Source organism: Patescibacteria group bacterium (assembly GCA_023473585.1).
Classification (GTDB): Bacteria; Patescibacteriota; Microgenomatia; order JAMCYU01; family JAMCYU01; genus JAMCYU01.
This window is the reverse complement of the sequence record JAMCYU010000009.1, coordinates 56,222-112,401: the sequence shown is the minus strand read 5'-3', so window position 1 is coordinate 112,401 and position 56,180 is coordinate 56,222. Positions and strand designations below refer to the sequence as shown.

Below are 56,180 nucleotides of genomic sequence, written 5' to 3'. Positions count from 1 at the left end.
ACTTCAGGGGCAATGGTTATATGATCCATATGAAACGAAAGAGCTTAATCCCGACGGAACAAAAAATTCTGAATATAATAAACGTAAATATATAATTAACGAAAGAGGAGAAAAAATTTCACTTTATGGTGTTAGTCAAGTTCGTTCAACCATGATGGGCTTTGGTCCAAGACAGCTTGAAGAGGATTGGTCGGAGGGATTTCCCATTAATGAACCTGCTCTAACCATGGCTTACGTTTTAGGTTATTTTTCCATTAATAAACAGCAGGTTTTGGCAGCCGAGTTGTCTGATAAAATTTTTGCAGCTAGAAACAATAAAAAAGTTGACCAGGTGACAAATTTTGATAGAGAAACTTGGGAGTATACACAAATCTATACTAATAATTTAGCCCTTTGGACGACGACAACGATTGGTCCTGACAACCTTGAAGGGATAATGGCCGGTTTAACTCAAATCGCGGTTAAAGGAGCCGATCCGTCATTGGAATATGACCCGGCGCCATATGTTCGCTTTGCTAAAATGATGGGGATCTATTCTGTCGAAGACAGACAGGCAGAGCTCTCTCTCACTGAATATAGAAAAAGAGCATTTGAATTGGGTTGGAAAGATTATATTTCTCCTTCACCAACGGTTGGTGGGCCAGAAGCGATACAAAATGCTAAAGAAACGATTAAAAGAGAATTGACAACACGTCAGGCCTTTGCGTTGGGTTCTTTAGAAATGTTGACATTTAAAGGCGCCGATGAATTTGCCAGGATATTCTTAGGTCTTGACGTGACACGTGAATATGCTCATAACATGTGGAGTAGAAAATATTTAATCAGGGCGGCGGCTTGGCCGAGCGTAGGAGGAGTCGGGGGGTCGATGATACTCGACAATATCTTAAGGGCCACAATTTTGACGGGAGGACAAAGTACTACAGGATTAATTTTGCCCGTTTTGGGATTTAGCCTAGGGGCGGGTCTTATTTCCTATATGCAAAGTATTGATATTGATACAAATGATTTAATATTATATAGCGGTTTTGGCCCTGCTAATTGGGTTTCTCCGGCAGCTAAAGTAAACATGCAAAACTTCTTCTTACAATTTGCCAAGAACCCGCTCTTAAGGCCGTTAGTTATTAATCGTCGATATGAAAGAGGGGAAGCTTTAAGGGGAGAAAAGCCAGCTAACGAACCGATGAAAGTTGGTCCGTATCCTAGTTTGTTAAGCCAGAAATTTGCCACAGCCCTTGTCTTATTGCCCAGACAAAAATTTCTGCGGGGGCTTGAACTGAAAGCCCATTAATTCATTTGGGTAACATATCTTTGATAAAAGCAAGTCTTCCGAAGCCACCTTTAATTTCTTGACCAGCAATTTGAGCCAGTGGTAATTCTTTCCCCTCAAGCATGCTTTTAACAGCTTCGGCCACAGCTGGAATTGTAAAAAGAATTCCGAAACCAATTAGTTCTCCGACCGCATTTCCCCAACGCCCGCCGATGCCAAAAACCCACCAATTAATAACCGTTGGTACTTGACTAGTAGAATAAAATACATTCTCTGCACAGCCCCATCCTCCCTCTGGAGCCTTGCCAAGTCCACAAGTATCGGGTCCGCTCTTGAAAACGGCAGCAATTAATAACATGGCCATAGTAACCGGGAAAACCGCCGCATTAGCCAAAAGACCCCTGAGCCATTTAACCAAAGTATCATTATTACCGGGGATGGCTCCGGCTAGAAGTTGTATTGGAGCAAAAATCACACTTAAGACAACTGAAACATATGGACCGAGAAGGGCAAAAAAAATCTTAAACATCACAAAAAAGCCCAGGATAGCGAAAATAACCTTAAAAGTTAACCAACCAATGACGGCCATAGCAGAACTTCCTATATTTTTTGCAGTAAACCAATCTCCTCCAATTCTATTGGCAATACCTTCGCTGCTAGCCAGGGGCCGGACCAAAGAAAAAATATCAGCCTGGTAAAGTTGGTTCATGATTCCTTCTGTTGAACTAAATTCTGGATGGGCAGTAATATCTGGTCTGGGAATAGCGATTAAACCGGAACGCGCGAAAACGTTACCTATTAATCGACTGCTTAGTGTAGTTAAATCAATGATAAGCCCGGCCAAGGCGTAACTGAAAGTGACTAATAGTAAAGCGATAACAATTCTCGGTAGTGATTCTTGAATTGTAACGACGGTTCGAGGATCAATTTTTTTCCGAAACATAATCATAAAACCGACGACCACAAAAATAATGACAAATCCTAAATAAGCAAGATCTCTGAAAGCTTTCCATATTTTTAAAACCGGTGAAAAGGCATTAAAGCCAAGTCCTTGAGCATAGGCAGGTTTAGCTATTCCCAGATTTTGACCTAAGCTAGCCAGATATTCCACAGATGAAGCCGGTTGAGCCACAAACAAACCAGAGGAAAGGCTGGCGATAATCTCGATAGCTCCGCCTTTATTGGCATATATTGAACCATTGGGTCCTTGGCCGATTACGGTTGGGACACCTTCAGTTGAGGCAGCAATATTGTTTAGAATATTGCTCCAGGCAAAAAGCCAGAACTGTTCGCCATTAGGACCGTCACTTTGGATATTTTGGCTCCAATTCTCTGGAGGCTGTGCATACCAAGTGGTATTGGCAGCTAAAACGCTTTTTATAGGAAAGAAAATTAAAAACAGAAATAAGAAGAAAATGAGTTTTTTCATCTGCATCCATTATGGGGGAAAAGATAAATAAATGTCAAGACTAGATAAGTATTAAGTATCCAGTATTAAGTATTAAGAATTATTTTTTTAAATATTTTATGAGTGAATTGATAAGTTTGCTTACTATAATTGTCTGTTGAGCAATTTCAGAAAATTCTTCTTTCCCTAGATAGCCGAGGTCTTTACTAATTAATAATTGATTTTGAAGTTCGGTATTTGAACCGAGTGCCATATAAAAAAACTGAATTTTTTCTTTTTTGCCCTGACGAGAAAATCCTTCTGCAATGTTACTGGTAATAGAAACGACGCATCTTCTTATTTGATCAATAATGGCGAATGATTCATTTTTAGGGAATTTTTGTGTGATTTTATAAATTATTAAGACTAATTTATGTCCTTCTTTCCAGGCAATTAAATCAGTAAAACTTTTTATTTTTGTGTCTTGCATAATCTCCGCAAACTTAATACCTAATACTTTATACCATTATTTGCGTGTCAGTTTCCGCCGGGGATAGTGAAGTTCAGAAGACTATCTTTGAGGCCGGTAAAATTAGCAATCAGACTTAAGATAAGGAAAGCGGCAACCATCAAGACCAACCCTAAAATCGCATAAGTCAGGGTATTTTTCGCCGATTCCTGAGCTTTAGGATCACCTCCGGAAGTTAAATATTTTAACCCGCCAGCCAAAAGCATGAGAAAAACCGCCAGACCCGCTAAAGCTAAAGCCACAGAAACAATATTTTGAAAGACACATTCGAGTCCCTGAATAGTCGCCACTTCATTAGTAGCACAACGTGCTGACCACGATGCAGGAGTGGCTTCTGCCGCAAAAACAGAAGGAACAAACATAAAATTAATAGGCTTTGGGAAGAGTGATGTTAAAAATGTCGATGCCAAAGAAAGTTCCCATTAATTTGGCAATCGCCCAAGATGCAACCACAATTCCTAAACCGACAAAAGCTGCCGTAATTCTGTTTCTGGCTGATTCCATCCCGGCCTTGTCGCCGCCTGAGGAAATCCACTCAACCCCTCCCCAAACCAGATAAATAAAAGCCAATAAACCGGCGATCAAGATAGCAACTCCAACGATACCGCCAATCAAAGATCCAATAGTTATCCTTCCTACTCCTGCTGTATCTGGAATCGTAATGTCGGCAGCGATAACAGGAGCTACCTGCGTTAATAATAAACCTAAACTTAAACCGATTTTAGCTAATTTGCGCATATTCACCTCCTTACTTGATTTAATTAATTTTAATTGATTAAGTTATAGCTTGTCAAATAGTAAAATATTTATAATTTGTCTTATTATTTACAAGCGGTAAGGCACTGATTCTGTTCAAGGGCAGATTTAGAGCCAGCTAAACAATTTTTTCTACAATTCTCTTTACTGGTTTTCGTTTCGGAAACCCGATCGCCGGATAAACTTGGGATGGGCAAGTTTGGAAAATTCAGGCCGAAAAAATCAGAGGTCAGCGTCATAATCGCCCAAGCCGCCACCACAATCCCCAGGCCAATTAAAGCGTTGGTAATTCTGTTCCTGGCTCCCTCTATCGCCGCCTTGTCACCGGCGGAAGAAATCCACTCAACTCCTCCCCAGACCAGATAAATTAAAACCATAATGCCGGCAATAATAATAAAAAGACCGATAAAATTACCGATTAAAGTGCCGATTTCAAACTCCGGTAAAACAGGATTGGTAATCATCTTTTATTTAAATCTGATTGATTCGATAAAGCTGGCCGGATTTAAAAGGTCAAAGCCTAAGAAGACGCCGATAATTTTAATAATGGCGACCGCCGCGACCACGATCACAAGACCGATAAAACTGTTGGTCAATTTTTGCTGCGCTTGTTGCAGCATATTTTTGTCGCCGCCGGCAGAGAGCCATTGAATGCCTGCGGTTATAAACTGAAAAATAAAAAAAAGACTGGCGCCAACGGTTAAAAATCCGACGATCGCCGAAAAAACATTGCCAAAACCTTTACCAAGACTATCGATATCCCAAAGACGGGAAAGGGGGCCCAGGCCGCCACCTGACCCGAGATGGCCTCCTGGATTGATTGGTTGACTTTGAGCTGGTAATGTCATTTTTAATATCTCTTTAGGGAGTTGCCGCGGGAGGCGGTGTTCCCGGTCCCCATATTTCAGGATATAAAATAGCCGTTGGGCTCCCAAAAATTAAGTAGCCGAAAATGGCGGCCAGTAAAAAGGATCCGACGATAATAACCAAGCCGATAATGGATTGCCAAATTTTGCTCCAAGCCTTTTCGATTTGCTTCGGGTCGCCGGCGGCACCCATAAACTGAAAGCCGGCCGTGATTAAATTAACCAGAGCAAAAAGACCGGCAATGACAAAAACCAAACGAAGAATATTGTTCAAAAAAGGAACAAAACCGAGGGACCATGTCCCGTACTGGACCAGAGGTGGATTAACTTCGCCAAAAATTGATGCCATATTATTATTTTATATTCCTGGTTTAAAAATAGCTATACCGGTAATATATTCAATAATCTGAATAATCCAATAAGCCGTAAAAATTAATAAAAAACCGATCAGGGCGGCGGTCATGGCCGTTTTACTTTGGCTAATTTCTTTCTCATCGCCCGCGCCTGCACTCATTATATATTTTAATCCAGCCACAATCAAGAAGACAAAAACCAAAACGCCGGCCAAAACAAAGACATTTTTCGTTAAGACGTTAACCAAATCGCCAAAGGTCGGAAAAGTCTTGGCCGGTGAAAAAAAATCGGCAATCACAACAAACATAAACCTAGTGTAAGAGATTTTTTCTGGAGTGTCAAATTGTGTTATAAGTCCGCCGCTTCGCGCGCTCCTTTTTCCTTACCTCAATTCACCCTCGTTGTAAACTCGGGAATCTTGAGGTGTGGAATAACTTCATGGTATAATCTTTAGTCATGGCTAATCCTTTTCCCCCGGGAACAAAACTTCCCAATCATTTGGCGATTATTCCCGACGGCAACCGGCGCTGGGCGAAAATTCATCATCTTCCTTCCTTTGTCGGTCACCAAAAGGGTTTCCAAGTACTTTTACAAATGGCGAAACAGGCAAGAAAGTGGGGAATTCACACGGTTACTTTTTGGGGTTTTTCCACGGAAAACTGGCAAAGAAGCAAAGAAGAGGTTAAATATTTAATGGAGTTAGAAGAGGCAACGATCAAGAAATATTTACCGGAATTTCAAAAAGACAAGGTCAGAATTATTCATTTGGGCAGAAAAGACCGAATTCCCTTAAGTTTTCAAAAAACCCTGGAAAAAGCGGAAAAGGAAACCGTTTTAAATCAAAAACATGTTTTAAATATAGCCGTGGATTACGGCGGCCGGGACGAGTTATTGCGCGCAATAACTCGAATTAAAAATTTAAAATTTAAAATTAAAAATTTAAACGAGGAGAAATTTTCCGAGTTTCTCGATACCAGAGATCAGCCGTATCCCAATCCTGATCTTTTGGTGAGAACTTCCGGAGAAATGCGGACCTCGGGTCTTTTGCCTTGGCAAATGGCTTATACGGAATTTGTTTTTATTAAAAAATATTTACCGGATTGTTCAATCGAGGATTTAAAACAGGCGATTTTGGAATACAGTCACCGGCAGCGAAGATTCGGAGGAAATTAAATTAGAAAACATATGGATGAGAAAAAATTAATTGCGGAAGTTATTAAGGGAAACAAAAGAGCGGCTAAAATCTTTTACCAAAAATATGCCCCCGCTCTTTTTCTTTTGATTAAGGGTAAGATTGACAAAAGAGAAGATGCCGAGGAGATCTTGCAGGATACTTTTCTTTCGATTTTTGACTCGTTATCTTTTTTTGATTTTCGCTCCTCCATTTTAACCTGGGCTAAAAGTATTACGCTTCACGAGGTGGCGGATTTTTATCGCAAAAGAAAAATTAAAAGCCTAATTTTTTCCCATCTGCCTTTCTTGGAAAAATTAGCCAGTCAGGCCTTAGGACCGGAGATGTCTTTTCAGCAAAAAGAAGTTAAGGAGGAAATCGAAAAGGTCTTTGCGCGTCTTTCCGAAGGATATCGGGAAATTTTACGACTAAAGTATATTGAAGGTCTTTCTATGGCGAAAATCGCTAATCTACGGCAAATTTCCGTGAAAGCGGTTGAATCGAGACTTTCTCGGGCCAGATTGGCTTTTCAGAAAGAATGGCAAAAGACCGAAAAAAGTCCTATTTCCGTTTCTTCGGCCTCTTTTTTATCAAAGAAGGTTATCTAACCTGCCGCAATCTTTTGGGAATTTTGCTTCATCCCTTTAAAACCATGACGGTTCTGGAACGAGAAAAAGACCCTTTACAGATTCTTCTTATTTTCGGTTTACCATTTTATTTTTGGCTGGGAGGAATTTTCGGGATTTTGGTCGCCAGGGTCTTGACCGGCGCGCCTCTTTTAAGATTTGGCAATATTGCCATCATCGGTTTTTTTCTGGTTAGTTTTTTGGCCGGCGTCATCTTTGCCTATTTATTTTTCTGGTTTTATCTTTGGTTGAGGAGGAAAAATGTCTGATTTAAGGAAGGTCAAAACCGTTGAGGAAAGAAGAGAAACCCTAGAAAAAGAATTAAAAATTTCTTTAAAAAATATCGGTTGTTATTCTTTGGACGATAAGTTGATTAGCACGCGAAACTGTGAACAGATGATTGGTGTCATCCAATTACCTTTGGGCGTAGCCGGACCTTTAAAGATTGGTAAGGATTATTATTATTTACCCCTGGCTACGACCGAGGGAGCTTTGGTTGCTTCCGTTAATCGTGGTTGTAAAGCGATTGGCTTGGTTGGTGGGGCTAATGTTTTTTTGGAAAAAATCGGGACGACGCGCGGTCCTGTTTTTAAGACCGATTCGTTAGCTTTTTCTTTTAAACTGGCCAATTGGTTAACGGAAAATCTTGACAAGCTTAAAACTTTGGCGCAAAAGACCTCCAACCATTTAGACTTGACTAAAGTCGAAACCCAGGTGGTTGGTAAAAACGTTTTTGCCAGATTTTATTTCAATACCGAAGAAGCCATGGGGATGAACATGGCAACAATCGCCACCCAGGCCTTTATTCCCCTAATCGAAGCCAAAACCCAAAGCCGGTGTTTAAGTTTAAGCGGCAATTTTTGTGTTGATAAAAAACAGGCCTGGCGCAATTTTCTTTTTGGCCGTGGCCGAAAAGTCTGGGCTGAAGTGCAAATTACCGAAAAAGTTCTTAAAGAAGTTCTCAAAACCAAGGCTCAAAAAATCTTTGAGGTTTGGTTAAATAAGTGTTTAATCGGTTCGGCTCTTTCCGGTTCGATGGCTTTTAACGCTCACTTTGCCAATATTATTGCCGCCGTTTTTGCCGCTACCGGCCAAGACCTTGCCCATATCACCGAGGGGAGTTTGGGTTTAACCACGGCGGAAATTGTTGACCAGGATTTATATTTTTCCGTTTATTTACCCGATTTAATGATCGGGACCGTCGGCGGCGGGACTAATTTAGCGACGCAAAAAGAAGGTTTAGGGATTATTTTTGGCCAAGAAAAACCCAAGACGGATATTTTGGCCAAAGTGATGGCCGGCGCGGTTTTAGCCGGAGAATTGTCGCTTTTAGCCAGTTTAGCCGAAGGCAGTTTAGCTGGGGCCCATTTAAAGCTGGCAAGAGGAGGACACAGTGCTTAAAAATGTCGGCATTGTCGGTTTTGGTAGTTACGTCCCTCAAAACAGAATTAAGGTTGCGGAAATCGCTAAGGTCTGGGGGAAAAACGCCCAGGACATGGAAAGATCTTTGGGTGTTAGGGAAAAAGCGGTGGTCGGACCTGACGAGGACGCGGTGACGATGGCTGTGGAAGCGGCGAAAAACGCCCTCATGATAAGTGGCAAAGAAGCCTCAGAGATTGAAGCGGTCTATGTTGGTTCGGAGTCTCACCCGTATGCCGTTAATCCCAGCGCCACCATCGTCGGCGAAGCCCTAGGTGTCGGCCATAATTATCTGGCGGCGGATTTAGAATTTGCCTGTAAAGCCGCCACTTCTGGTTTGGAAAATCTCGCCGGACTTTTAGAAGCAGGGCTTATAAGATATGGCTTAGTCATCGGCAGTGATTCTTCACAAGCCAAGCCCCACGATATTTTAGAATATACCGCCGGCGCCGGGGCGGCCGCTTTTGTCTTAGGGAGAAACAAAGAAAATTTTTTGGTTGAAGTTTTAGACTTTCTTTCTTATTCGTCAGACACGCCGGATTTTTGGCGTCGTGACGGTATTCCTTATCCTTCACATCAGGGTAGATTTACCGGCGAGCCGGCCTATTTTGCCCACGTGCAGGAAGCCAGTCAAAAATTATTACAAAAAACCCAACTCAAACCTAAGGATTTTGCCTCTTGTATTTTTCATATGCCCAACGGTAAATTCCCCGTGGACATAGCCAAAAGGCTCGGTTTTACCCAAGAACAGCTTGAGCCGAGCTTAACGGTTAAAGAGATTGGCAATCCGTATTCAGCTTCAGCTCTTTTGGGTTTGTGCCGGGTTTTAGAAACGGCCCAACCCAACCGGCTTCTTTTTCTGACCTCGTATGGTTCAGGCGCCGGTGCAGACAGTTTTATTTTGAAAACAACCAAACTTTTGCCATTAAGAAGAAAATTAGCGCCGGGATTAAGTAGTTTTTTGCAAAAGAAAAAAGACATAACCTATACAGAATATTTGAAATACACAAGAAAAATATGAAAGTAGCTGTTTTAGGTACGGGAACAACAAAATTTGGGGAACTTTGGGAAGTGTCACCCCGAACCTTAGTCCGGGAAGCCGTGAATGAGGCTTTAATTGATGCGCAACTCGACATGAAGGAAATCGAAGCCGTCTATATCGGCAATATGCTCTCCGGTATTTTGGGCGGGCAGGAAAATTTGGGGGCTCTTTTTGCCGAAGAGTTGGGCGTTTCGGTTGCGGCTTTTAAAATTGAGGGAGCTTGTGCCTCCGGAGGATTGGCGGTTCATAGTGCGGTTAACGGGATTTTGGCGAAAACCTATAAAACCGTTTTGGTGGTCGGTGTGGAAAAGATGACCGATCATAATCCGGCCGAGGTGGCGCAAGCTTTAATGGCCGCCGGTCATGATGAAGAAAGAGCTTCGGGAATAACCTTTCCCGGTTTATACGCGATTTTGGCCAAAGCTTACATGGAAAAATATCAGGCGACCGAAAAAGAGCTGGCCGCGGTTGCGGTTAAAAACCATTACCATGCTTCTTTCAACTTAAAAGCCCAATTTCCATTTGAAATTACTTTGGAACAGGTCTTAGCCAGTTCCTCAATTGCCGAACCTCTAAAATTGCTTGATTGTTCGCCTGTTTCTGACGGAGCTTCGGCCATTATTTTAAGTCAAGAACGGCCAGGGAAAAGACACAAACCTCTGGCTTATATTACGGCTTCGGCGGTGGCGACTGACAGTTTGGGTTTAGCCGGGCGCAAAAGTTTAACGAGTCTGGGTGCGGTCGTTAGCGCCGCGCAAAAAGCCTATCAAATAGCCAAGATTAATCCAGAAAAAATAGACGTGGCCGAGGTTCATGACTGTTTTACAATTGCGGAAATTCTCGCTTGTGAGGATTTGGGAATTTTTAAAAGGGGTCAGGCCGCTAAAAAGATTGCTCTGGGCAAAACGAAATTAGGTCAAGGAAAACCGGTTATTAATCCTTCCGGCGGACTTAAGGCCTGTGGTCATCCGGTCGGCGCCACCGGCGTTAAGCAAGTGGCGGAAATTGCCAATCAATTAGCCGGCAAAGCCGGGTCAAGACAGGTTAAAAAGGCAAAAATCGGCTTAACTCATAATGTTGGCGGTTCGGGAGCGGTTGCCGTTATTCATCTTTTGGAGAGTTTATGATTTCACCAGTTAAAGTTTGGCGTCATCAAAAAAAGATCACCAGTCTTTTAGGCAAAGAAGCCAAAATTATTTCTTGGACGGTCATTAAAGTGCCGCCCTTGGGTTTTGAAGAAGTAACGCCTTACCCGGTGGCCTTGGTGGAATTAGAAAATAAGGAAAGATTTGTAGCCCAACTGGTGAATTGGCAGGAAAAAGATTTGCGCGTTGGCCAAAAAGTTAAAGCCGTCTATCGTCGGATGCACAAACCCGACAGTGAAGGTGTTATTCCTTACGGTATCAAATTTACTCCCATTTAAAATCTTTTTATGCAAAAAATTAAGATATCTTGCCCCGGCAAAATCATTTTAATGGGGGAACACGCCGTTGTTTACGGCCGGCCGGCGCTGGTCGCGGCCGTGGATAAAAGAATGACGGCAACAATACAAACAGACGGCAACACAACCGTCTCGAAGATAAGATCGGAAATTCCTTTAGGGATCGGAATGGGATCATCGGCCGCGCTTTCGGTTATCCAGGCGGCTTCTAAATTTGCCCTGAGTGGGGAAACCAATTTAAATCAAAATTTATTAGCAAAAATCAATAAGTTAGCCATAGATTATGAAAAAAGTTATCATGTTAATTCTTCGGGAGTTGATCCGACCATTTGTACTTACGGTGGCGTCTTATGGTACAAGAAAACCAAAAAAGGCAAAATCTTTAAAAAACTTAAATTAAAGAGACTTCCCAGATTTATTTTGATCAATACCGGAAAACCGATAGAAACGACCGGAGAGATGGTCGAAATGGTTAGAAAAAGACGGATCAAAGAAAAAAGCAAAATTGAGGGGATATTTAATGTCATTGAGAAACAAACTAAATTATTTCTCTTGGCTATCGAAAAGAAAGATGACCAATTGTTAAAAAATAGCATTCAAAATTGCGAGAGCTGTCTTGAGGATCTGGGGATAGTCAGTTTATATGTAAAAAACATTGTCGGTGAAATTGAAAAAATCGGGGGAGCGGCCAAGATTTGTGGCGGCGGCGGCAGGAAAAAGGAAACAGGTCTTCTTCTTTGTTATCATCAAAACCCCGACGAGATATTAAAATTAGGTCATGATTTAGGACTGGAAGCTTTTAAAGTTAAATTTGGCGTCAAAGGTCTGACAATCGTATGAAAAAAATCACTATTTCCGCACCGGGAAAATTAATGCTTTTTGGCGAACATGCGGTGGTTTACAACAGACCCTGTTTGGTAACGGCGGTTAATCAGCGCTTAAACCTAGAGACGGAGATAATTAAAGACCAAATTTTACTCCTTGAAGCTCCGGATGTTCAAATACAAGAATACCAAAAAGAGCTTAAGGATTTGGGAAAAGGGGACATTCCTAAGGCCGCCAGGTTTGTCGAAATGGCCGTTAAGAACTTTTTGACGGAATATCAACTTCCCGCTGGTTTAAAAATCAAAACCCGGGCTGAATTTTCTGCCCAATTTGGTTTTGGGTCTTCGTCGGCTTTAACCGTTTGTGTTCTAAAGTGTTTGTCAGAGATTGCCAAGATTAAATTAACCAATAAAGAAATCTTTGATCTTTCTTACAAAACGGTTTTGGATATTCAAGGCAAAGGATCGGGCTTTGATGTCGCGGCCGCCATTTACGGGGGAACGATTTATTTTTGGACAGGCGGAAAAATTATTGAGCCGATTAATATTGATTCGATACCGCTGGTTGTTGGTTATAGCGGAATAAAAGCCGATACGGTTACTTTGATAAATCAGGTCAAAGAAAAAGCCGACAAAAACCCCGAATTAGTCGAGGGAATTTATAACCGGATCGAAGAGATTGTCAATCAGGCCAAGGAAAAAATTCTAAAAAAAGAATGGGATAAAGTCGGTGATTTAATGAACAAAAATCACCATTTATTAAAGCAACTGGGAGTCAGTATTGATAAACTTGACAAGATGTGTCAAGCGGCTCTTGATGTCGGAGCTTACGGAGCGAAATTATCCGGAGCCGGCGGTGGCGATTGTATGATTGCTTTGGTTTCTGAAGAGAAAAGAAAATTAGTAGAAAGGGCCATAACTAAGGCAGGCGGAGAAGTTTTGTCGGTTAAAGCCAATACTGAAGGAATAAAAATTGAAGTATAAAGTATTAAGTATTATGTATTAAGTCTATGATGAAAGTTACAGCGATTGCCCCGTCAAATATCGCCTTTATTAAATATTGGGGTAAAAAAGATGAGGTTTTGCGTTTGCCGGAAAACGGCAGCATATCAATGAATTTAAGCAACTTACAAACAAAAACAACCGTGGAATTTAGTCCTCAATATAAAAAAGACGAAATTATAATTAATAATCAACAAGAAAAAGAAGAAGCGATTCGGGTTATCGAGCATCTTGATCGCGTCAGAAAATTAGCCGGTTTAAATGACCGGGCCAAAGTTGTTTCCGAAAATAATTTTCCGAAAGGAACAGGCCTATCTTCCTCTGCTTCCGGTTTTGCCGCCCTAACCCTGGCGGCTTCTTTCGCCGCGGGACTTAATTTGTCAAAAAAAGAACTTTCCATTTTAGCCAGACAGGGTTCCGGTTCTGCTTGTCGTTCTATCCCTGATGGTTTTGTAGAGTGGCTGGACGGGGAAAAGAGCGAAAGTTCTTACGCTCTTTCTTTGTTTCCGCCGGACTATTGGGCAATTAGCGATGTCGTTGCCATTGTGAGTGAGGGGCCAAAAGATGTTTCGACCACCGAAGGACAAAAACTGGTGGCGACAAGTCCGTTTTTCCAAACCAGATTAGCCGGTATAAAAACCAAGTTAGAACTGGCCAAAGAACTTATCAAAGAAAAAAAATTCTCTCAATTTGGGGAATTAATTGAGGCTGAAGCTTTAGAACTGCACGCGATTATGTTAACTTCCCGGCCGTCGTTAATCTATTGGACACCGGGAACTTTAAAATTAATGAAACTTGTCAAAGACTGGCGCCGCGAAGGACTTTTGGTTTATTTTACGATTAATACGGGCCAGGATGTCCATCTTCTTTGTGAACAAAAAAATCTTAAAGCCTTGGAAGAGAAATTAAAGCAAGTGAAAGAAGTCAGAAATATTATCGTCAATTTTCCCGCCAGAGGAGCCAGTTTAGTCGAAGACCACTTATTTTAAAAAATGGTGATGCCGAACATGTAGCCGAAAATTTGCACGATCCAATAAGCGACCACTAAAATCACAAAACCCACGATGGCGTTTGTTACTTTGCTTTTAGCCTGTTCTGTTGCCTTAGGATCCCCGCCGGAGGTCAAGTAACTAAAGCCACCCATGACCAAATAAGCAAACAGCAAAAGCCCGGCCAGAGGGAAAAGATATTTTAAAAATTCAGAGATAATTAAACCCAGACTGGAAGTTTTTATATCAACAAACGGACCCCCATTTTTGAAGATGGCCTTATTAAAATTGTCAAAATCTATCTGTGCTAAATATTTCATAAATTCTAAATCATAATAACTAAATTCTAAACAAATTACAAACTATAAACTTATAACCCACATTATTTTTTTGAAAACTACTTAGATTTTTCTAAGATTGCACCAAAAATTTTCATCAGTTCGTTAACCTCTCTTATTAAAGCTTCTTTTTCTTCAATCTCTGTTTCGTTTGGTTGGCTAAGGATTAACCAATAACGGCTTTCTTTTGCTTCTTTCTTGGAAATTTTAGCTCTCATGATAAAATCTTTTTTACTCAAGGATTCGTTTGCTTCAATGTAATTAGCTCCAACAGAGCAAGCCGACCTTATAAGTTGTTTGCCAATCTCAAGATTGGTAATTGTCTTTGTAAGCTTATTTACGTAATTAAATATTCTTTGGGAAAACTTTAAGGTTCTTTCTTCAAGATCGTAGTGGTTTTGTTTAAAATTTACGGATTGGAGCATTAAAATTTGTTTAGGATTTCGAATTTAGAGTTTAGAATTTTACTTTTGGAATCCTGGTATTTTTAAAATATCCACGCCGATTATTTTCAATAATAGCACAGAAAAGACAATCATCAAAAGTCCGGCGATGGCCGAAACAATAATTTCTTTGCCGTTGTTCAGTTTTTCCGGATCGCCGGTTGAAGTTAAAATCTGAAACCCGCCGTAAAGAATTAAAAGAAAAACAATGCCGCCGGCAATACCGATGACCGCTCCCAAAAGCCAAGAAACAAAACCTTGAGGATCGGTAGAAATACAACCTAAGGCGGTATAAGCGCCGGGTTTACCAGCAGTAGCCGGATCATTACCCTTAAGACAATCATTGCATTTCTGATATTCCGAAGAAGTGATTGCTCCTGCTCCCGCGCAAGGATCATTAGGAGGAGGAGATGAAGTAAGTGTGTTTTTACACTTCTTTTGACATTCAGTTAAAGAGACACCATTGGGATCGGCCACACATTTTGCTTGTGCCGTTCCGCATCCAGAGCCTTTGAATTTGCCACTGGAATTAACAACTTGCGTGGTTTTTGGAAGCGGTGGGGCAAAACATCCCTTTAATGTTTGCCCATTACTATTTTTTACCCACACACTCCAGCCATAAAAGCCTTCGGGATAAGGGCCGACACTAAAGATTAAACTGGTAGAATTTGCGGTTTGATCAATATTGGCATAAGGACTACCGTCTTTAAAAACTTCTAAATTATAAATTGAATCAAGAGTAGTGGGCGTTACGGTTATAGTGATAATTTGTGCGGTTGTTACCTGTCCCGGGAAACTGAAAGAACAGTTTTCGGCATAAGCGGAGCCTGAACTTAAAATTAAAAAAACCAAGCCAATCAATACTCCCAAAACTCTCTTCATTACCTTCAGGATAGCTGATGGCTGGAGAAATTTCAAGAGAGAGAAGATTTGATATAATGAGCAAAGCGAATTAATCAAAGAAATCAAATAATTTGCTCATTTATCTTTGATATAATGAGGAGATTAGATGAAAAAAACCTTCCTTTCATTTTTAAGCTTAATTTTTTTGATTTTTACTTTTAATTTTCTTTTTAAGCATCCCCCTTTCGTTCTTGCCGAGGATTGTGTTTCAACCTGTACCAATCTTTTGGATTGCCAAACGAAAATGGAGAGTTGCCAACACGCGTGGGACTTAATGGAGCAAGCGATCAAGCCTCACGAAGAGGATTTACGGAAAATGGAAACCGATATTGCTAATTTTCAAAAAAGAATTAAACAAATTGAGGGAGAGCTATTTATTAAGGAAAAAGAAATCAAAAAAGGGGATGAGAATTTGGCGGCCCAGGAAGAAGTATTAGCCAAAAGAGTCCGCCACTTTTATATTCGAAGCTATTATGATAACCCCCTGGTTTTAATTTTTTCAAAAGGAAGCGCCGCGTCTTTTTTAAGAGAACTGGCTTATCAGCGGGCGGTAACCAATGAAGATAAGAAAAAAATCACGGAAATTGTCCTTTATCTTAAAGATTTAGAAACTAAAAAACAACAACTCGAGACGGAAAAAACCGGTTTAGCCTCAATTAAAGCCGAAACCGATAAAAGAGCCGAATCGGTGCGCAAACTTTTAAAAGAAGCCACTTCTTATCAGCAAAAACTGGAAGGCTCGATTTCCTCTTTACAGACAGCGATTTTGGCCGTTAAGAGCGGCGGTTTTACCGCCTCGGTCGGTGACAGCGAGCTGGCCGACGATTATAACGCTTCCATCAAGGGTTTTCGCGAAAGTGCGCCCTCGGGTTCTTTTGCCGTTTTTTCCTTCGGAGCTTATACCCATCGTAAAGGCATGAGCCAGTATGGTGCCAGAGGCAGAGCAGGGCAGGGCAAAAATTACCGCGAAATCCTAAGGGCTTATTACGGTAAAGAACCGGTTAATAAAGATACCGGAGGAAACATCAGTGTTTCTGGATACGGCTCAATGGAGTTTGAAACGACTTATCTTTACGGGATTGCGGAAATGCCTTCAACTTGGGGCACGGATGCTTTGAAAGCGCAAGCCGTGGCGGCCAGAAGCTTTGCTTTAAGGTACAAACAAAATGGCACGACCATTTGTGCTGACGAAGGCTGTCAGGTTTTTAATAAAGGCAAATCAAACAACCCTCCGTCTTCCTGGAAACAGGCGGTTGATGAGACCCGCGGCCAAGTCTTAGAAGACGTCGTGACTTATTATTCCTCAACCACCGGCGGGTTTATAACGACCATGGGTTGGGATACGACTGACGGATCGGGCGGCTCTAATTTTTTTGACAAATCATACGAGAAGTTAAGCGGTTCGCCCTGGGCCTATAAAGCTTGGTATACCAAGGGTTATGATGTTAACAGTGATAAATGCGGTCGCTCTAATCCCTGGTTAACCGCCTCTGATTTGGCTGATATTGTCAACGCCGCCTTAGTTTTAAAAAATACCAATGACGATCGGATTACGCCGACAACCACTTCCTGCTGGGGAGGGAATCCTTACAACCAAGACGAACTAAGAAATGTCGCTCGTCAATACGGAGGCATAAATTCTGTTGACAGTGTGTCGGTTATTCAGGGCGACGGCACGACCAATGAAGTGGTCATCAACGGGAGTATTCGTTTAAGCGGCGCTGATTTTAAAAAAGGGTTTAATTTGCGGGCTCCCGGATATTTGAAGATTCCTCAATCGGGTTTTTCATTTTTTAATATCGAGAAAAAATAGTATAATAAAAAGAAAATTCTAAATAACAAATCCTAAATTCTAAACAAATCGCAAATTACAATTCTCAAAATTCAAAATATTTAGGATTTAGAAATTAAAATTTAGAAATTGGAGTGAAACGACCATGCCTGATCTTTTTGTCGCCCCCAAAAAAGAAACTGAAACCGAAGAGCCAAAAGTTTCAGAGCCAAAAACCACCTTACCCAACGTCGTTCCTCCGGAATCCAAAGGCGGTTCTCTTTCGGCTTTTATGACTTACCCCGACAGTGTTCGTTTTAATACTCAGGAAGATGAAGAACAAATTGTCATGCTTTTAAGAAAGCATTGGATAACCAATATCCCCTGGATGCTTTTTTCCGTGATTTTGCTTTTGGTGCCCACCGTTATTTTGCCCCTTCTTTTAACGCAGAAAGTTTTACCGCCAATTCCTGCGAATCTGACTTTAATTATCAGTCTCTTTTGGTATTTATGTACAACCGGTTTTATTTTAGTTAATTTTATCGGCTGGTATTTTAATGTTTATATCGTCACCAACGAACGGATCATTGACGTTGATTTTTACCAACTTTTATATAAACGTTTGGCCTCAACGAGAATCGCCAAAATTCAGGATTTAAGCTACAAACTCGGCGGCGTGGTCCGGGCGATTTTTGACTACGGCGACGTCAATATCCAAACCGCCGGGACCGAGGCCAATTTTTGTTTTGAAGCCGTGCCTCATCCGGAGCAGGTGGTCCGGGCGATCGGCGAAATGACCGAAAAAAGCGAGGAAAACGTATGACGGCTGAGCAATTTCTAATGATTTTAGTTTCTTGGTGGCCCTGGATTTATATAAAATTGTTTCTGTTAATTCTTTTGGGACTCTATCTTATTTTTGCCGGTATTTGTTTTCGGCAAATTGATTTAATGAACCAGATGGTTGAGGCCAAAATTTCTCCGGCCCTGCGCTTTATCGGTTTATTGCATTTATTAGCGGCTATGACGATTTTTATCCTAACCCTTACTTTACTTTGAAAACTGCCGGAAACGTAGGTTGGTATGGATTTTAAGGCTAATTTTGCCGAAATAGTCGGAACACCTCAAACCGGAGAAATAGACTCCTGGGTTTACGCTGATAATAAACTTTTTTTGGTTTTGGAAATGGCGGCGTCTTCGGGCTTTCCCGTCACCACCAAGGGTAAGGAAACTTTTGAAAAAATTATCACCGATTTCCAAAGCCTTCCTTACAAAAATTTAGCGAACCTAGAGGTTTTGGTTAAAAAAATCGAAGTTGACGAAGGTCTAAGTTTATCCTTGGTTTTAGCCGTGCAGGTTGGTCAGGTTCTTTATTTAGTCAGTCGCGGGGCCGGCCGTGTCATGATCAAAAGAGGGGAGAAACTTGGTCTTCTTTTAAGCGAAGACGGGACGGCTTCGGGCCTTCTTACCGATAACGATCTTTTTCTTTTAACCTCGCCACGATTTTCCGAGGTCGTTTCTTTTGATGAAGTCAAGCAAGTTTTTGAAACTTCAATCCCAGAGAATAATCTTAGCCTCACTGATTTTTCGGAAGGTTTAACTTGTTTAATCCACCGATCTGAAGATACCAGCGGGGTGGCTGGTCTTCTTTTACAATTTGCTAAAGTCAAAGAGTCCTGGACGGAAGAAAAAACTCTTCCCGCCGAAGAGGAAACTTTTCTTGCCCCAAAACCCGATTTGGCAACAAAGGAAAAATCGAAACTGAAAATTCTCCTCCGGAAACTCTCATCTATAATCTACAATTTATTCTCTAGATTTCGTCGGTCCAGCCAAATTTATCTTCGGCAGGCACCGACCGAAGAGGAAAAGAAGAAAAGAGTTATTTTCGGCATCGCCGTTATCTTAACGATTTTACTGATTATCAGTATTGTTTTGGGTTTGAATAAAAAATTAGGGAGTAAAAACGAAAGCCGTTTCAGCCAAATTTATCAGTCTGCGCTTGCCCAACTTAACGAAGGTCAAGCCCTGGTTGGTCTTAAAAATCCCCGGGCTGGCGAACTTTTGAAAGAAGCCCTAAATAGCCTTGAGGCTTTAAGCAAAGATTACTCGCCAAACTCAAACGAGGCGAAAAAAATCAAAGAATTATTGACGAAGATTAACGAAAATTTAGAAACGGCCAGTCAGGTTTATAAAGTCAACGGAGAGGTCTTTTTAGACGTGGGCTTAATTAAAGAGGGAGGAGAGGGAAGTCAAATCGCTGTAGCCGGAGAAAATTTATATGTGGCCGATGGGAAAAATTCTTCCCTTTATAAAATCAACCTCAAGTCCAAAGCGAGCCAAATTTTAGCCGGTGGCGAAGATTTTAAAGGCTTAAAAAGCCTGACGGTGACGGCAAGCGCTGTTTTTGCCCTGACCGATAAAGGTGTTTATCAAATAAAAATAAATGATGGGACGGCTAAACTAGCCATTAAAGCTGATCCTGAATGGGGAGAAATAATTTTTCTCACCAGTTTTGCCGACAATCTCTATTTACTTGACAAAACCAAAAACCAAATCTGGAAATATGTTGGCAGCGAGTCGGGTTTTTCCGGCAAAAAAGGCTATTTACTTGACAAGGTGGATCTGGCTCTGGCTTCATCTTTGGCCATTGATGGTTCGGTTTGGCTGACCACGGATAAAATTTTAAAATTCACTTATGGAAAAAATGATCGTTTTGAAATTCAAAATCTAAACTTACCCTTAGCCAATAATCTTTTTCTTTTTACCAGTGAAGAAACGAAAAATCTTTATCTTTTGGACAAACTTAATCGCCGGATTTTAGTCTTGGAGAAAAACGGCTCTTATCAAAGCCAGTATCTTTGGGAAGGGATGAGTCAGACTTCGGGTTTTGTGGTGTCGGAGGGAGAAAAGAAAATCCTATCTTTGCGGGCAAGCAAAATTTATCAAATTGGTTTAAAATAACAAGTTATATGCGTATCGGCAATCGGCGGGCCTACCACGATTATCAACTTCTGGAGAAAATTGAAGCTGGTCTAGAATTAACCGGACCAGAGGTCAAGTCGGTTAAAGAAGGACATCTGTCTTTAGAGGGTTCGTTTGTAAAAATTATAGGGACAGAAGCTTATCTGGTTAATGCCCAAATCCATCCCTACTCAAACGCTCCGGCCGAAGGCTATGATCCCAAAAGAACGCGCAAACTTTTACTCCATAAAAAGGAAATAATGGCTTTAAAGGGCCGATTGCAGCAATCTAATTTGACCTTGATTCCGCTTTCGTGCTATACTACGAGTCATAGTTTTATCAAATTAGAAATAGCCTTGGCCAGAGGTAAGAAACAGTACGAAAAGCGGGAAGCCTTAAAACGCAAAGATTTGGAAAGACAAGTCGAAGAAGAATTAAGAGGTAAAATTTAAAAATGGGGATGATTGTTTCGACGGAGATTGCACTTTAAAAACGGCAAGCCGAGGATGACACCAACTCGTAAAACGTTGTCAAAACTTAATTGCTAATGCAAATTTAGCATATGCTCAAGTTCCTGCTTATAACTAAGCAAGCTTAAGCCGTCCTTAATTCTTTTTCCTGATGACGAATTTTGGGCGCAAACTTAGTCAGGATGTAGTTTATAACCGCGTTGATAGTTATAAATCAAATTTTAAGTTGACTAGCTTTAATCTTCTTGTCAGACGGAACAGATTAAGGCGAAACCTCCCTCGGGAGGACAAAGTCTGACTAAGCTTGTAGAAGTTTTTAATTTGTTTTTCCGGACGGGAGTTCATTGCTCCCCATCTCCACCCTTCGCCAGGTACTATACAGTACCTGGCTACGGAGTGGCACAGCCCCCTTCGATTTGTTTAAAAGTTAGAACACGCGAAGGGTGCCCCAAACGGAGCTTTAGCGAAGTGGGGCATGTATTACGCTTATATATTAAGGTTAATAAATAAAACATTTTATATTGGTTATTCTGCCGATCTCAAAAAACGAGTAAAAGAACATATAGAAGGCAGAGTCTCCCAAACCAAAAATCTAAGACCGTTAGAACTTGTTTTTTACGCCGCATTTTCTTCAAAGAAAAAAGCCTTAGAATTCGAGAAATATCTCAAAACAAATTCCGGTTTTGCTTTTCGTAATAAAAGGCTAGTTTAAAATGAATCTTCTTTTAAATCTTCTTTTTCCCCGTCGGTGTTTGGGCTGCGGCAAGCTGGGACAATATTTTTGTCGGCAATGTGCAACTAAAATTCAAAAGTGTGAGGGGCAAATCTGCCCGATTTGTGAAAGAGCGGCCATTGGTGGCGCGACTCATCCCCGCTGTCAAACCCGCTATGCGCTTGACGGTCTAACGTCTTTTTGGTCTTATCAGGGTTTGGCGAAAAAAGCCATTAAAGAATTAAAATACAGACTGGTTTCTGACCTGGCCTCGGAATTGATTGATTTAGCGCCGCTTAAAGAGATGAAACTTCAAAATCCAAGTTTAGTTCCGGTTCCTCTGCACAGCCAACGCGAAAATTGGCGCGGTTTCAGCCAAACGGAACTTTTGGGAAAATTTGTCGGCGCGAAAACGGGATTAAAAATGGTTTCGGATTTACTGATTAAAACCAAAAACACCAAACCACAAGTTGAATTTACCAAGAAAGACCGGTTGAAAAATATCCAGGACGCTTTTGTTATTAATCCCAAATACCAATTACTAATTCCTAAGATCTATATTTACGTTTTTGACGATGTTTGGACAACCGGCGCGACCCTTAGGACCTGCGGCGCGGTTTTGAAAAAAGCCGGCGCCAAATGGGTTTGGGGTTTAACTCTGGCCAGATAGGGCGATCTGCTATAATAAAAGAAAATTGGAAGGTTGGCTGAGTGGTCCAAAGCGAGGGGTTGCTAACCCCTTGAGCCGCAAGGCTCGCACAGGTTCGAATCCTGTACCTTCCGCACTTGAAAACACCATTCGTAAGAATTGTGCTTCGCAGGTATTTTCAAGTGTAAACCATTTTTAGGGAGGGTGGGCAGGACGGTAATGCGCTGGTCTTGAAAACCAGTGAGCGTAAGCTCTAAGAGGTTCGACCCCTCTACCCTCCGCCTTCGGTCGCCATAGCTTTAGCGGTGGCGACTTTTGTTAATGAAAATTAGTATTGATAATAACGATAAACCTGTTATTCTTAGGCGACCTTCGGCGGACACAGTCCGCTTTTATTACGTTTATATTTTACGGTGCGGTGATAATAAGCCCTACATTGGTTGTACAGACAATCTTAAAAACAGACTTAGTAGACATCAAAAGGGTCAAATTCCTGCCACCAAAGGTAGACTTCCGGTAAGACTTATTTCTTATATTGCCTTTTCTAATAAATATACTGCTTTTAACTTTGAGAAATACCTCAAATCCGGTTCAGGAAGGGCTTTTATGAAGAAGCATGAATTTCTAGTAGTACAGTATTATCTTCAAAAATGGCAAAGGTGATATAATCTTAAACAGGTCGTCCAAGTCGAAAGCTTTGGCGAACTGAAGGAGGAAAAATATTATGTCTGCTCAAGAGGAAACATTATTTGTTTGGAAGAGCGCTTCCAGGCCCTTTAAAAAAAGAGAAAAGGAATTTTTTACGACCATTGGCGCCATTGTCTTTTTACTGGCGGTCATTTTAGTTTTTATCAAAGAATTTTTGTTAATCGGCGCCATTTTGGCTTTGGCTTTTGTGGCTTATGTTCTGGCGACCATTCCGCCGGAAGAAGTCGAGCACAAAATTACCAGTCTTGGCTTGGAAAGTGTCGGCCATTTTTATAAATGGGAAGAATTGGTTGCTTTTTGGTTTGCCGAGAAATGGGGACAGTCGCTTTTGGTCGTGACGACGAAATTAAAATTTCCGGGAAGATTAGTTATCTTAACCGGAATAGAGGATAAGGAGAAAATTAAGGCTCTGCTTTCCAAAAACTTAGCTTTTAAAGAAAAACCGGAAAAAAATTGGATGGACGATGCTGCCAAATGGTTGTCGGAAAAAGTCCCCTTAGAAAAAAGTTAAGAATTGCGGCTATAGCTTAATGGATAGAGTAGCGGTTTGCGGAACCGCTGATCCCAGTTCGATTCTGGGTAGTCGCACTTATTTTGGTTTACCCTGAGCTTGCCGAAGGGGTGGGATGCAGGAGCGGTTCAACTGGCTGGTCTCGAAAACCATGCGGCCCGCAAGGGTCACGGGGGTTCAAATCCCTCTCCCACCGCCAAATTCCCGAGCACTTGTAGCTTAACGGATAAAGTACGGCCCTCCGAAGGCTGTGATGGCAGTTCGATTCTGCCCAAGTGCACTAAAAAATCTGTCGATTTTTCAGTGTAAACACAACATGGTTTACCCTGAATAAAGCCAAGTCAGACCGGGCAAAATCGAAGGGAGAGGTCGCATAGTGGCCGAGTGCGTTCGCTTGGAAAGCGAATATTACCGCAAGGTAATCGCGAGTTCGAATCTCGCTCTCTCCGCCAGTTGGAAAATGTCTTTTGAAACTATGACGAGTGGGAAACAATTAGTGGAAACATTAAGAAAACATGATCAAACTGGGGTCTAAAAAAGAAAAGCCGCGATTATATGAATGCCCCGAGTGCCATTTGCATTATAAGGAAAGGTTATGGATGGAAAAGTGTGAGGAATGGTGCAAAAAGACTAATAGCTGTAATCTTGAAATTACTTCCCATGCCGAGGAAAACAAAAGGGGTTAAGGAATTTACCGCCAAAGACCAAAATCAGTTTGCCTGCCTGCCACAGGTAGGGATTTTTTTAAACACACACCGCAGGATTGACGGAAATAAAATGGGGATTATTGGTTAGGAGCGTTCTTCGCAGTTTTATCTACCGATGGGTCTTTCTTGATTCCTACGGGTTGACCGGTTAGCGATGGTTCATAAAACCATTCAGAGTCAGAATTTACCAAGCGATTATCCGGGTTGACATTTGGTCCATGACGAAGTCGAAAGAAGAATCGGGCTAATGGGCCAATTTTTGGTTCCGATTCTTGGTTTGGCATAGTTTTCAAGTGGAGAATAACGTAATCAAATCATAAAGTCAAGATTAATTTTTGGTTTCCTGCGGCAGCTTCAGGATCATGGTATAATGCGCCTGCGATGGATCAACTTGAAGAAATCAAAACCAAAATCGATATTGTCAATCTGATCTCGGAATATTTGCCCTTAAAAAAAGCCGGGAGGAATTTTAAGGCTCTTTGTCCGTTCCACGGCGAAAAAACACCCTCTTTCATGATTTCCCCCGAGCGGCAAATCTGGCATTGTTTCGGTTGTCAGAAGGGTGGAGACATTTTCGGCTTTTTGATGCAGATGGAAAATATGGAATTTCCCGAAGCGTTAGAGACTTTAGCCAAAAGAGCCGGGGTTAAACTCATCAGGAGTTTTGAAGTCAGTGAACAGGCCAAAAATAAGGAAAAAATCTATAAAATCAATCATCTGGCCAGCGAGTATTATCATTATCTTTTAGTCAACCACCCTTCAGGTCAGGAAGCCCTAGATTATGTTTTGGGTCGCGGGGTTAAGAAAAAAACGCTGGAGACTTTTTCTTTAGGTTGGGCGCCAAAAAATTGGGACAACCTGATCAAATTTTTAACGAAAAAAGGTTTTTCCTTACCGGAAATGGAAGCCGCCGGTTTAGTCATCAAAGATGATAAAAATTATTATGACCGTTTTCGGGGAAGGTTAATGTTTACCCTGCGTGATCATCGGGGTAATATTGTGGGTTTTGCCGGTCGAACTCTTGATCCAAAAGCCCAAGAGGCTAAATATATTAATACTCCGGAAACCGCCGTTTATATTAAGGGAAATATTTTGTACGGTTTAGATATTACCAAAGAAGCGATCAAAAAAGAGGATCGGGCGATTATCGTTGAAGGAGAATTTGATTTAATCTCTTCTTTTCAGGCCGGAGTTGCCAACGTGGTCGCCATTAAAGGCAGCGCGTTAACCGTTAACCAGGTCAATCTTTTGAAACGTTTTACCCAAAATCTTGACTTGGCTTTGGATATGGACTTGGCCGGTGACGCGGCGGCCAGACGGGGGATTGAGGTCGCTGACGCGGCGAGTTTGACCATTAACGTCGTTTCTTTACCGCAAGGAAAGGATCCCGACGAGTGCGCTAGGGCCAATCCCGGTCTTTGGCAAAAAGCCGTTAAAGAAGCCATTCCTGTTTTTGACCACCTTTTGGCTAAAGCCCTGGAACGTTTTGATAAGTCTACCGCTGACGGAAAAAGAAAAATCGGCGACGAGGTTATCCCGACTCTTGCTAAGATTGCCAATCCGATTGTTCAATCCCATTATCTTTCAAAACTGGCTGGCCTTTTAGGTGTTTCCGAAGAGGTGATTATTGAGACGGCCAAGAAACTTACCAAAAAAGAAGAACTTGGAAAGACAGGGTCAGTCTCGCCAACTTCAACCCAGGGACAAGCCATATCAAGACAACAACTCTTAGAAGAACAATTTTTAGCCTTAATTTTACAAAGTCCTGATTTGACGGAAATCTTAAAAGAGGAAAAATGGACGATCAAACCGGAGATTTTTACGAACCAAGCGCTGAGGAAAATTTTTGAAAAGCTCTATCTTTATTTGGCGAAACAGCCGCAATTTACGATTAAAGATTTCGTTAAAATTTTACCTCAAGAACTGGTTCCCACGCTCGATCAGGCCTATCTTCTTGATTTAGCTTCAATTTTAGACGACAAAAAACTTTTTGAACGCGAACTGGAAAAAACTGCCGATGAAATTAAAAAAATTTATTGCAAAAATAAACTGCTTGCTCTTTCGGCACAAATGAAAGAAGTCAACAAAGAAGAACTGGAATCCTTAACGCAGGAATATCGGCAAATTGCCGTCGAGCTTAAAAAATACCAGAAGACATAGTATAATGAAAGAGAAAAATGACTAAACCAAAAACCCTTTCTACTGTTGCGGATCTTTTGTCTTTGGGCCGTGAACAGGGCTTTATCACCCAGGATGATATCCTGGCGGTTTTTCCACAGGCCGAGCATCATATTCCGGAAATTGAAGAGCTTTTTGATAAGTTAAATAAAGTGGGCGTTGATGTTTTCGAGACGGTTTCCGAGGACGAGGAACAGGTCAAACCGGTGTCTGAATTGGAAAAAGAACTTGAAGCTTTGGCGGCCATTGGGGTGGGCGAGGTCTCAGATCCGGTCAGAATGTATTTGCGCGAAATCGGTCGCGTGCCGCTTCTTAATTTTGAACAGGAAATTTCCCTGGCCAAGGCGATTGAAAAAAGCGACCGGGCGGCTAAGAAAAAGTTAATCGAGTCGAATTTAAGGCTGGTCGTTTCGATTGCCAAAAAATACGTCGGCCGGGGCATGTCGCTTTTGGATTTAATCCAGGAAGGGAACCAGGGATTAATTCGGGCCGTAGAGAAATATGACTGGCAGCGCGGTTTTAAATTCTCAACCTACGCGACTTGGTGGATTCGACAGGCGATCACCCGGGCGATTGCCGATCAGGCCAGAACGATTCGGATCCCGGTCCACATGGTCGAAACGATTAATCGTTTTGTCAGAACCTCAAGACGCCTGATGCAGGAGTTGGGGAGAGAACCGACGCCCGAAGAAATCGCCCAGGAAATGGGGATTGACGTTTCTAAAATCCGCGAAATCGTTAAGGTCTCGCAAGAGCCGACTTCGCTTGAGTCGCCGGTTGGCGATGAGGAAGATTCTCATTTGGGCGATTTTATCCAGGATACGACTCAGCCGACGCCTTATGATGCCGCGACCCGTCAGCTTTTAAAAGAACACATGGAAGAAGTTTTGTCCACTCTCTCTGACCGGGAGAAAAAAGTTTTAATCCTGCGCTTTGGTTTGGATGACGGTCGACCCCGAACTTTGGAAGAGGTCGGCCGGGAATTTGCCGTGACCAGAGAGCGAATCAGACAAATTGAGGCCAAGGCGTTGCGAAAATTAAGACACCCTTCAAGATCCAAAAAACTCAAAGACTATTTAGAATAAATCTTCCTCCTCTTTTTACCATCTTGCATCCTGCCAAATTTTGTCTAAAATGGTCTTAATACACGAAGAGGGGAGGTGAAAATAAAAAATGGGAGGTTTTGTAGGTAACATCGAGGAAAAAACCTTAAACAATAGCTTCTTCCGTCAAGTTCTTTTTACCGGACCCCATTCTCAATTGGTCGTCATGTCTTTGCAGCCAAACGAAGATATCGGCCTTGAAGTGCATCAAAGCGTTGACCAATTCTTTAGAATTGAGCAGGGCGAAGGAAAAGTCTTAATTAACGGCGAAGAACAGGCGATCAAAGACGGCTTTGCCATCGTGATTCCGGCCGGAACCGAACACAATGTCGTTAACACATCAGCCGACAAACAGTTAAAACTCTATACCATTTATACGCCGCCTCAACATAAGGACGCGATTATTCATAAAACAAAAGAAGAAGCCATGGCGGATACGACAGATCATCTTTAAACCGAAGTTTGGTAAGTTTTAGCGGGGCTTTTTCGAAGTTTTTTGATGAGCTAATTTATTGGCGGCCATTCTTTGCAGCTTTTCTTTTTCAATCGCTTCTTTTTTGGCTTTTTCCACGGCAAATTGTTTATCAACGAGTTTTTGACATTCAGGATCGGGACATGAAGTCGTGGTATGGGTGAAGGTAATCCCCTTAACACATTCTTTCCAAGTCTTAACGTCAACTCTTGGCTTACCGCACCTGATACAGAGATTGTCAGTCTTGTTTTGCATAAAGTTAAGTTTAAACCTAAGTTTAAACCGTTAAAACTGTTTAAATTTTGAAGAGTTCTAAAGAGAAGAAAGATACGAAGTTAAAAAGTTTAGAGTATCTTTATCTTACTTTTCAAAACAAAATTCGATTTAAACAGATTTAAAAGTTCAAATTGCCTTTAAGAAGCGTATTATACCATTTTCGGTAAAAAGAAGCAACTTATACTTGAAGGGGGAGATTGAATTTACAATTAACAATGGATAAGGTATAATTTGAGCGTAAAACGCAAACTCGATTGTACATTTAAAACAAAATATTCCCCTGTAGCTCAATGGTAGAGCGGCTCCCTGTTAAGGAGAAGGTTAGAGGTTCGAATCCTCTCGGGGGAGCCATAGTTGACGGGAAGCGTACTCGAGTATCTCGTCAAAGGGCTTTTGGAGCGTCAGTTCAAGCTTTCTTCCTTTTAAAACAGAGTTCTGAAGCATATATTGCAGAAATTCCCGTTTTTCCTCTTCTTCAGAACTTTTGAAAATTTCGTAAGCTCTTTGCGTAACGTCCAGCACCTTTTCAGCCTCGACATAATAATTACTGTCGGCGTTGTTATGTTCTTCTAACTGCAAGACTAAATCGTCCCGTCTTTTTATATACTCAGACGCTTTGCTGTCATACATATCGCTTGTAATGCTCCGAGAGTTCTAAAAACAGTCTCTGTATAAATCTTTAAGGCCTGCTCTATGGGGTTATTACCCCAAGTAACTCTTTGAACGTCGTACTTAGAAATAGCCTGTTCTGGGTCGTAACCTTTAATAATAATATCTTTACCCGCCTGTAATCCTTGCTTGGCCCCGCTTCCTGTTCCTTGGAATGTCGGAGTAAGTGTCCTTTTGCCCGTTTTTAGCGACAAAAGCATATCTGTTGCGGTTGCGGGGATATCCTTAAAAACCTCGGCAGCCCCATGGATAGTATTACCAAGCAAATTTCGTTCGTGAGTTCTTAAAGAGGTTAAAAGCCCCGCCTTCCAAACAGTCACGGCTTTATCCACAATACTTGAAGGAATTAAATTATTAACCTGATTTATGAGGTCGTTGGCGGCAATGTTTCTTTCCCTGCCTTCTGGCATTACTTGAATATTTTTAGCCTTTTTATAAATGTCCTGTATAGTAGTATCTGATAATTGTAGTGGTTGATCTACGTGAATTTTGTTATATTCTTTAACCGCATTTTGAGCGAATTTAATAGCTCCTTGAGGAGTTGTTTTGTCGTACTGCGATAAAATCTGGATCATTTGTCCTTCGTTTGTTCCTGCGGTGGCGTTTAAAATCTCATTAGCTTTGGCAACGTTTCCTTTATCCATGTGATAATTAAATAATTCCGCTCCGATAGCTTGATCAACAGCGTTTTGAGGATTCATGGCTCTTGCTTCGGCGGCATTCGGATCAAGCCTGACTAGTTTTTTGGCATTCGAGATTGTTTGGGCATTGCTTTGCGGAACGTAAGTACCCTCTAGCATCTGCCTAAGCTCTGTCGGGTATTTTTCATTAGTCTTTAATCTTCCTACTAATTTCTTCTCCTTTAATCCCTCTCCAGTCAAAATATCTCTTGTATTCCGTGATATAATCGGGACGGATGAAGATTGATTCAAAGTGGATTGTTGAAATGGTAGTTCTAGTTTTAGCGACCCCGCTGGCAATTTTATTGCTCTTTGGTTTGATAATGTTGACTTCGGTTGTTTTTGGAGGACCGAACTAGCCCCCCCCGCTCCCCTTCCTCCTTTAGTAATCCTATACATTGGTCGGTTGGGCATTAAATCGTTTACCTTCCCATTGAGAAAGTCCTCTAGGTCTTTTGCCAATTTGACATTTTGTGGTATAATACTTTTAGGTTCTGAAGACCTGGGAAGTCGGGCTCCAGCTCCAGGTACTTCTCCGATAGGAGATGTTAGATGAGGGGAACTGCCCGTCCCTCCAGATTTAGCTTTTACTGTCGTTGGTATCTTCAGTAATTCTTCTTCCAATTTTGCTACCTTATTTTTTGCATTTATGGGTTTTTGGTATTAGTATTTGGGTATAATGCAAATATCTAAGGAGTTGATGATGTTAGGGACTTCAAACTCTTTTCTTCGGACTCTTTTTTCATGGTTCAATACTGAAAGACCAACCGAATCAGCACCGGAGAGAGAGAAAATATCGCTCTGGACTATCTGAAACGAGCCGTGCCAAACCTTGATCAGATATGGGGACAGTTTACTTATTCACTCCAATCAAACGGTGAGTTACACCAATGGTTCTGGGAAGACAAAGGTTACAAATTACCAGAAGGGTTGGATGGTAGACCCTGGTCGTATCCAACTATCCGTATAAGTATTAGCGGCAACAAGGAGATTCAGTATTGGAATACCGTATCGCTTTTCAAGAATTAAAGCAGTTGTCGTAGAATAAAAGTGTGTATGAAAAAGCAGAGGGTTGTGGCTATTGTGTTTATAGTGATCGCCGTAATATGGCTTATAATTACAGCTGATTGTGTTCTGAATAGGGTAAACTCTGGAATACCTATAGACTGGGCAAACATCAAAGATTGTAGTTACTAACCTTCAATTCCCTCAACACATCCCCAACGAGGCTTCTGAATCCGAACGAAGGCCAACCTTCCACCCCAGGCACGAAAGCCCCACACAGGTCAACACACGGCGTTACGATCTGCAAAGAAGCACAAAGCTCTTAAAGTTTTGCTTGGAATTTCGTATAATGAGAAAAGTGTTTTTACAAATTGTAGAAACCAAGCCAATTCAAGAGTATATTAATTTGTATGAAAAATCTAGAAAAATATCGAGAGCTTTTACAAAATAAGAAGTTTAAGTATCTGTTGTTAGCATTTTTGATAGTTCTACCTTTTGAGATTTTATCTTTTTTCTCAACCCATTTACCTAAATGGGTCGAACTGCCGCTTTTTATAACTCTCATCATTATCTTCGGTAGAGCTGTCTTTACTAGCGGTATCCGCAGTCTTTTGCATCTTCGGTTTTCAGACATTAATCTTTTAATGACCATAGCTATCGCTGGGGCGGTATACCTTCAGGAATGGGAAGAGGCTGTGATTATCGTCGTTCTTTTTGCTCTAGGAAATGCTTTAGAGGACTTTGGGATAGAACAGAGTCAGTCTGCATTGAAAGAACTGGTTGACAACACTCCCAAAACTGCCCAAGTGAAGGGTAAAACAGGAAAGACATCTGTTAAGGAGATAGGGATCGGTGATGTGATCATAGTAAAGCCAGGTGACCAAATCCCGCTTGATGGTAAGGTTATTATGGGAATGTCTTTAGTTGATGAGGCAACAATAACTGGCGAGCCTTTACCTAAAAATAAGCACGAAGGAGATTTTGTTTATGCGGGAACAATTAACGGGAATGGTTATATGGAAATTCAGGTCACCAAAACAGCAGAAGATAGTACACTTTCCAAGATTATAGATTTAACCTACAGCTCAGCCGAGAAAAAGTCTCATTCGCAAAAGTTTATTGAGAAGTTCGCTTCCTATTACACGCCTTTTGTTATAGTAGCCGCATTTCTTCTTGTTCTGGTGCCAGTTGGTTTCCTCGGAGAGCCATTTACGCCCTGGTTTACCCAATCACTAACTCTTCTCATTATTGCCTGTCCTTGCGCCTTAGTTATCTCGACCCCTATTACAATTTTTTCTGCCATTGGTAACGCCACTAAAAAGGGCGTCATTATTAAGGGCGGTAGGTTTGTTGAAGAATTAGGAAAAATAAGGGCGATTGCTTTTGATAAAACAAGAACGCTCACTAAAGGAGAACCCGTGGTTTCTGACATCGTGCCTTTTAATGGATTTACCCAAATGGATGTTCTGGCTTGTGCTTCTGGGATAGAGTCTTTTTCCGAACATCCACTAGCCCTGAGTGTTATCGAAGAAGCTAAAAAGCATAATCTCAATCCTCATCAATTCACCAAATTTGAAGCAGTGTCAGGAAAAGGATTGAGAGGCGACTGTTTAGTCTGCACCGATAAACATCATTGTATGGGCAATATTAAGTTTATTACCGAGGAGCATGCGGTTGAAGATGAAGTTATTCAACAAGTTGAAGCATTTGAAAAACAAGGGAAAACGACGGTTATTATGAGTGACAATAAGAAGGTAACTGGGGTTATAGGTATTACTGACGAGATTAGGGAAGATAGCAAGTTAATGATAAACGCTTTAACTCGTATGAAAATTAAACCAGTCATTCTTACGGGTGACAACGAATCTTCGGCGTTTTTTGTTGCTGAGCAGATAGGTATAAAGCAGGTTAGAGCAGAACTGCTCCCCGACCAGAAGGTAGCTGAATTGTCAAAACTTATTAGTCAATATAAGCATGTAGGTATGGTAGGAGACGGCGTGAATGACGCTCCTTCGTTGGTTACTGCTCCTGTTGGCATCGCTATGGGAGCAATCGGTTCTGATGTAGCGATTGAGAATGCCGATGTGGCTCTGATGAATAATAACATGACGCTTATTCCCTTCCTTGTTGAGTTGGGTAGAAAATCTGTTCAGAAAATCCGTTATAATACTGCAACCGCAATTGGTGTAAAACTTCTTTTCCTCTCTCTTGCACTAGCTGGTAAAAGCAGTTTGGTACTGGCTATATTTGCAGACGTGGGGGTAACCGTATTGGTCGTGGTTAACAGTTTGAGGTTATTTAATTTTGGTCAGAAAAAAGTCTAGAAAATAACATATGAGTGGATCGCATGAGGTACCAACTAATTTAGATAACAAGCTCAAGCTTGGTCTTATTTTTAATACTGGTTTTACGATCTTTGAATTTGGTATTGGGATTATTTCAGGCAGTTTAGCACTTGTTTCTGATGCCACACACAACTTAACTGATTCAATGAGTCTTCTGGTTTCATTTTTTGCAACCAAAATTGCAAAAAGAGAAGCGAACATTGATAAAACATATGGGTATGGTAGGGCTACCGTGTTGGCTGCACTCATTAACGCGTTGATTCTACTTGGGTTAGCTGTCTATATTTTTATAGAGGCGTATAAACGGTTTCAGAATCCCCAACCTGTTGAGGGTGGGCTTGTTATGATAGTTGCCTTTGTCGGCATTCTGATCAACGGCAGTATCGCCTATCTCTTTTTCAAAAGCCGCGGTGATTTGAATATTCGAAGTGCGTTTTTGAATATGGCTATGGATGCGCTTGCTTCAGTTGGGGCGCTTTTTGCAGGTCTAATTATTGTTCTGACCGGAAAAACATTTATTGATCCGTTTATCAGTATCATTATCGGTATCATGCTTTTGTACAGTGGATGGAGTGTGGTAAAGGACGCGCTCCATGCCCTTCTTGAAGGTACTCCTGAGGGAACTGATGTTACAAAAATTAAACAAGCTATTTGTGCGATGCCTGGAGTAACAGGACTTGATGACCTGCACGTTTGGGCGCTATCAACAACAAGCGTAGCATTAAGCTGTCATCTTATCATTAAAGACAGTACGCTTAAGGAAAGTATGGAAATAAAAGAAAGGATCAAAGAAATGCTGTCTGAAAAATTTCATACAGAGCACGCAACAATTGAAACAGAACTCACAGAAGGCCCGCATCACGATGAACGAACGGATGAGGGGATGTAATAGATGGAAAATATAAATAAAAGAGTTCTCATTTCAGGCGGCGGCATCGCAGGATGTACACTCGCGTATTTTCTCAAGCAATACGGATTTACACCGATTGTTATTGGTAAAACCTATTGACTTTTTGTTAATCAACCTTCTACAATATGTAGAAGTTATTATTAATTAAAATGATGATTATGAAAAACACAAATAAAGTTCTTATATTGTTAGTCATTGTAGGATTTATTTTTTCTGGTTATTTGTTTACTAGGGTTCAATCACTGGAAAAGAAAGTCGTTTCAGGAGACTCCATTGCTCAAGTAAAAGGTGAACAGGCGAAACAGCAAGCTCCACAAGTCCCTGAGCAAAACTTAGACGCTATTCCACCTGTTTCTGATAAAGACCATATATTAGGCAATAAAAATGCTGATGTGGTTTTGGTTGAATACTCAGATTTTGAGTGTCCTTTCTGTAAGCGTTTCCATTCAACCATGCAACAGGTTGTTAAAGAATATGGTAATAAAGTGGCTTGGGTATATCGCCAATACCCATTAGGATTCCATGCTAACGCTCAAAAGGAATCAGAGGCTTCTGAATGCGCAGCCGAACAAGGAGGTAATGATGCCTTCTGGAAGTATACAGATGCAATTTATGAAAAAACCACCTCAAATGGCACTGGGTTTGCGCTTGATCAACTGGTTCCCCTTGCCTCAGAGTTGGGCTTAGACAGTAATAAATTTAAACAATGTCTTGATAGCGGGAAATATGCCCAGCATGTCAAGGACGATATGGCAGGTGGAGTAAAGACAGGGATTCAAGGAACCCCAGGAACAATCATTATTGGCAAGAATGGGAAGAAAGAGTTTATTGGAGGAGCATTGCCTTTTGAACAGGTAAAACCTTTAATTGACAAAGTTCTAGGGCAATAATGAAAATATGAGCGTCAAGCCCAATTTACAATCAACGACCTATGAATATAAAGAGCATCCGTCAAGATTTTCCCTTGCTTCAAGAAAGTCTAGGCAATAAACCTATTATCTATCTTGATAATGCCTGCCAGAGCTTACGCCCCCAGTCTGTTATAAATGCCATTACTGACTACTATCGACGCTATTCTGCTTGTGGTGGACGGAGTATGCACCGCTTAGCAGAAACTGTTACCCAAAAGTGTGACGAGACAAGAAGAACAGTAGCTCGTTTTATTAACGCTAAGCGCAAGGAGGAAATTGTCTTCACTCGCAATACTACAGAAGGAATAAATCTGATTGCTCATTCACTAGGATTTCGTCAGGGTGATATAGTTATAATCTCGGACAAAGAGCATAACTCTAATCTTATTCCATGGCAAGTTTTGAAAAGAAAAATCGGTATTGAGTATAAAATTGCTCCTACAAAAGAAAATAATACTTTTGACCTCGAGGCATTTAGGGGCTTGATGAATGAGCGGGTTAAATTGGTGTCTTTGGGTTTTACCTCTAATTTGGACGGAATGACCATTCCTGCTTCTGATGTGATAAAGATTGCTCACGGGGTGGGATCGCTAGTGCTTTTAGACGCTGCCCAGACTGTTCCACACCATAAAATTGATGTACAAGCCCTAGATGTGGATTTTTTAGCCTTTTCGGGTCATAAGATGCTAGCTCCGTCGGGGACAGGTGTTCTATATGGCAAATACCGCCTTCTAGAAAAGCTCGATCCATTTTTAGCTGGCGGAGATACTGTTTCGTCCTCCACTTATGAGTCTCATGAATTTCTCCCGCCTCCTGAAAAGTTTGAGGCAGGACTCCAAGATTACGCTGGCATTATCGGGTTAGGTGAGGCGGTAAGGTATTTGGAAACCGTGGGTTTTGAAACCATTACTAGACAGGAACAGGTGCTTAATAAATTTATTACCGATGAGATTGTTAACATTCCTAAACTCAAGATTATAGGCGATCAAAATCCAAACCTGCGAAGTGGGATTATTTCTTTTTATATCAAAGGAGTTGATTCACATCAAATAGCCATAATGCTTGATCAAAGTGTCAATATTATGGTTCGTTCTGGGCAACACTGTGTTCATTCCTGGTTTGCCTCTCGGAAAATAGCAGGTTCTGTCCGAGCCTCTTTGTATTTTTATAACACTCTCGAAGAAGTTGATATTTTTGTTAAAAGTTTGAAGAAGGTGCTACGGGTATTAAACTAAATATATGATTTGCATCATTGCTCTTATTGTCTTTTCAATCTTGGGTATTTTTAGCGCTACTCACCGTGCTTTAGCCAAAGAAGCACTTGATTGTGTGTTAAGGCGGGTTACCTTTAGACCTTGCACGACAGGCTTCAATGAAAAAATTAAAGGCAAGATTGTGGGGAAATTATTAAGTCGTTCTGTCCTTGCTGCTCGTATCTTTAATAAACACTTTGAGCTGATATCTTGGACATTCGTAATTTTGACCATTGGAAGCACCCTTTTTGTTATTAAAGGTGGATACAACTACTACCTTTATGGAAGCTGTAACGGGTTAAATAAATCAGGTTTTTGTGTGTTTGACCCTGCGGGAGAAAATAATAAAGTATCACAGGTTTCTACCCAGTGTAGTTCAGAGAAGACCACAGAAAAAGATTTGACTTTAAGCGGAGTTAATCTTGATATTTTCCCTGTCAAAAACAAAAACGCCAAAGATAAAATTGTTTTTATCGGTTGCTATGAGTGTGATTATACCCGCAAGGCTTATCCGATGATTCAAAAGCTGGTCAAAAGTAACGATGTGAGTTTTACTTTTGCCCACTTCCCAGTTAAGAGTGAGACAAATTTTCTATCAGAGTTTGGTTACTGTGCTTACAAACAGGATCAGGATAAGTTTTGGCAGCTTAACGATAAGATATTCGCTTCTGATAAAGAAAAGATCAGCAGCGTCAGTTTTGTCGAGAATATTGCTTCAGGGGTTGGTTATAATCTTTCCGAAATTAAAAAATGTATAGCTGATCCATCTACTCAAGAAGCAGTCGGCAAACAGTCTGTTGAGCTTCAGAAAATCCACATTTACGGAACGCCAACTATTTTTATTAATGGTGAGGTGTTTGTAGGTTCTAAACCCTCCCGAGTCTATGAAAGAGCCTTAAAGGGTTGGAGGTTTTGGTAACCAGTCTTTAATTTTTCTGCATCCTTAACATATGCTTAACAGGGTTGATGAAGCCAAACAGAAGTAAAACTTACGCCGTCCCAGTCATGAAAGCCTGCTACAAGCCAACAGACGGCGTTACGCTGGATGAAGCAGTTCGTTTCTTGATGGAATAGGCATGGGAGGTGAAGCCAGAAAGCGCGAGTTAATGTGAAGGAAGCGATTCACTTCCTTCGTTGTAAACTCTGGATATTCCAGCTCACTTGCCCAGTCAGTTGTTCTATAATCATACCATCGTTCGAGCACATTCGATAAACTCAGTGTAAACCAGTTGGCACTTAATATGACTTCACAATTTACTTCCTGTTTAATTTTTTGCTAGAATGAAATAGAGTATGAAAAAGTTAGGGTTGGTTTTAATCTTTATTTTTGCTTTTTCCTTTTTTAATCCCGTCTTTGCCGAAGATAAAAATATTCCAAACTCATGGACAACTTCCGGTATTATTCCCAAGCTTCCAAAAACGCCAAATGATCCTGAACTTTTTAATAATTTCGTTTATCCCATGTGGGGACCGGTTTGCCAAAGATATACATATACGGTTACTTATCGCGATAAAGAAGGCCGAAAACCCGAATACATGAGAATTATCTTTAACGGCAAACCGATTGAGATGGATACAACTTCTCCAGATGTTTCACCGAGCAAGGAAGATTACCAAAAGGGTGTTAGCTACGAATATAAATTTGTTCCCAATAAACTGGGATCTAACTTTTACTATTTTGAGGCCTCAAACGGTTTAGGAAAAGCGCGCGCCTCAATAATCGATTCTCCTGATAATGGGCCGGTTCTTTTTGATAGCGCTTTTGACAAAAATGAAATTGCGGTTATAGACAGTAAAAACGGACAAAAGGTTTTAAGCTATCCGACTAAAGAAGAATGGGTTGGCGGAGTGGCCTTGTCGGATGACGGAAAGTATTTAGCGGCTAAAACCTCGCGCCATGTTTATTTCTTTGACTTGAATAATACCAAAGAACCTAAATGGGTTTACACCCATGATCAGAATAATGAAATCGGGGGAGATCTAAAAGGCGGAATCGCTATTTCCGAAGACGGCTCAAAAATTATTGCTTCAATTGCCGAAAGCACTCTTTTCTTTGATAGCTCAAGCAATAAGCCTTTATGGCGCTATAATCATGTAGGAAATGCCTATAACGTGGCCATTTCCAAAGACGGGAAATATATGGCCGCCGGAACAGGCGGAACAGAATCAAACACCAATTCAAATCTTCTTATTTTATGGAACGAAAAAAGCGAAAAACCGCTGTGGCAATATCACTCTTCCGGTAATTTCCATGACGTTTCTTTGTCCAGCGATGGAAAATTCGTTGTTGGCGCAACAGGTTGCCCGGATAGAAGATTTTATGTTTTTTCGCGTGACTCAAACACGCCGCTGATTCAATCAGAGATGCTAACCAGAGATTCTCCTGTCCATCGGGCAAAAATTTCTGCTGACGGAACACTCGCGGCTATCGGCAGCGAATCTGACGCCGGAGCCGTTTTTCTTTTTAAAACAGATTCTAAAGAACCGGTATGGAAATTCCCAACGCAAAATGGCAGTTCGGTCAGAGCCTTAAACTTTACCCCTGATGGAAAGTTTATTGGGGCGGCGACTTTTGGCGGGCAGGCGTATATTTTTGAAAAGGATAAAAGTTCTCCTGTTGCTACGTGGGTTGTCAACAACACGGCTTTGGGAGGGGTGGATATAAGTGATGACGGCAGTTTTATCGCGGCCGGCGGAACAGACAAAAAACTTCATCTTTTTGAAAAAGGTAACGAAGTCGGAAAAGAGATTTCTTTTGATGAATATGTTGAGGAAATCGATATTTCAGGAAATGGAAAATATATCGCAGCTGGAACGGGAGGATCAGTTTATTTTTTTGAAAGCATTAATAGCAGCGGTAAAACTTTCCCATGTACGACGGTTATCGAGCCAAAACCCAGAAATGACACGATGGGAGGAGATGGCACGGGTCAAAAAGCAGCGACAAGTCTTTGTGGCGATGGAAAATGCGAAGGACCGGAAGCAATTGATAATTGCAAACAAGATTGCGACCCGAATTTTAAAACAACCAGAGGAAAACTCCCGGGCATGTTGTTTGGTTTTGGCTTTTTAGGATTTGCACTATTGCTTGGGCTTTTTACGGCAGTTAGAAAATTAAAATTCCTTGAGAGTCAAAAAAAGATACTGACACAGTTTAACATTTCTAAACTTTCTTTTTTAAAACTTACAGGGAAAAAAGTTACCATAGCGCTGATAATCTTGACGACCTTATTTTTGATTCTGACGATAACAACAGTTTTATTTAATAAGAACCCTGATGCAAAATTATTAAAACAGGGTGAGCAGACAAAACCAGCGTCAGGGAAAGTGATTAAGAATGAAAATAAAGACGGTGTAATTAATAGAGGAAAGACTGAAAGCGGGTGCGGAAATACTATTTGTGAACCAGGTTTGGGTGAGACAAAAGAAAGCTGCCCTAAGGATTGTTCGGGAGGGGATTAGTTTAAAATTTGATTATCCCTTTTTGCCTGAAGTAGAGAAACATTGATCCGCCCATAAAGATAATCATCATTACGAGCAAACTCCCGTATAAAAACCTGTCAGCTAGATATAAAAACGTCTTTTCGTAAAAAAGGTATCTAACCGTGACCTTTAGTCCGTGAATAATGAGACTGTACAAAATTCCCAAGAAAAACAAATTGCCATAGCCAAAATTTGAGTTTTTAATTAATTTATAAGCCGAAACGGCAATACATATCTCCCAAAGCCACTGGCTAATCTTTATTGACATAAAATTATCATCAATCTTCAGTCCAAACAAATACTGCCAGGCTACAGCCGCGATGGAAATTAAAATAAGAAACCAAATTGGCTTAATGTATTCTGCCAAAGTTTTGCCAAAAATTTTAATCCTGAATACGGTTAGCGCGGCAAAAAAGATAATGGTGGCAAGGAGAATGGTGAAGAAAATCGGATCACCGCGTTTTTCCAAAAAAGGAATTTGCGGCAAGAGATCGAGTTTGTCGCCTCCGGTGGTAAACGCTTTACCACTTTGCGGGCAATCGACTTTTTGATCCCCAACAAAACATTCTCGACTCCTTGTTTCGATTTTCCCCGAAACGTAGGCGATTGTTTTCATTTTAGAAACCATCGTTTCATCTCTCCAACTATTTGTTCTCCTTGGGTTGTTTTTAAAACGGCGGGGAAGGGTTCGGTCAAAAAGACCCCGTTTAATTTTTTACTACCTTCTTCCAAAACAATTCCAATATTTTCAGGTGGGGCCATTTTGTTTTCTCCCAGATAACCATGTTCAGATATTACTACCTCGGAAGCCCCATCTCGTTTTGCCCAAACAAGAACTCTCTCCATGTCAAAATCAAACGACTTTCTTAATTCTTCTTTAGTCGCCTGTGGTTCAGTAGGGCTGGTAACCATTCCCAAAACGTCATAGCCCTTAAAGTTCATGGTGTTTCCTTGGCCTTTATGTAAATCTCCTTTGTAATAAACCTTTCCGTGATAATATTTTTTAATCTTGGGAAGAATTTGCTGGTTCCAGTCAGAGGCCAGTTTGGCATCCAAAAACACGTTTTCCGGTTCTCCCATCGGACTAAAGAGATCAAAATGGTATTTCTCGGCAATTTTAGCCATATCCTGTACGATGACATCATAATTTTTAAAATACCCTTGACTTTGAGTTTTTTCTTTGGGAACATAGGCGGTTTCTCCTCCCCAGTCAACGCCGCGAACAAATTCTTCTTTATAATGAATCATCACCGTCATCGCCAGATGGATATTGTTTTTATAAAATAATTCAGCCAACTGGCCAAACCAGGCATCTAGATCTTCATAAGTGGGATAGTCTATGGGATAGCGCGTCTCGCCGCGGCTGTTAATCTCAAAACCCGGTTGAATATTAACAATATTTACTCCCCAACTTTTATATTTTTCAGGTTCAGGTTTTACTCCGCTATATTGTTCAGGGTAAAACCACGTGCCTGCCCAAAGGCCTTTATAAAAAGTAATTTTATCTTTAGGAGGAGTGGGAATTGGACCACTCCAGCGGGGTTTATTTGTCGTTTGAGGGGATCCGCCAAAATCTTGCGCCCCTTCCGGCCTTTGTCCCCGGCCTGGTTGTTGTCCAGGCCCACCGTTTAAGAAGCCCAGCCGGTTTTGCCGAAAATAAATAAAAAAAAGAGAACTAAGCAGAACCAGTAAACCTAAAACAATAAGCCCAAATTGCCGTTTGGATAATTTAATTCTCTTCATTGTTTTTTATATTGGTTTAACCCTAATATAAGTTAAACAAATTTCAATATTTTTTACAACTAAAAATACAGTGTATTAACTTAGAAGACTTTTTTGATATACTTCAACCATGAATTGGTTTTTGATAGCTTTAATTGCGAGTATTGTCGGAGGAATAATAATAAGTTCTCTTTAAGTAAAAACTGAAATGATTTGATTCTTCGGAAATCCTTCATGCCTAGTATCGGCTTGATTTTATCTCCCTGTTTTTAGAGACTTGCAAGTTTTAAAAGAAGCGTATACTATAAAAGAGAGATGAAATTTATAAGCGTAATTCGTTATCATAGTTTATTCTTCATCTTTCTCTTACTTTTCTTTCTGGTTGCTGTTGTCGATATGTTTAATTTTGACCGGGAATTATACAGTGCGATCTGCGGAGTCATTTCGCCTATATCAAAAAGTCCCTGTGCAACATTCTATGACATCCCTATTTGGAATGTCTATTTATCCCTAGCGATTCTTGCCGCTCTTTACCATGTTCATAGCGAAATCAGGATTTCAAATAAACACCTGTCTTCCCATAAGTCTTGATTTAAAATTACTCCTTTTATGTATTGCAAATTAACCAACGAAAAAATATAATAAAATTATGAAGGAAGAAGAAAAACCTTCAATGCTTCAACAAGCTAGGGGCAGCCATAAATTTCGGCTTTGGTTTATTATTTTTCTTCTGGCTATTGTCGCCATCCTGTTTTTTTTCTTTGAAAAACTGCGGCTTGTCCTTATAGTCGCTTTTATTGCCCTTTTGGCGGCTTTGGGACTTGAAGTTTCACAGAATGATTGGGATTTAGGAAAACTTTGGCAGACAAAATCTTTTCAAGAATCAAAGGTCAGCCGAGACAAACAGGGAAATCTTCTTTTTGATAAATTAGGAAATATCACCACGGACTCTTCTAAAGGGAAAAAAGCCAATGATTATAACTGTGATGATTTTAAAACTCAACCCCAAGCCTAGGCCTTTTTTGAAAAAGTCGGAGGCACAGGAACGACATCAACCGTCTTGATGGCGACAAAGACGGCGTGGTGTGTGAGTCTTTGCCTAAAAGCGGTAATTAGACAAAGCGAATCCTAAAAAGCATTTACAATCTGACACGTAATAATCTTTTATGGTACTAAAGAAATTGTCTCTTCGTAAATTATTCTTAGTTTTTATTCTGATTGTGATCGTGGGTATGGTTGCGGCTTTAATTGGACAAGGTCGTTTCCGCGGCGGGCCGCCAGGAGGAGGACCGAGCCAAGATTGGGGAGGGCGGCCTGGTGGTGCCGGATCATATTCTCTCGATACTCTTAAGCCAAAAGTAAAACCTCCTTCGGGAAAAGTCTCTGTTTACAAAGGCTTTTGGCTGCCCTGTTCTTTTATGGAAGATGCCTGCCAGCCGATGAACGATACCAAAATCTTGCGCGCTACGGGCGTCAATATTGTCGGGATCGCGCCGAATATTAAAATTAACGATAAAGGCGAAATCCAAGCTCTTCCCTTGGATTATTTGGATCAGCGTTTAAACGAAATAACGGCCAGATATTATCAAGCCGGCATCAGGGTTTTTATGTCGCCGGAACTTGACTACGCCACTGATTTAAACAGCCGTTCCGGGGGCGAACCGAGGCGAATCCCTAAAGAAGTAGCCGCTACTCCTGGTTTTATGGATAAATACGACAGTTTAATTGAAGATCTGTCTAAATTGGCCCAAAAATATCAATTTGAGTTTTTCTCGCCCCTTAATGAGGCGGATATGAAGCTGGGAATAGGGGTTTCTTCTTCCTGGGGGCAAAAAATCCTGCCGAAAATAAAAAGTAATTATAAGGGCAAGGTTTTATGGAAAGTCGGCTTGGGAGTTAATCCGCAAATCCAACAGATTAATTTTAAGGGTTATGATCTTCTGGGAATCGATTTTACGGCGCCCGGAGGAGCAGAAACCCAAAGCCTTTCCTCTTTTCCATCCATCGTAAAAGGTGCGGTTGAAAACGCCAACAAGGCGGCCAAAAGAGACGCTGTTCCCAAAGTTATTTTTGCCGAAGTGGGAGTCTGGGGCGGGGCCTTAAAATTTAGCGAAGAGGGCAAGGTTAAAGTTCACCAAATTATTTTCGAGCAAGGAAAAGAACAAGTTGCCGGATTTATCATCTTAGACCCGCCGGCCGATTTAGGCGGCTGGACGATCAAAAACTCCAAGGCATTAGAAGAAATTAAACTCTGGTTTACTCAAAAACTTTAGTTAGTGAAAAAAATCGGCCTTTTGATTATCTTCGCTTCCGTATTTTCTTTTCTTTCAACCTTTATCTTTTTTAAATCTGATTTTGTTGCCAGTATCTCTTTGGATTTTCTGATTTTGGGAATTATTTTATTATTGATGGGTTTTTATTAAAGAAAAAGTCCAAAAAACCGTTCTTCCGTTGCTGTTTTATAAAATACTTCTTTGGATACGCAAAATCTTGGGATTTTTACTCCTTGTTGATTTACTCTGGGTGATTATTAAAGCCGGCTTATTGGGTTTGTATTTATGGCTGATGTTTTTTAACGTGGCGATTATTTTTTGTTTAGTCTTGCTTTTAACTAAAAGAAATAATTTATTTATTGGTATCATTTTGCTTTTCCTTGGTTTGTTTTATTCTTTTATTCCTCTTTTACCCGGGCCGGTACTTACCATGATGTCAATATCGGCTCTAATGGTCCCTTCGGAAGCTCAAATATTATTTATTTGGATTTTTATCGCCAAATGGCTGGTTTTGATTAGTGGTATTTTTGTGTTTATTTCAGGATTTTTTAATACCCAAAAAAAGCAAGCCAACCCTAAGGATAGAGTCCCTTAAACTGGGAGCAAAAGTACTAGCGAGGTTATTGAACCGTGTATGAAGTTTCTTTTTCAAAGACGCCGTTGGTGTAGGCCTTGACTTTATAGGTTCCTATCGGATGTGCGGCTCCAGTTTTAGTTAAGCTCCAAACAAAACTCGTGTAAGTAATATTGGGTTTTAAGATTTTATTGGTGCCATTATCCAAATATTTTCCGTTTAAATATCTGATATATTCAATTTTTGTTCCCACGGCTGGCTTATTAACCGTTAAGGCCAGATAAATGTTTTTTTCTGTTTTAGCAAAAGTCGTAATCGGGGTCACAGCTTTGCCTTGGGCGTCAAGAGAGGAGGCGGTTAGGACATTAGTAACGATCCCAGGCGCTTTACTGCGAGGTAGGGTTGGTTTTGGTGAAGGTATTGGTTGTTGAATAGTCGGCTGCGCTGTCGGCAGGGTGGTTTTTTTGGGTTTTTGTAAAGCGGCAAATATTCCGGCAATTGAAATCAGAAGAACCACGACGATTCCGCCGAGAATATACCATAAAGTCTTTGGTGAATTTGGGGATTTTTGGGGCAGAATTGGCGTCTCATCCGGCACTGACGTAGGTTTGACTTCTCCATCATTAGCCGGCAGATTTGTTTTGGTTTCAGAAATTGGTTTAGTTGTTATTTCTTCCATTGGCAGGTTGTTCACGGGAAGTACTGGTTACTCCCGGGGTGACATTTCTATTTTCAATTGTTTCTTCTTCCTCTTCATTTTCCTCTTGTTCTGGATTTTTGTCGTTATCGTTTTCTTCTTCGTCCAAATCTTCATTTAAATCCTCGCTTGACTGCTCCATATCCTTTTCTTCAATTTCTTCTTGTTCGTTTTCATCTTCGCCCTGTTCGTTGACGCCGACATTCTCATTGTCTTTTTGCTCTTTTTGGTGTTTTTTCACTTCTTCGTCATTGGCTGTCTCTTTTTCGCCCTCCTCTAAATCTATGGCAAAATCACTTTTAACGATGGTCGGTGTTGGAGTGATTGTCGGCATGATTGTGGGCGTGGTTGTGGGATTGGCCGGCGAGACAACAGGACTTTTCGCGTGAGCGAGCGTGGCAGAGGATGAAGCTAAAATTAAGGGAGCAGCGATAAAAATTAAAGAGATTATTTTTTTCATCATCGTATCTACCTTAACACGTAAAAGAAAGTGTGTCAAACTTTTGTGCTGGACACCTAGATGACGTACGCTTGCCTCTCTTGTAAATATTCTTTTGGTGTCAGGTAGTTTAAGGCCTGATTAAATCGTTCGTTGTTGTACTTAATATTAAATCTCTGGCAACTTTCCTTAAGCATTAATATATCATCTAAAAGATCATCCTGCCAGTTGAAGAACTCGTAAGTGGCTGTTTGAATAAATCTTTCGACTCGGCCATTTTGTTTAGGACAATAGGGATCTGTAAAATAATGGGTTAGACCTAAACCTTGACAGGCTTGGTGGAAGTTTAAAAGATACTCTGATCCATTGTCTGTTTGAATGGCCTTAATGTCCAAAGGGAAATATTCCTTTAATTCTTCTAAAAAGAATCTGGCAGAAAGTGACGAACCTGTTTGGTAACAGGAAATATAACCCATCCGGGAGAAGCTATCAATAGCCGCAAAAAGATAAAATCTTTGGCCTAAAATATATAAGTGTTTGGTATCGATCTGAACTAATGACCCCGGGTCTTTGTCTTTGAGCTCTCTGGCAGCCTTAATTCTGGTAATAGCCAGTCTTCTACGGTTTCTTACATGGTTAACATGTTGGCAATTCAAAAGATCAGGATGACGATTAATAATCTTCTGGATTGTTGAAGAACCTAATTTAACCCCTTCTCTTTTTAGCTCTTCCTTAATTTCATACTTACTTTTCTCCGGATCATTTCTTCTGATATTAACTACCTTGTCGATTAACCACAAAGGAATAACCATTTCTCTTAGATGTTTTAGTCTTCTGGTTTTATGGTTGTCTTCAAGACTTTTTAAGTCAGAGGTTCTAAATCTCTTCTTCCACCCATAGAAGGTGTCTGGGGATAAAGAGAAATGCCGACACGTTGCCCGGGCGTTCTTGCCGTGAGTTAAATACCAATCCATCCACTCTAACTTTTTTCTTCCCTCCCTGGAAAGAAGATGGACTTGTTTAGAAAGGCCTTTTGGCCATAAATAGCGTAACCTCATAGTTACGCCATTGTACATTCCTTTCACATCTTTCCAAGTGTACGGGATCTATCGCGTCCTAGACAACTTTTAATCCGCGAAATCTCTTTTTTATTGTTGTTTGAAGCAAGACCAGACCATGGCGGCGCCGGGGATAAGGTTATTTTTATTTTACATTAATAAACAAAACAAATTTTGTCCACTTTATCGTTTTTAAAAATAACCCCTTCACCCAAAAGCATCTGCTTTTTCTTCTTGATTCCGCCTTTGCCGGAATAACCTGTTAGTGATCCATCAGCAGAAACCACGCGGTGGCAGGGAGTACGGGGCGCATTAGGATTAGTTCTCATTAACGCGCCAACAGCTCTGGCGGCTTTTTTGTTTCCAGCCAACCAAGCAATTTGACCATAGGTTGCCACCTTGCCTTTAGGAATATTTCTGGTGATCTCGTAAACTTTTTCTTTGAAAGATTTCATTATTTATAGTTTATCACTTATCAAAATTTGAGCCTCGTAAGGCCTCGCCTTTTGAAACTAAAAATTTTAAGATACTTGACTTAAAAATAAATATAGATATACTTAATTTTGAAAACATATGGACGAAGAAGCAAGAGGACAAATTCCCAAAGAAGAACAAGAACGAGCCGATATTCAAAGTAGGGCGGAAAAATTTGTTAAAGATCATGCTGGTTATTACGATCAAGAAGAATTAGAAAGATGGACTTCTAAATATCAATCTTTATCTTCTGATGAACAGCAAAGGGAAAGAAATTCCATTATGGGGAGGTTAGAAAAGAGTGTTGATGAAGGGAAATATGGAGAAATGGGCCTTGAATTTGCCATGCTGGCACAAGCGGGAATAGATTTTGATATCCCAACAAGATTATCTTATGTGAATAGGGTTTTGGTTCGTGACATTTTTAGGTTTGATCAACATAATTCTGAAAGACGCAGACAAGAACCTTATTCAGAAAGTATTCATGGGAATATGCTCAATCGTTTAGGCGAGTTACAAGTGGGATTAGGGTTAGCGAACAAACTTCATGTTTTAACTTCGAAATGAAAATAATTGAGGGCAATACTTTTAGTACGCCAGTGAATCAGAGTTTCAGAGCCTCAGAGAATCGGAACTTCAAAAGACAATAGATAATGGGAATCAGGATTGGTTGAGAATTAACACAAATACCACTATTTTCTATATAATTAAATTATGTTTTTGCAAGTTCAAAAAGAGCTCAAAAAATTAGCCAATCCCGAAAAAGCCAGGATTTTGGCGAGATTTTTTAAAACCGGCAAAGGCGAATACGGCGAAGGCGACAAGTTTTTAGGGATCATGACCGGACCGATTCAGGACTTAGCAGGTAAGTATAAAGATTTATCTTTTTCAGACCTTCAGAAGCTTCTAAACGGGCAATATCACGAAGAACGGACACTTGCTGTTATGATTTTGATTAGGCAGTATAAGAAAGGAGAAAGGGTAAAGAGGGAAGAGGTTTTTAAATTCTACTTAAAAAACACCAAAAAAATTAACAATTGGAACCTGGTGGATATTTCGGCACCAAAAATAATCGGAGAATACATTTGGATAATGGATAATGGGAATTGTGGAATTGGTAGAGAGATATTATATAGGTTGGCGAGGAGTGAGAATTTGTGGGAGAGAAGGATTGCGATTATCTCAACTTTTGCTTTTATCAGGGAAAACGATTTCGTTGACACCTTAAAAATTGCGGAAATTTTACTTACCGACAAACATGATTTAATTCATAAAGCCGTTGGTTGGATGCTAAGGGAGATCGGTAAGAAAGATCAAAAGGCAGAAGAGGTTTTTTTAAAGAAACATTATCAGACTATGCCCAGAACCATGCTTCGCTACGCCATTGAGAAGTTTTCCCAAAAGCAAAGAGAGTTTTATTTAGCTTCCTAAGCTGCCTGGAGTTTAAGCCTCAAAAGTGGTAGAATTCCAGCTATTCTTATGGATAATGATTTGGATCAGTTTAATAGTTTTACCTTCGGTACCTTAAGTTTAGCTGAAGTCAAGGAGAAGGTCTTGAAGTTTATGGAGGAACGGCCGGAAGAAAAATACCGTGTGGTTATCGGCAGTGATTCCCAAGCGAAAAACGGAACCGAAACCGATTTTGTCTCCGCGATCGTCATCCACCGTCTCGGTTGCGGCGGGATATATTTTTGGCAGCGGAAAATTGAGAAAAAAACCTACGTCTTGCGCCAGAGGATTTATCAGGAGGCGACCCTGTCTTTGGCTTTGGCCGATAAGTTTTTAGAACAAACCAAGCATGACGGGATCAGCCGCTATGACGTTGAGATCCACGTTGACATCGGCGAGTACGGCGAGACCAAAGAGATGATCAATGAGGTCGTCGGCATGGTCAGAAACTTAGGTTATAAAGTGCAAATTAAACCCTCTTCTTACGGCGCTTCAAAGGTTGCGGACCGGCATACCTAATTTAGGGTAGAGGGGAGGGCGAGGGTTCAACGGTTAAGCGGGACGGACAGGAAAGATTTTTAAACGTTCCTTTTAAGAAATATTCCGATTTACCGCAAACGTCGGCCCTGAGAATATCCTCACCAGGCAAAATCAGCTCATCTGGCTTATCTTTTAATAAATTGATCATGAGTTGCTGCCAAATGGGGGTGGCGCCGGTCACGCCCGAGGCGACCCAATTCATCGGGCTGTTATCATTATTCCCAACCCAGGTGACAACCACGTAAGAAGGCGTAAAACCGATGGCCCAGTTATCCCGAAGATCATTACTGGTGCCGGTTTTAACCGCCACGGTTTTACCGGGGACGACTAAAAGGGAATTTAAACCGAAAGCCGCGCTTCTGGCATGGTTATCAGCCAAAATATTAGAAAGAATAAAAGCAACGCCGGCCGGCAAAACGGTTTCTCCCTGCGAAGAACGATGTTCTTCCAAAACTTGTCCTTTATAGTCGGTGATTTTAAGAAGACTTACCAGTTCTTCTTTTTCCCCCTGATTGGCTAAAGTGCCGTAAACCCTGGCCATATCCAGCATCGTCACCTCGCCGCCGCCCAAGGTTAAGGAAAGACCGTAGCGGTTTTCATCCGGCCAGGAAGCAATACCCATTTTTTTGCCCTGTTCAATCATTTTTTTAACCCCCATTTGCGCTAAAATCTTCACCGCCGGAACATTATAGGAATTGGCCAAAGCCTCTCTTAAAGTCACTTGACCGTGGAACTTTCCGTCGTAATTTTTAGGCGTATAGGGCGGTTGACCCGGAACCTGGAAAGTTGCCGGTGTATCATCTAAAACCGTGGCCGCGGTCAAACCGTTGGTTAGAGCCAGAGCGTAATTAACGACTTTAATGGAAGAACCGGGCTGGCGTAAAGCTAAGGTAACATTAAAAGCTCCTTCAAATTGTTTAAAAGACAAAGAAGATGAAGCGCCAAAATAATCTTTAGAGCCAACCATCGCTAAAATCTCACCCGTTTTCGGATTTGTGATTAGGACGGCGCCGTTGCCGACATTTAAGGATTTTAATCTTTCAACCTCATTGGTTACCAGGCTTTGCGCTATTTCTTGAGTTGGTAAATCGAGAGTGGTTGTGACTCTTAAGCCGCCCATTTGGACGAGTCTTGACCCGTATTTTCTTTCCAAAAGATCCTTGATATACATGACAAAATGAGGCGCTTTAATCTCGGTTTTGGGGGTGGCAAACTGAAGTTTGGTTTCTTCGGCCTTAAGTTTTGCCGTTTCATCAAGATAACTGTCTTCCATCATTCTTTGCAGGACTTCTTTTTGACGGGTTAAGCCTTGTTCCGGGTGAATGCCAAAAGGAGAATAGACACTGGGTGAGGCCGGCAGTCCCGCCAGATAAGAAGCTTCAGCGAGGTTTAAATCTTTAACGGACTTGCCGAAATAGGTATGACTGGCCGCTTCAATGCCCCAGGCGGTGCCGCCGTAGGGAACTTGATTAAAATACATTTCCAGGATCTGATCCTTACTGTAAATTCTCTCTGCCCAGAAAGAAAGGATAATTTCTTTTATTTTTCTTGGCAAAGTCACCTCTTGATTTAAAAGGGCGCTTCTTATTAATTGTTGTGTGATCGTTGAGCCGCCCTGAATTCGGCGATGGAGAATAATTTCCCTGGTCGCCCTTAAAATTCCCCGAGGAGAAAAACCAAGATGGTTATAAAATTCTTTATCTTCAATCGCAATGGTCGCTTGTTTTAAAAAGGGCGGAATCTCGGCTAAGGTTACCGGGGTACGGTTTTGTTCGGCATAAATCTCATAAAGTAAAAAGCCGTTACGGTCAAAAATCTTAGTGGTGACCGGAATTTCCCTGACCGCTAAAAGTTGAGGATGGGGGAGTTTTTCTAACATAAGCCAAGTCTCGTAAGGAAGCAAAACAAAAATTAAAGTGAAAAAAACACCCAGGATAAACCCTTGCCCTTGCGGTCTCCCCTTTAAGGACGGTAATTTAATTTGAGGTTGAGGCAGACTGATTTTCGGAAGACTTATTCTTAATTTGGGTAAAGTTGGTAAGCGATATCGGGGAAAATAAGGATGGGGGAGTTTTAATCTTAAACTTAGGAAGATTTTTATTAATTGCCATAAAACCTTGAAAAACCATCTGACCGTATCACCGATTTTGATCAGAAAAAAGAAGAGCAAAACAAAAGGCAAAACCAAAACATCCCAAAAGGTCATGAGAGATTTTTTCTTTACCGGCCTGCCTTTTCTTGCCATAGCTGTGGCATATTAGCATATCTTATGGGATTTGTTAAGCTGGGTTAATTCTCTTTTCTTTCAAAAACTTGTTTGACACTGTGGTAAACTAAGGCCATTAAAGTGGCTAATTCTTCATTGGTGGCCGGAGTTGGCGCGGGTACGGTTTTTGCTTCTGGGTAATTTTTTCTAGCCTCCTCATGAGGAAGATAAGACGGATTAGTTTCGGCGTCTAAGCGATAAGTTGTGTTACCATGATGAAAATGAATATGGGGGACTTGTCTTTCGTTCATAAAAAGAAGAGTCGGCTTGTCGTCCTGATCCTGACCGAGCAGATATTCTCTAATAACATCCAGTTCTTCCACGCCGCTATTAAAAATCGGCATGGTGACCGTATATAGTTCCTGCAAAGAATAAACGGTTGTTTTTGGTTTTAAACCGCCAACGGTCGTTTCTTGTAAAGCCCGGACGACAACCCTGTTTTCCGGAGGGAGACCTTTTCTTCGTCGTCGGGTCATGATTTGGGTCATAATTTCCTTATTGACAATAATGCCCAATTTGATCAAGTGTTCGGATTCAACCGGTGGCAAATGAATTTCCGCGGTAAACGCCTCAAGATTTAAAGAGGGGACCCCAAAGTGAGCCAAAGTATCAACCCAATGATGTAATAAATTTAAAGCCTGAATTTGTGTTTCAGTGTGCTGGTTTCCCTGGCGATCTTTAAGAAGTCTTTTAAGACTGATGTTAAATTGATCCTCGGGAGGCAGTTTTCCCTCTAAAAGAGTAGGGACAATATCGGCAAAAGCCCGGGCTTCGCTTTCGTAAATTCTTCTATTGTCGGGAGACATAAGAGAAGAATGATACCACAAATCAGGGGCTAAATCAATTATTTAGGGCTTCAGTAAAACCTAAAGACGATTTTATTTGACAATCACCGGCCGGTCGCCGTCGTGGGGGCAATCAAGACAATATTCCGGGGTAAAAGGATCGGAGACAACCTGTTTTTCTTTCATTTCTAATTTCTCTAGAGGAATGGGTGGCGCTTGCGGATCCTGAATAAAAATTGCTTGTCTTTGTGTATCTTTTTCTATCAAAATCTGTCTTTTGAGGTTTTCAACTTCTTTAGGGACGGTGCCTTCAAGAAAATATTCAAATCTGGTCGGACAATTGGAGTCGCCTGGCAATTTGCCGGAAAGCTGACAAATATTGGCGCCGACAATTCCGTCTGGTTTTTGCGGCCAAAGATCGGGTTGGTCTTTTAACACAACACGCATGATTTTGTACCAAATCGGCGCCGCCCCGGTCACGCCCGAAGTCAACCAGGGATTCATCGCCGTGCTGTCGTTATTGCCGACCCAGGTGGCAACGAGAAAATTGGGCGTAAAGCCGATGGTCCAGTTATCCTTTTTATCATCCGTGGTTCCGGTCTTAACCGAGACGGCTCTCCCTGGAATATTTAAATAGCTTTCGCCAAAAGCGGCGCTTCTGGCGTTTTGATCCAATAAAAGATGAGAGATTAAAAATGTCACCTCGTTTTTTAAAACCCTGGGCCCGTCAATCTGCAAAGTTGAGGGGAAGGTTAAATTTTTTAAATCAATTTTCAAATTAGGATCTTTGTATTCTTCTAAGGTTTTGCCCTGATTGTTCTCGACTTTTAAAAGGGAGACGAGATCTTTTCTGATGCCGGTATTGGCAAAAACGCCAAAGGCGGTCGCCATGTCCGTCATTGTCACCTCGCCGCCGCCCAAAGTTAAGGAAAGGCCGTACCTTGAGGGGTCTTTAAAGGTGGAAATACCCATGGCCGAAGCGGTGGCAATCAGCGTTTCCACCTTATTTAAGGCTAACATCTTAACCGCCGGGATATTGTAGGAGTTACCCAGGGCGAACCTGGTTTGCACCGGACCATGAAACTTGCCGTCGTAATTGACCGGACAATAAAGAGGCTGATTGGCAATAGCAAAACAAGTCGGAATATCTAAAAAAAGACTGGCCAGGGTAATCTGGCCTGAAGCCAAACCCACCGCGTAGTTAAGGGGTTTAATGGCCGAGCCGGGTTGGCGTAAAGAAATCGTCACATTCACGTTGCCGTCTTCATCCTCGGCAAAATAATCTTTGGAACCGACCATGGCCAAGATTTCTCCGGTCGGGGGTCGGGTGATTAAGGCGGCGCCGTTTTTAACCCGAAGATCCTTTAAGCTGGCCACTTCGCTGGCGACGGTCTTTTGGGCAAATTCCTGCAAAGCTAGATCTAAAGTCGTTGTGACCTTTAAACCTCCTTGTTCCACGAGCTTGGCCCCGTATTTTTGAATCAGTTGTTCCTTGACATACATGACAAAATGAGGGGCCTTGATATCTGTTTTTAAGGGTAAATAATTTAATTTTTGTTTTTTGGCCGTTTCAGCCTCTGCAGACGAAATATATCCATCTTCGACCATACGGCGCAAGACCTCGTGCTGTCTGGCTTTGGCTAATTCAGGATGAGTGCCATAAGGAGAATAATAAGTCGGGGCGGCCGGCAATCCCGCCAAAAGAGCGGTTTCGGCTAAGCTTAAATCTTTAACGCTTTTGCCGAAATAGGTATGACTGGCCGCTTCAATGCCCCAGGCGGTGCCGCCGTAGGAAACCTGATTTAAATACATCTCGAGGATTTGGTCTTTGCTGTAAATTTTGTCCACAAAATAAGAAAGAAGCGCTTCTTTTATTTTTCTTTGGACGGTTCGTTCCGGCGTTAAAAGAGCGCTTTTAACCAGCTGCTGGGTAATCGTTGAGCCGCCCTGGAGTTGGCGATGGAGAACAATTTCTCTTAAGGCCCTGATGATGCCGCTAAAAGCAAAACCGCCGTGACGATAAAATTCTCTGTCTTCAATGGCAATGGTGGCTTGACGAAGCTTTAGGGGAATTTCCTCAAACTTCACCATCGTTCGATTTTGATCGGTATAAATATTATAAAGAAGCGTGCCGTGACGGTCTAAAATCTTAGTGGTCTGAGGTATTTCGCGAGTCGTCAGTTTGGTCGGTAAAGGCAGATCACGCAAAATAAAAAAATAGGCAAAAATGATAATTAAAGAAAAAATAACGGTTAAACCATAGCGGTCTTTTTTTTGGGGGGGCAACTTTTCCCAGGCCACAAGGAGGAAATGAGCAGAAACCTTTTTTTTCTTCATTTGGCGATATTATATCATCATTTAATGACACCTTTTAAAGTTTATGCTATGATTTGACTAATGCCCGATTTTTTTCAGGAAATTAAAGACAAACCGCCGGCTGGCGGAATCCCGACCTACAAATACTTTTGTGATGGTGAATGGTTGACTTCAAAAAGTGGGAAGACCGTTGAAATTATTTCTCCGGTCACAAATCAAGTTATAGGCAAAGTGCAAAGCCTGACCAAAGAAGAAATTGACGAAGCGGTGGAAGCCGCTTACTGGGCTCAACTTGCCTGGCAAAAAGTTCCTCTCGATAAGAGGGCAAAAGTCCTTCATTTGGCTGCCGATTGGCTAAGAGAACAAAAAGACGACCTGACTGATTTTTTGGTTTTGGAAATCGGTAAAAATTTAATAGAAGCGGAGGACGAGGTCTTAAGAACCGCCGACCTCATTGATTATTTTGCTGAAGGAGGCCGGGCTTTACAAGGGGAAATTCTGGAGTCCGACGCTTTCCCCGGCTATGAAAAAGGGAAACAAGCCATTGTTTCTCGAGTTCCGGTGGGTGTTGTCTTGGCGATTGCCCCTTTTAATTATCCGATTAATTTATCAGCCTCCAAGATCGCGCCGGCCTTAATTGCCGGCAACGCGGTCGTTTTAAAACCGCCCACCCAGGGGGGACTCTCGGCTCTTCATTTAGTCGAAATTTTTAAAAAAGCCGGTTTGCCGCCCGGCATCTTGAATACGGTGACCGGCGAGGGGTCGGTTATCGGTGATTATTTAGTGACTCATCCTAAGGTTTCGATGATTTCTTTTACCGGCTCGAGTTTGATAGGGGATAAAATTGCCCGCAAAGCGGGGATGATTCCGCTCCTTTTTGAATGCGGCGGTAATAATCCGGCCATCGTTTTGGACAATGCCGACCTAGATCTGACGGCGAAAGAAATCATTAAAGGCGCTTATGCTTTTTCCGGTCAAAGATGTACGGCCATTAAATATGTTTTAGCTCTTGATCCGGTCATGGAAAAATTAAAAGAAAAACTTGGCAAGGTGATTGAAGAGCTAGTTTGCATGGGGGATCCCCGCCAAAAAGAAACCAAAATGGTCGGACCCCTTATCAGCCTTCAGACAGCAACTCAAGTTGAGGACAGGCTTATTAAGGCTAAGGTGGCGGGCGCGGAAATTGTTTTGGGGGGCAAGAGAAAAGGCTTATACATTGAGCCGACGATCTTAGATCACGTTAAACCCTACTGGGAAATTGTTAAAGTCGAAACTTTCGGGCCGGTCTTGTCTTTAATCAGGGTTCAAAATTTAAGCGAAGCCGTCAGGATTATTAACGAAAGCTTATATGGGCTGCAGGCTTGTCTTTTTACTCAAGACGAAGGAACGGCGATTCGGTTAGCGGGAAAAATTAACGTCGGTACGGTTCAAATCAACGGTAAGCCGCAACGAGGGCCGGACCACTTTCCGTTTTTAGGCATTAAAGGTTCGGGTGTGGGCGTCCAGGGAGTTAAATATGCGCTCGAAGCGATGACGCGTCTTAAACCCGTGGTTTTAAATAAGCCCGAGTGAGTTAAATCTTCTTGTTTTTTTCTGCAAATTGGGATAGAATTTTGCCATGAAGGAACTTAAATACCAAAGCATTGCTATTTCCGGCAAGCCGGGTGTTGGCCGGACGACGCTTTTTACCAATCTTAAAAAAGATTTGCAACCTCTAAATTTTACTTTTTTTTCTGGCGGTGAATGGTCAAGACAATACGCGATTGATCATGGTCTTTGTAATCCCCATGATTCCAAACATCATTTTGCCACGGTTTACGGGGACGAGGTTGATTATCAAATTGACGTGGCCATGAGAGAAAAGTTAGAAGGCGAGGGGCATTATGTCGTGGAATCGTGGATTGCCGGATGGAACATGAGAGGTCTTAAAAAGGTTCTTAAAGTTTTATTAATGTGTGACGATGCCCTACGGATTGACCGGATTGTTAACCGCGATGTTTTAACCGTCGATGAGGCCAAAGAGCATTTAAAAAAAAGAGAAGAGAAAAATTTAGCCAAATGGTCAAGGATTTACAAAGTGCCGGTCACGGATTTTTGGGACACCAAATATTATGATCTGGTCATTAATACTTATTCCCACGGACCAACCGAAACTCTAGATATTGTTCTCCAGGCATTGGGTTATTACCAAAATAACAAATAGTTCTTTAGAAGTTTAAGTAGTCAAAAGAAAGAATTCGTTTAATTAAAATCCAAACTCGGGTTCCTGAACTCGGCTCAAGAAAAGACAGATTAACCCCCTTTGGTTTTTCCTTTAAAAGATCCAGGCCGCCGGTATCGGGAACGATATTAGATTCATCCGTCCCGTTTTTTTTCCAAACAAAAGAGACTTCGGTGGTGCCGGATTTTTTGGCCCGGAAATAAACCCAGCCCAAAAGACCTTCCGCCACCCTTGTTTG

Annotated in this window: 62 protein-coding genes, 7 tRNA genes and 1 other RNA gene (2 of these 70 running past the window's edge); 46 read left to right on the top strand and 24 right to left on the bottom strand. The window is 41.3% G+C overall.

The annotated features are described in order from the left end of the window. On the top strand, positions 1-1,288 hold the 3' end of the coding sequence (locus tag M1575_03805; GenBank protein MCL5095817.1) for a hypothetical protein. Its footprint begins 3,473 nt before the window's first position; only the last 1,288 of its 4,761 coding nucleotides appear in the window; the start codon falls outside the window, past its left edge; it ends in the stop codon at positions 1,286-1,288. 1 nt (position 1,289) lies between these two features. Here the strand turns inward: M1575_03805 and M1575_03800 are convergent, their stop codons facing one another. The 8 genes from M1575_03800 to M1575_03765 all read right to left on the bottom strand — a co-directional run bounded on the left by M1575_03800 (position 1,290) and on the right by M1575_03765 (position 5,466). Further along, positions 1,290-2,696: a hypothetical protein gene (locus tag M1575_03800; GenBank protein ID MCL5095816.1), complete on the bottom strand. Its 1,407-nt coding sequence runs from the start codon at positions 2,694-2,696 to the stop codon at positions 1,290-1,292. A 79-nt stretch (positions 2,697-2,775) separates the two neighbouring features. Continuing rightward, positions 2,776-3,144 carry a four helix bundle protein gene (locus M1575_03795; GenBank protein ID MCL5095815.1) on the bottom strand — a complete coding sequence of 123 codons (369 nt, stop codon included), beginning with the start codon at positions 3,142-3,144 and terminating at the stop codon, positions 2,776-2,778. A 47-nt stretch (positions 3,145-3,191) separates the two neighbouring features. Further along, the gene (locus tag M1575_03790) at positions 3,192-3,545 is read right to left on the bottom strand and encodes a pilin (GenBank protein MCL5095814.1); all 354 of its coding nucleotides are present in this window, start codon (positions 3,543-3,545) and stop codon (positions 3,192-3,194) included. A gap of 4 nt (positions 3,546-3,549) precedes the next feature. Further along, complete coding sequence (locus M1575_03785; GenBank protein MCL5095813.1) at positions 3,550-3,921, bottom strand: hypothetical protein; 372 nt, start codon at positions 3,919-3,921, stop codon at positions 3,550-3,552. 83 nt (positions 3,922-4,004) lie between these two features. After that, on the bottom strand, positions 4,005-4,403 hold the full coding sequence (locus M1575_03780) for a pilin (protein ID MCL5095812.1): 399 nt from the start codon (positions 4,401-4,403) through the stop codon (positions 4,005-4,007). A gap of 3 nt (positions 4,404-4,406) precedes the next feature. Further along, positions 4,407-4,787: a hypothetical protein gene (locus tag M1575_03775; GenBank protein MCL5095811.1), complete on the bottom strand. Its 381-nt coding sequence runs from the start codon at positions 4,785-4,787 to the stop codon at positions 4,407-4,409. A 13-nt stretch (positions 4,788-4,800) separates the two neighbouring features. Further along, positions 4,801-5,154: a hypothetical protein gene (locus M1575_03770; GenBank protein MCL5095810.1), complete on the bottom strand. Its 354-nt coding sequence runs from the start codon at positions 5,152-5,154 to the stop codon at positions 4,801-4,803. A gap of 9 nt (positions 5,155-5,163) precedes the next feature. Then, a complete protein-coding gene (locus tag M1575_03765; protein ID MCL5095809.1) occupies positions 5,164-5,466 on the bottom strand; it encodes a hypothetical protein in 303 nt (100 codons plus the stop codon). 149 nt (positions 5,467-5,615) lie between these two features. Between M1575_03765 and uppS the strand changes: the two genes are divergently transcribed. The 10 genes from uppS to mvaD are packed head-to-tail and all read left to right on the top strand — an operon-like array spanning position 5,616 to position 13,673. Further along, positions 5,616-6,332: a polyprenyl diphosphate synthase gene (gene uppS / locus M1575_03760; protein ID MCL5095808.1), complete on the top strand. Its 717-nt coding sequence runs from the start codon at positions 5,616-5,618 to the stop codon at positions 6,330-6,332. Between the two features lie 12 nt (positions 6,333-6,344). Further along, positions 6,345-6,938: a sigma-70 family RNA polymerase sigma factor gene (locus M1575_03755; GenBank protein MCL5095807.1), complete on the top strand. Its 594-nt coding sequence runs from the start codon at positions 6,345-6,347 to the stop codon at positions 6,936-6,938. Next, positions 6,869-7,225, top strand: a complete 357-nt coding sequence (locus M1575_03750; protein ID MCL5095806.1) for a hypothetical protein — start codon at positions 6,869-6,871, stop codon at positions 7,223-7,225. Before M1575_03755 ends, M1575_03750 begins: the two co-directional genes overlap by 70 nt. Next, on the top strand, positions 7,218-8,357 hold the full coding sequence (locus M1575_03745; GenBank protein MCL5095805.1) for a hydroxymethylglutaryl-CoA reductase: 1,140 nt from the start codon (positions 7,218-7,220) through the stop codon (positions 8,355-8,357). The genes M1575_03750 and M1575_03745 overlap by 8 nt, the downstream gene beginning before the upstream one ends. Further along, the gene (locus tag M1575_03740; GenBank protein MCL5095804.1) at positions 8,350-9,396 is read left to right on the top strand and encodes a hydroxymethylglutaryl-CoA synthase; all 1,047 of its coding nucleotides are present in this window, start codon (positions 8,350-8,352) and stop codon (positions 9,394-9,396) included. Before M1575_03745 ends, M1575_03740 begins: the two co-directional genes overlap by 8 nt. Further along, positions 9,393-10,544: a thiolase domain-containing protein gene (locus M1575_03735; protein ID MCL5095803.1), complete on the top strand. Its 1,152-nt coding sequence runs from the start codon at positions 9,393-9,395 to the stop codon at positions 10,542-10,544. Before M1575_03740 ends, M1575_03735 begins: the two co-directional genes overlap by 4 nt. Beyond that, a complete protein-coding gene (locus M1575_03730; GenBank protein MCL5095802.1) occupies positions 10,541-10,840 on the top strand; it encodes an OB-fold domain-containing protein in 300 nt (99 codons plus the stop codon). Before M1575_03735 ends, M1575_03730 begins: the two co-directional genes overlap by 4 nt. A gap of 9 nt (positions 10,841-10,849) precedes the next feature. Continuing rightward, positions 10,850-11,698 (top strand): hypothetical protein, encoded by an 849-nt coding sequence (locus tag M1575_03725; protein MCL5095801.1) that lies wholly within the window; start codon positions 10,850-10,852, stop codon positions 11,696-11,698. Beyond that, complete coding sequence (gene mvk, locus M1575_03720) at positions 11,695-12,666, top strand: mevalonate kinase (GenBank protein ID MCL5095800.1); 972 nt, start codon at positions 11,695-11,697, stop codon at positions 12,664-12,666. The genes M1575_03725 and mvk overlap by 4 nt, the downstream gene beginning before the upstream one ends. Positions 12,667-12,692: 26 nt before the next feature. After that, entirely contained in the window at positions 12,693-13,673 is a 981-nt protein-coding gene (mvaD, locus tag M1575_03715; GenBank protein ID MCL5095799.1) for a diphosphomevalonate decarboxylase, read from the top strand. Here mvaD and M1575_03710 read toward each other — a convergent pair. The 3 genes from M1575_03710 to M1575_03700 form a co-directional block, all read right to left on the bottom strand. Next, positions 13,670-13,993: a pilin gene (locus M1575_03710; protein MCL5095798.1), complete on the bottom strand. Its 324-nt coding sequence runs from the start codon at positions 13,991-13,993 to the stop codon at positions 13,670-13,672. The two genes, mvaD and M1575_03710, sit on opposite strands and share 4 nt — an antisense overlap. Before the next feature lie 77 nt (positions 13,994-14,070). Then, complete coding sequence (locus M1575_03705) at positions 14,071-14,436, bottom strand: four helix bundle protein (protein ID MCL5095797.1); 366 nt, start codon at positions 14,434-14,436, stop codon at positions 14,071-14,073. Between the two features lie 39 nt (positions 14,437-14,475). Then, positions 14,476-15,336, bottom strand: coding sequence for a pilin (locus M1575_03700; GenBank protein ID MCL5095796.1), 861 nt, complete (start codon positions 15,334-15,336; stop codon positions 14,476-14,478). Between the two features lie 127 nt (positions 15,337-15,463). On the opposite strand from M1575_03700, the gene M1575_03695 reads away from it, so the two are divergent. The 19 genes from M1575_03695 to M1575_03605 all read left to right on the top strand — a co-directional run bounded on the left by M1575_03695 (position 15,464) and on the right by M1575_03605 (position 27,578). Next, entirely contained in the window at positions 15,464-17,170 is a 1,707-nt protein-coding gene (locus M1575_03695) for a hypothetical protein (GenBank protein MCL5095795.1), read from the top strand. 124 nt (positions 17,171-17,294) lie between these two features. Then, positions 17,295-17,951, top strand: coding sequence for a PH domain-containing protein (locus M1575_03690; GenBank protein MCL5095794.1), 657 nt, complete (start codon positions 17,295-17,297; stop codon positions 17,949-17,951). Next, positions 17,948-18,184, top strand: coding sequence for a hypothetical protein (locus M1575_03685; protein ID MCL5095793.1), 237 nt, complete (start codon positions 17,948-17,950; stop codon positions 18,182-18,184). Before M1575_03690 ends, M1575_03685 begins: the two co-directional genes overlap by 4 nt. A gap of 24 nt (positions 18,185-18,208) precedes the next feature. After that, positions 18,209-20,086, top strand: coding sequence for a hypothetical protein (locus M1575_03680; protein ID MCL5095792.1), 1,878 nt, complete (start codon positions 18,209-18,211; stop codon positions 20,084-20,086). Between the two features lie 8 nt (positions 20,087-20,094). Then, on the top strand, positions 20,095-20,538 hold the full coding sequence (gene smpB / locus M1575_03675; GenBank protein ID MCL5095791.1) for an SsrA-binding protein SmpB: 444 nt from the start codon (positions 20,095-20,097) through the stop codon (positions 20,536-20,538). Positions 20,539-20,542: 4 nt separating this feature from the next. Then, positions 20,543-20,919, top strand: a transfer-messenger RNA (tmRNA) gene (gene ssrA, locus M1575_03670). Positions 20,920-21,031: 112 nt separating this feature from the next. Further along, positions 21,032-21,268, top strand: a complete 237-nt coding sequence (locus tag M1575_03665) for a GIY-YIG nuclease family protein (GenBank protein ID MCL5095790.1) — start codon at positions 21,032-21,034, stop codon at positions 21,266-21,268. A gap of 1 nt (position 21,269) precedes the next feature. Continuing rightward, the gene (locus tag M1575_03660; protein MCL5095789.1) at positions 21,270-21,938 is read left to right on the top strand and encodes a double zinc ribbon domain-containing protein; all 669 of its coding nucleotides are present in this window, start codon (positions 21,270-21,272) and stop codon (positions 21,936-21,938) included. Positions 21,939-21,965: 27 nt separating this feature from the next. Continuing rightward, a tRNA-Ser gene (locus M1575_03655) sits at positions 21,966-22,051 on the top strand. Positions 22,052-22,116: 65 nt separating this feature from the next. Next, a tRNA-Ser gene (locus tag M1575_03650) sits at positions 22,117-22,198 on the top strand. 40 nt (positions 22,199-22,238) lie between these two features. Then, positions 22,239-22,580: a GIY-YIG nuclease family protein gene (locus M1575_03645; GenBank protein MCL5095788.1), complete on the top strand. Its 342-nt coding sequence runs from the start codon at positions 22,239-22,241 to the stop codon at positions 22,578-22,580. A 61-nt stretch (positions 22,581-22,641) separates the two neighbouring features. Then, positions 22,642-23,136, top strand: coding sequence for a hypothetical protein (locus M1575_03640; GenBank protein MCL5095787.1), 495 nt, complete (start codon positions 22,642-22,644; stop codon positions 23,134-23,136). 5 nt (positions 23,137-23,141) lie between these two features. Next, positions 23,142-23,213 (top strand) — tRNA-Arg (locus M1575_03635). A 32-nt stretch (positions 23,214-23,245) separates the two neighbouring features. Next, positions 23,246-23,335 (top strand) — tRNA-Ser (locus M1575_03630). A 9-nt stretch (positions 23,336-23,344) separates the two neighbouring features. Further along, positions 23,345-23,416 (top strand) — tRNA-Arg (locus tag M1575_03625). 82 nt (positions 23,417-23,498) lie between these two features. Further along, positions 23,499-23,588, top strand: a tRNA-Ser gene (locus M1575_03620). A gap of 636 nt (positions 23,589-24,224) precedes the next feature. Further along, positions 24,225-26,003 (top strand): DNA primase, encoded by a 1,779-nt coding sequence (gene dnaG / locus M1575_03615; protein MCL5095786.1) that lies wholly within the window; start codon positions 24,225-24,227, stop codon positions 26,001-26,003. 17 nt (positions 26,004-26,020) lie between these two features. Further along, positions 26,021-27,106 (top strand): RNA polymerase sigma factor RpoD, encoded by a 1,086-nt coding sequence (rpoD, locus tag M1575_03610; GenBank protein ID MCL5095785.1) that lies wholly within the window; start codon positions 26,021-26,023, stop codon positions 27,104-27,106. Positions 27,107-27,194: 88 nt separating this feature from the next. Beyond that, positions 27,195-27,578: a cupin domain-containing protein gene (locus tag M1575_03605; GenBank protein ID MCL5095784.1), complete on the top strand. Its 384-nt coding sequence runs from the start codon at positions 27,195-27,197 to the stop codon at positions 27,576-27,578. Between the two features lie 18 nt (positions 27,579-27,596). On the opposite strand, the gene M1575_03600 is transcribed toward M1575_03605, so the two are convergent. Next, positions 27,597-27,851 (bottom strand): hypothetical protein, encoded by a 255-nt coding sequence (locus M1575_03600; GenBank protein ID MCL5095783.1) that lies wholly within the window; start codon positions 27,849-27,851, stop codon positions 27,597-27,599. Positions 27,852-28,148: 297 nt separating this feature from the next. On the opposite strand from M1575_03600, the gene M1575_03595 reads away from it, so the two are divergent. After that, positions 28,149-28,223: transfer RNA gene (locus tag M1575_03595), tRNA-Asn, on the top strand. On the opposite strand, the gene M1575_03590 is transcribed toward M1575_03595, so the two are convergent. Both M1575_03590 and M1575_03585 read right to left on the bottom strand, forming a co-directional pair. Beyond that, positions 28,194-28,502, bottom strand: a complete 309-nt coding sequence (locus M1575_03590; GenBank protein MCL5095782.1) for a hypothetical protein — start codon at positions 28,500-28,502, stop codon at positions 28,194-28,196. The genes M1575_03595 and M1575_03590 overlap by 30 nt on opposite strands. Next, positions 28,472-29,845: a hypothetical protein gene (locus M1575_03585; GenBank protein MCL5095781.1), complete on the bottom strand. Its 1,374-nt coding sequence runs from the start codon at positions 29,843-29,845 to the stop codon at positions 28,472-28,474. The genes M1575_03590 and M1575_03585 overlap by 31 nt, the downstream gene beginning before the upstream one ends. A 791-nt stretch (positions 29,846-30,636) precedes the next feature. Between M1575_03585 and cadA the strand changes: the two genes are divergently transcribed. From cadA to M1575_03555, 6 genes are all read left to right on the top strand, one after another. Beyond that, the gene (cadA, locus tag M1575_03580) at positions 30,637-32,550 is read left to right on the top strand and encodes a cadmium-translocating P-type ATPase (protein ID MCL5095780.1); all 1,914 of its coding nucleotides are present in this window, start codon (positions 30,637-30,639) and stop codon (positions 32,548-32,550) included. 10 nt (positions 32,551-32,560) lie between these two features. Then, a complete protein-coding gene (locus tag M1575_03575; GenBank protein MCL5095779.1) occupies positions 32,561-33,460 on the top strand; it encodes a cation diffusion facilitator family transporter in 900 nt (299 codons plus the stop codon). Positions 33,461-33,639: 179 nt separating this feature from the next. Beyond that, a complete protein-coding gene (locus M1575_03570; protein MCL5095778.1) occupies positions 33,640-34,371 on the top strand; it encodes a DsbA family protein in 732 nt (243 codons plus the stop codon). A gap of 41 nt (positions 34,372-34,412) precedes the next feature. Next, positions 34,413-35,627, top strand: a complete 1,215-nt coding sequence (locus M1575_03565) for a cysteine desulfurase (GenBank protein ID MCL5095777.1) — start codon at positions 34,413-34,415, stop codon at positions 35,625-35,627. Positions 35,628-35,631: 4 nt separating this feature from the next. Then, a complete protein-coding gene (locus tag M1575_03560; GenBank protein ID MCL5095776.1) occupies positions 35,632-36,564 on the top strand; it encodes a thioredoxin domain-containing protein in 933 nt (310 codons plus the stop codon). Between the two features lie 374 nt (positions 36,565-36,938). After that, the gene (locus M1575_03555) at positions 36,939-39,107 is read left to right on the top strand and encodes a WD40 repeat domain-containing protein (protein MCL5095775.1); all 2,169 of its coding nucleotides are present in this window, start codon (positions 36,939-36,941) and stop codon (positions 39,105-39,107) included. 1 nt (position 39,108) lies between these two features. Here the strand turns inward: M1575_03555 and M1575_03550 are convergent, their stop codons facing one another. Together M1575_03550 and M1575_03545 are read right to left on the bottom strand one after the other, a co-directional pair. Next, positions 39,109-39,744, bottom strand: coding sequence for a hypothetical protein (locus tag M1575_03550; GenBank protein MCL5095774.1), 636 nt, complete (start codon positions 39,742-39,744; stop codon positions 39,109-39,111). Further along, positions 39,741-40,871: a hypothetical protein gene (locus tag M1575_03545; protein MCL5095773.1), complete on the bottom strand. Its 1,131-nt coding sequence runs from the start codon at positions 40,869-40,871 to the stop codon at positions 39,741-39,743. Before M1575_03545 ends, M1575_03550 begins: the two co-directional genes overlap by 4 nt. Before the next feature lie 628 nt (positions 40,872-41,499). Here M1575_03545 and M1575_03540 point away from each other — a divergent pair. From M1575_03540 to M1575_03525, 4 genes are all read left to right on the top strand, one after another. Beyond that, positions 41,500-41,865: a DUF1189 domain-containing protein gene (locus M1575_03540; GenBank protein ID MCL5095772.1), complete on the top strand. Its 366-nt coding sequence runs from the start codon at positions 41,500-41,502 to the stop codon at positions 41,863-41,865. A 151-nt stretch (positions 41,866-42,016) separates the two neighbouring features. Next, positions 42,017-43,123 (top strand): hypothetical protein, encoded by a 1,107-nt coding sequence (locus M1575_03535; GenBank protein MCL5095771.1) that lies wholly within the window; start codon positions 42,017-42,019, stop codon positions 43,121-43,123. A 3-nt stretch (positions 43,124-43,126) separates the two neighbouring features. Further along, positions 43,127-43,273 (top strand): hypothetical protein, encoded by a 147-nt coding sequence (locus M1575_03530; GenBank protein ID MCL5095770.1) that lies wholly within the window; start codon positions 43,127-43,129, stop codon positions 43,271-43,273. Positions 43,274-43,340: 67 nt separating this feature from the next. Next, positions 43,341-43,718 carry a hypothetical protein gene (locus M1575_03525; GenBank protein MCL5095769.1) on the top strand — a complete coding sequence of 126 codons (378 nt, stop codon included), beginning with the start codon at positions 43,341-43,343 and terminating at the stop codon, positions 43,716-43,718. 25 nt (positions 43,719-43,743) lie between these two features. Here the strand turns inward: M1575_03525 and M1575_03520 are convergent, their stop codons facing one another. The 4 genes from M1575_03520 to M1575_03505 all read right to left on the bottom strand — a co-directional run bounded on the left by M1575_03520 (position 43,744) and on the right by M1575_03505 (position 46,346). Then, positions 43,744-44,376, bottom strand: coding sequence for a hypothetical protein (locus M1575_03520; protein MCL5095768.1), 633 nt, complete (start codon positions 44,374-44,376; stop codon positions 43,744-43,746). Then, positions 44,357-44,857: a hypothetical protein gene (locus M1575_03515; GenBank protein MCL5095767.1), complete on the bottom strand. Its 501-nt coding sequence runs from the start codon at positions 44,855-44,857 to the stop codon at positions 44,357-44,359. The genes M1575_03520 and M1575_03515 overlap by 20 nt, the downstream gene beginning before the upstream one ends. 53 nt (positions 44,858-44,910) lie before the next feature. Continuing rightward, complete coding sequence (locus tag M1575_03510) at positions 44,911-45,891, bottom strand: DDE-type integrase/transposase/recombinase (protein MCL5095766.1); 981 nt, start codon at positions 45,889-45,891, stop codon at positions 44,911-44,913. Between the two features lie 155 nt (positions 45,892-46,046). After that, positions 46,047-46,346 (bottom strand): MGMT family protein, encoded by a 300-nt coding sequence (locus M1575_03505; protein MCL5095765.1) that lies wholly within the window; start codon positions 46,344-46,346, stop codon positions 46,047-46,049. 118 nt (positions 46,347-46,464) lie between these two features. Between M1575_03505 and M1575_03500 the strand changes: the two genes are divergently transcribed. The 3 genes from M1575_03500 to M1575_03490 all read left to right on the top strand — a co-directional run bounded on the left by M1575_03500 (position 46,465) and on the right by M1575_03490 (position 48,333). After that, complete coding sequence (locus M1575_03500) at positions 46,465-46,932, top strand: hypothetical protein (protein MCL5095764.1); 468 nt, start codon at positions 46,465-46,467, stop codon at positions 46,930-46,932. 147 nt (positions 46,933-47,079) lie between these two features. Next, on the top strand, positions 47,080-47,796 hold the full coding sequence (locus M1575_03495; GenBank protein MCL5095763.1) for a DNA alkylation repair protein: 717 nt from the start codon (positions 47,080-47,082) through the stop codon (positions 47,794-47,796). A gap of 48 nt (positions 47,797-47,844) precedes the next feature. Then, positions 47,845-48,333, top strand: coding sequence for a ribonuclease H-like YkuK family protein (locus tag M1575_03490; protein MCL5095762.1), 489 nt, complete (start codon positions 47,845-47,847; stop codon positions 48,331-48,333). A gap of 1 nt (position 48,334) precedes the next feature. Here the strand turns inward: M1575_03490 and M1575_03485 are convergent, their stop codons facing one another. The 3 genes from M1575_03485 to M1575_03475 form a co-directional block, all read right to left on the bottom strand. Then, positions 48,335-50,599, bottom strand: coding sequence for a transglycosylase domain-containing protein (locus M1575_03485; GenBank protein MCL5095761.1), 2,265 nt, complete (start codon positions 50,597-50,599; stop codon positions 48,335-48,337). Between the two features lie 44 nt (positions 50,600-50,643). Further along, positions 50,644-51,426, bottom strand: a complete 783-nt coding sequence (locus M1575_03480; protein MCL5095760.1) for a hypothetical protein — start codon at positions 51,424-51,426, stop codon at positions 50,644-50,646. Between the two features lie 72 nt (positions 51,427-51,498). After that, positions 51,499-53,742, bottom strand: a complete 2,244-nt coding sequence (locus tag M1575_03475) for a penicillin-binding protein (GenBank protein ID MCL5095759.1) — start codon at positions 53,740-53,742, stop codon at positions 51,499-51,501. Positions 53,743-53,802: 60 nt separating this feature from the next. Here M1575_03475 and M1575_03470 point away from each other — a divergent pair, with 60 nt between their 5' ends. Beyond that, positions 53,803-55,293, top strand: a complete 1,491-nt coding sequence (locus tag M1575_03470) for an aldehyde dehydrogenase family protein (GenBank protein MCL5095758.1) — start codon at positions 53,803-53,805, stop codon at positions 55,291-55,293. A 46-nt stretch (positions 55,294-55,339) separates the two neighbouring features. After that, entirely contained in the window at positions 55,340-55,924 is a 585-nt protein-coding gene (locus M1575_03465) for an AAA family ATPase (GenBank protein MCL5095757.1), read from the top strand. A gap of 4 nt (positions 55,925-55,928) precedes the next feature. On the opposite strand, the gene M1575_03460 is transcribed toward M1575_03465, so the two are convergent. Continuing rightward, positions 55,929-56,180, bottom strand: partial view of a cohesin domain-containing protein gene (locus M1575_03460; protein ID MCL5095756.1) — the 3' portion only. Its footprint extends 288 nt past the window's final position; 252 of the gene's 540 nt are visible here — the last part of the coding sequence; the start codon falls outside the window, past its right edge; it ends in the stop codon at positions 55,929-55,931.

Coding starts and splice junctions, on each gene's coding strand:
- M1575_03800 (MCL5095816.1), bottom strand. CDS start 2,696: ATGAAAAAACTCATTTTCTTCTTATTTCTGTTTTTAATTTTCTTTCCT.
- M1575_03795 (MCL5095815.1), bottom strand. CDS start 3,144: ATGCAAGACACAAAAATAAAAAGTTTTACTGATTTAATTGCCTGGAAA.
- M1575_03790 (MCL5095814.1), bottom strand. CDS start 3,545: ATGTTTGTTCCTTCTGTTTTTGCGGCAGAAGCCACTCCTGCATCGTGG.
- M1575_03785 (MCL5095813.1), bottom strand. CDS start 3,921: ATGCGCAAATTAGCTAAAATCGGTTTAAGTTTAGGTTTATTATTAACG.
- M1575_03780 (MCL5095812.1), bottom strand. CDS start 4,403: ATGATTACCAATCCTGTTTTACCGGAGTTTGAAATCGGCACTTTAATC.
- M1575_03775 (MCL5095811.1), bottom strand. CDS start 4,787: ATGACATTACCAGCTCAAAGTCAACCAATCAATCCAGGAGGCCATCTC.
- M1575_03770 (MCL5095810.1), bottom strand. CDS start 5,154: ATGGCATCAATTTTTGGCGAAGTTAATCCACCTCTGGTCCAGTACGGG.
- M1575_03765 (MCL5095809.1), bottom strand. CDS start 5,466: ATGTTTGTTGTGATTGCCGATTTTTTTTCACCGGCCAAGACTTTTCCG.
- uppS (MCL5095808.1), top strand. CDS start 5,616: ATGGCTAATCCTTTTCCCCCGGGAACAAAACTTCCCAATCATTTGGCG.
- M1575_03755 (MCL5095807.1), top strand. CDS start 6,345: ATGGATGAGAAAAAATTAATTGCGGAAGTTATTAAGGGAAACAAAAGA.
- M1575_03750 (MCL5095806.1), top strand. CDS start 6,869: ATGGCAAAAGACCGAAAAAAGTCCTATTTCCGTTTCTTCGGCCTCTTT.
- M1575_03745 (MCL5095805.1), top strand. CDS start 7,218: ATGTCTGATTTAAGGAAGGTCAAAACCGTTGAGGAAAGAAGAGAAACC.
- M1575_03735 (MCL5095803.1), top strand. CDS start 9,393: ATGAAAGTAGCTGTTTTAGGTACGGGAACAACAAAATTTGGGGAACTT.
- M1575_03730 (MCL5095802.1), top strand. CDS start 10,541: ATGATTTCACCAGTTAAAGTTTGGCGTCATCAAAAAAAGATCACCAGT.
- M1575_03725 (MCL5095801.1), top strand. CDS start 10,850: ATGCAAAAAATTAAGATATCTTGCCCCGGCAAAATCATTTTAATGGGG.
- mvk (MCL5095800.1), top strand. CDS start 11,695: ATGAAAAAAATCACTATTTCCGCACCGGGAAAATTAATGCTTTTTGGC.
- mvaD (MCL5095799.1), top strand. CDS start 12,693: ATGATGAAAGTTACAGCGATTGCCCCGTCAAATATCGCCTTTATTAAA.
- M1575_03710 (MCL5095798.1), bottom strand. CDS start 13,993: ATGAAATATTTAGCACAGATAGATTTTGACAATTTTAATAAGGCCATC.
- M1575_03705 (MCL5095797.1), bottom strand. CDS start 14,436: ATGCTCCAATCCGTAAATTTTAAACAAAACCACTACGATCTTGAAGAA.
- M1575_03700 (MCL5095796.1), bottom strand. CDS start 15,336: ATGAAGAGAGTTTTGGGAGTATTGATTGGCTTGGTTTTTTTAATTTTA.
- M1575_03695 (MCL5095795.1), top strand. CDS start 15,464: ATGAAAAAAACCTTCCTTTCATTTTTAAGCTTAATTTTTTTGATTTTT.
- M1575_03690 (MCL5095794.1), top strand. CDS start 17,295: ATGCCTGATCTTTTTGTCGCCCCCAAAAAAGAAACTGAAACCGAAGAG.
- M1575_03685 (MCL5095793.1), top strand. CDS start 17,948: ATGACGGCTGAGCAATTTCTAATGATTTTAGTTTCTTGGTGGCCCTGG.
- M1575_03680 (MCL5095792.1), top strand. CDS start 18,209: ATGGATTTTAAGGCTAATTTTGCCGAAATAGTCGGAACACCTCAAACC.
- smpB (MCL5095791.1), top strand. CDS start 20,095: ATGCGTATCGGCAATCGGCGGGCCTACCACGATTATCAACTTCTGGAG.
- M1575_03665 (MCL5095790.1), top strand. CDS start 21,032: ATGTATTACGCTTATATATTAAGGTTAATAAATAAAACATTTTATATT.
- M1575_03660 (MCL5095789.1), top strand. CDS start 21,270: ATGAATCTTCTTTTAAATCTTCTTTTTCCCCGTCGGTGTTTGGGCTGC.
- M1575_03645 (MCL5095788.1), top strand. CDS start 22,239: ATGAAAATTAGTATTGATAATAACGATAAACCTGTTATTCTTAGGCGA.
- M1575_03640 (MCL5095787.1), top strand. CDS start 22,642: ATGTCTGCTCAAGAGGAAACATTATTTGTTTGGAAGAGCGCTTCCAGG.
- dnaG (MCL5095786.1), top strand. CDS start 24,225: ATGGATCAACTTGAAGAAATCAAAACCAAAATCGATATTGTCAATCTG.
- rpoD (MCL5095785.1), top strand. CDS start 26,021: ATGACTAAACCAAAAACCCTTTCTACTGTTGCGGATCTTTTGTCTTTG.
- M1575_03605 (MCL5095784.1), top strand. CDS start 27,195: ATGGGAGGTTTTGTAGGTAACATCGAGGAAAAAACCTTAAACAATAGC.
- M1575_03600 (MCL5095783.1), bottom strand. CDS start 27,851: ATGCAAAACAAGACTGACAATCTCTGTATCAGGTGCGGTAAGCCAAGA.
- M1575_03590 (MCL5095782.1), bottom strand. CDS start 28,502: ATGTATGACAGCAAAGCGTCTGAGTATATAAAAAGACGGGACGATTTA.
- cadA (MCL5095780.1), top strand. CDS start 30,637: ATGAAAAATCTAGAAAAATATCGAGAGCTTTTACAAAATAAGAAGTTT.
- M1575_03575 (MCL5095779.1), top strand. CDS start 32,561: ATGAGTGGATCGCATGAGGTACCAACTAATTTAGATAACAAGCTCAAG.
- M1575_03570 (MCL5095778.1), top strand. CDS start 33,640: ATGAAAAACACAAATAAAGTTCTTATATTGTTAGTCATTGTAGGATTT.
- M1575_03565 (MCL5095777.1), top strand. CDS start 34,413: ATGAATATAAAGAGCATCCGTCAAGATTTTCCCTTGCTTCAAGAAAGT.
- M1575_03560 (MCL5095776.1), top strand. CDS start 35,632: ATGATTTGCATCATTGCTCTTATTGTCTTTTCAATCTTGGGTATTTTT.
- M1575_03555 (MCL5095775.1), top strand. CDS start 36,939: ATGAAAAAGTTAGGGTTGGTTTTAATCTTTATTTTTGCTTTTTCCTTT.
- M1575_03550 (MCL5095774.1), bottom strand. CDS start 39,744: ATGAAAACAATCGCCTACGTTTCGGGGAAAATCGAAACAAGGAGTCGA.
- M1575_03545 (MCL5095773.1), bottom strand. CDS start 40,871: ATGAAGAGAATTAAATTATCCAAACGGCAATTTGGGCTTATTGTTTTA.
- M1575_03540 (MCL5095772.1), top strand. CDS start 41,500: ATGAAGGAAGAAGAAAAACCTTCAATGCTTCAACAAGCTAGGGGCAGC.
- M1575_03535 (MCL5095771.1), top strand. CDS start 42,017: ATGGTACTAAAGAAATTGTCTCTTCGTAAATTATTCTTAGTTTTTATT.
- M1575_03520 (MCL5095768.1), bottom strand. CDS start 44,376: ATGGAAGAAATAACAACTAAACCAATTTCTGAAACCAAAACAAATCTG.
- M1575_03515 (MCL5095767.1), bottom strand. CDS start 44,857: ATGATGAAAAAAATAATCTCTTTAATTTTTATCGCTGCTCCCTTAATT.
- M1575_03510 (MCL5095766.1), bottom strand. CDS start 45,891: ATGAGGTTACGCTATTTATGGCCAAAAGGCCTTTCTAAACAAGTCCAT.
- M1575_03505 (MCL5095765.1), bottom strand. CDS start 46,346: ATGAAATCTTTCAAAGAAAAAGTTTACGAGATCACCAGAAATATTCCT.
- M1575_03500 (MCL5095764.1), top strand. CDS start 46,465: ATGGACGAAGAAGCAAGAGGACAAATTCCCAAAGAAGAACAAGAACGA.
- M1575_03495 (MCL5095763.1), top strand. CDS start 47,080: ATGTTTTTGCAAGTTCAAAAAGAGCTCAAAAAATTAGCCAATCCCGAA.
- M1575_03490 (MCL5095762.1), top strand. CDS start 47,845: ATGGATAATGATTTGGATCAGTTTAATAGTTTTACCTTCGGTACCTTA.
- M1575_03485 (MCL5095761.1), bottom strand. CDS start 50,599: ATGGCAAGAAAAGGCAGGCCGGTAAAGAAAAAATCTCTCATGACCTTT.
- M1575_03480 (MCL5095760.1), bottom strand. CDS start 51,426: ATGTCTCCCGACAATAGAAGAATTTACGAAAGCGAAGCCCGGGCTTTT.
- M1575_03475 (MCL5095759.1), bottom strand. CDS start 53,742: ATGAAGAAAAAAAAGGTTTCTGCTCATTTCCTCCTTGTGGCCTGGGAA.
- M1575_03470 (MCL5095758.1), top strand. CDS start 53,803: ATGCCCGATTTTTTTCAGGAAATTAAAGACAAACCGCCGGCTGGCGGA.
- M1575_03465 (MCL5095757.1), top strand. CDS start 55,340: ATGAAGGAACTTAAATACCAAAGCATTGCTATTTCCGGCAAGCCGGGT.